The 55,832-nt window shown below is 65.1% G+C and carries 52 protein-coding genes (1 of these 52 running past the window's edge); 30 read left to right on the top strand and 22 right to left on the bottom strand.

The genetic code is table 11. The features are described 5' to 3' along the window. Positions 1-140 carry the end of a P-II family nitrogen regulator gene (locus EA796_RS20935; protein WP_021443749.1) on the top strand. The gene continues 163 nt to the left of window position 1, outside the view, so the window shows 140 of its 303 coding nt (coding positions 164-303); the start codon falls outside the window, past its left edge; the stop codon is at positions 138-140. A gap of 83 nt (positions 141-223) precedes the next feature. Here the strand turns inward: EA796_RS20935 and EA796_RS20930 are convergent, their stop codons facing one another. The 3 genes from EA796_RS20930 to EA796_RS20920 all read right to left on the bottom strand — a co-directional run bounded on the left by EA796_RS20930 (position 224) and on the right by EA796_RS20920 (position 3,523). Continuing rightward, positions 224-952, bottom strand: a complete 729-nt coding sequence (locus EA796_RS20930) for a carbonic anhydrase (protein ID WP_122110012.1) — start codon at positions 950-952, stop codon at positions 224-226. A gap of 278 nt (positions 953-1,230) precedes the next feature. After that, the gene (locus tag EA796_RS20925) at positions 1,231-2,289 is read right to left on the bottom strand and encodes a PA0069 family radical SAM protein (protein ID WP_021443751.1); all 1,059 of its coding nucleotides are present in this window, start codon (positions 2,287-2,289) and stop codon (positions 1,231-1,233) included. 244 nt (positions 2,290-2,533) lie between these two features. Then, on the bottom strand, positions 2,534-3,523 hold the full coding sequence (locus EA796_RS20920) for a bile acid:sodium symporter family protein (RefSeq protein ID WP_122110011.1): 990 nt from the start codon (positions 3,521-3,523) through the stop codon (positions 2,534-2,536). A gap of 81 nt (positions 3,524-3,604) precedes the next feature. Here EA796_RS20920 and EA796_RS20915 point away from each other — a divergent pair, with 81 nt between their 5' ends. After that, complete coding sequence (locus EA796_RS20915; protein WP_122110010.1) at positions 3,605-4,396, top strand: helix-turn-helix transcriptional regulator; 792 nt, start codon at positions 3,605-3,607, stop codon at positions 4,394-4,396. 220 nt (positions 4,397-4,616) lie between these two features. On the opposite strand, the gene EA796_RS20910 is transcribed toward EA796_RS20915, so the two are convergent. Together EA796_RS20910 and prlC are read right to left on the bottom strand one after the other, a co-directional pair. Further along, on the bottom strand, positions 4,617-4,886 hold the full coding sequence (locus EA796_RS20910; RefSeq protein ID WP_021443280.1) for a YheV family putative zinc ribbon protein: 270 nt from the start codon (positions 4,884-4,886) through the stop codon (positions 4,617-4,619). Next, positions 4,883-6,928 (bottom strand): oligopeptidase A, encoded by a 2,046-nt coding sequence (prlC, locus tag EA796_RS20905; protein WP_122110009.1) that lies wholly within the window; start codon positions 6,926-6,928, stop codon positions 4,883-4,885. Before prlC ends, EA796_RS20910 begins: the two co-directional genes overlap by 4 nt. Before the next feature lie 135 nt (positions 6,929-7,063). On the opposite strand from prlC, the gene EA796_RS20900 reads away from it, so the two are divergent. Together EA796_RS20900 and EA796_RS20895 are read left to right on the top strand one after the other, a co-directional pair. Continuing rightward, on the top strand, positions 7,064-7,606 hold the full coding sequence (locus tag EA796_RS20900; RefSeq protein ID WP_122110008.1) for a gamma carbonic anhydrase family protein: 543 nt from the start codon (positions 7,064-7,066) through the stop codon (positions 7,604-7,606). Then, entirely contained in the window at positions 7,606-8,253 is a 648-nt protein-coding gene (locus tag EA796_RS20895) for an HAD family hydrolase (protein ID WP_021443283.1), read from the top strand. The genes EA796_RS20900 and EA796_RS20895 overlap by 1 nt, the downstream gene beginning before the upstream one ends. A gap of 102 nt (positions 8,254-8,355) precedes the next feature. Here EA796_RS20895 and EA796_RS20890 read toward each other — a convergent pair whose 3' ends face one another. Further along, the gene (locus tag EA796_RS20890) at positions 8,356-8,586 is read right to left on the bottom strand and encodes a DUF1161 domain-containing protein (protein ID WP_122110007.1); all 231 of its coding nucleotides are present in this window, start codon (positions 8,584-8,586) and stop codon (positions 8,356-8,358) included. A gap of 61 nt (positions 8,587-8,647) precedes the next feature. Beyond that, positions 8,648-9,712 (bottom strand): aminopeptidase, encoded by a 1,065-nt coding sequence (locus EA796_RS20885; RefSeq protein WP_122110006.1) that lies wholly within the window; start codon positions 9,710-9,712, stop codon positions 8,648-8,650. An 85-nt stretch (positions 9,713-9,797) separates the two neighbouring features. Between EA796_RS20885 and EA796_RS20880 the strand changes: the two genes are divergently transcribed. Beyond that, positions 9,798-10,217 carry a hypothetical protein gene (locus tag EA796_RS20880; RefSeq protein WP_122110005.1) on the top strand — a complete coding sequence of 140 codons (420 nt, stop codon included), beginning with the start codon at positions 9,798-9,800 and terminating at the stop codon, positions 10,215-10,217. A gap of 70 nt (positions 10,218-10,287) precedes the next feature. On the opposite strand, the gene EA796_RS20875 is transcribed toward EA796_RS20880, so the two are convergent. Together EA796_RS20875 and EA796_RS20870 are read right to left on the bottom strand one after the other, a co-directional pair. Continuing rightward, a complete protein-coding gene (locus EA796_RS20875; RefSeq protein WP_122110004.1) occupies positions 10,288-11,289 on the bottom strand; it encodes an LLM class flavin-dependent oxidoreductase in 1,002 nt (333 codons plus the stop codon). A 203-nt stretch (positions 11,290-11,492) separates the two neighbouring features. Beyond that, positions 11,493-12,530 (bottom strand): AraC family transcriptional regulator, encoded by a 1,038-nt coding sequence (locus EA796_RS20870; protein WP_122110003.1) that lies wholly within the window; start codon positions 12,528-12,530, stop codon positions 11,493-11,495. A 171-nt stretch (positions 12,531-12,701) separates the two neighbouring features. Between EA796_RS20870 and EA796_RS20865 the strand changes: the two genes are divergently transcribed. From EA796_RS20865 to EA796_RS20855, 3 genes are all read left to right on the top strand, one after another. Then, positions 12,702-13,673, top strand: a complete 972-nt coding sequence (locus tag EA796_RS20865; RefSeq protein ID WP_122110002.1) for a TAXI family TRAP transporter solute-binding subunit — start codon at positions 12,702-12,704, stop codon at positions 13,671-13,673. Between the two features lie 146 nt (positions 13,674-13,819). Then, positions 13,820-16,378, top strand: coding sequence for a TRAP transporter permease (locus EA796_RS20860; RefSeq protein ID WP_021442630.1), 2,559 nt, complete (start codon positions 13,820-13,822; stop codon positions 16,376-16,378). A gap of 114 nt (positions 16,379-16,492) precedes the next feature. Continuing rightward, entirely contained in the window at positions 16,493-18,001 is a 1,509-nt protein-coding gene (locus tag EA796_RS20855) for an NCS2 family permease (RefSeq protein ID WP_122110001.1), read from the top strand. Between the two features lie 9 nt (positions 18,002-18,010). Here EA796_RS20855 and EA796_RS20850 read toward each other — a convergent pair whose 3' ends face one another. Together EA796_RS20850 and EA796_RS20845 are read right to left on the bottom strand one after the other, a co-directional pair. Next, positions 18,011-19,654: a Na/Pi cotransporter family protein gene (locus tag EA796_RS20850; protein ID WP_021442632.1), complete on the bottom strand. Its 1,644-nt coding sequence runs from the start codon at positions 19,652-19,654 to the stop codon at positions 18,011-18,013. A gap of 128 nt (positions 19,655-19,782) precedes the next feature. After that, on the bottom strand, positions 19,783-20,913 hold the full coding sequence (locus EA796_RS20845) for a PilT/PilU family type 4a pilus ATPase (RefSeq protein ID WP_122110000.1): 1,131 nt from the start codon (positions 20,911-20,913) through the stop codon (positions 19,783-19,785). Between the two features lie 189 nt (positions 20,914-21,102). Between EA796_RS20845 and EA796_RS20840 the strand changes: the two genes are divergently transcribed. Then, complete coding sequence (locus EA796_RS20840) at positions 21,103-21,873, top strand: ABC transporter substrate-binding protein (protein ID WP_122109999.1); 771 nt, start codon at positions 21,103-21,105, stop codon at positions 21,871-21,873. Here the strand turns inward: EA796_RS20840 and EA796_RS20835 are convergent. Both EA796_RS20835 and EA796_RS20830 read right to left on the bottom strand, forming a co-directional pair. Continuing rightward, complete coding sequence (locus EA796_RS20835; RefSeq protein ID WP_178082586.1) at positions 21,854-22,774, bottom strand: AEC family transporter; 921 nt, start codon at positions 22,772-22,774, stop codon at positions 21,854-21,856. The genes EA796_RS20840 and EA796_RS20835 overlap by 20 nt on opposite strands. 47 nt (positions 22,775-22,821) lie before the next feature. Next, on the bottom strand, positions 22,822-23,211 hold the full coding sequence (locus EA796_RS20830) for a hypothetical protein (RefSeq protein ID WP_122109998.1): 390 nt from the start codon (positions 23,209-23,211) through the stop codon (positions 22,822-22,824). Between the two features lie 70 nt (positions 23,212-23,281). Between EA796_RS20830 and EA796_RS20825 the strand changes: the two genes are divergently transcribed. After that, the gene (locus tag EA796_RS20825) at positions 23,282-23,683 is read left to right on the top strand and encodes a GFA family protein (RefSeq protein ID WP_122109997.1); all 402 of its coding nucleotides are present in this window, start codon (positions 23,282-23,284) and stop codon (positions 23,681-23,683) included. A 67-nt stretch (positions 23,684-23,750) separates the two neighbouring features. Here EA796_RS20825 and EA796_RS20820 read toward each other — a convergent pair whose 3' ends face one another. From EA796_RS20820 to EA796_RS20810, 3 genes are all read right to left on the bottom strand, one after another. Further along, positions 23,751-25,703 carry a DUF4105 domain-containing protein gene (locus EA796_RS20820; protein ID WP_122109996.1) on the bottom strand — a complete coding sequence of 651 codons (1,953 nt, stop codon included), beginning with the start codon at positions 25,701-25,703 and terminating at the stop codon, positions 23,751-23,753. Beyond that, positions 25,700-26,020, bottom strand: a complete 321-nt coding sequence (locus EA796_RS20815) for a DUF2388 domain-containing protein (RefSeq protein WP_122109995.1) — start codon at positions 26,018-26,020, stop codon at positions 25,700-25,702. The genes EA796_RS20820 and EA796_RS20815 overlap by 4 nt, the downstream gene beginning before the upstream one ends. A 144-nt stretch (positions 26,021-26,164) precedes the next feature. Then, positions 26,165-26,485 (bottom strand): DUF2388 domain-containing protein, encoded by a 321-nt coding sequence (locus EA796_RS20810; RefSeq protein WP_122109994.1) that lies wholly within the window; start codon positions 26,483-26,485, stop codon positions 26,165-26,167. 336 nt (positions 26,486-26,821) lie between these two features. Here EA796_RS20810 and EA796_RS20805 point away from each other — a divergent pair, with 336 nt between their 5' ends. The 18 genes from EA796_RS20805 (at position 26,822) to EA796_RS20720 (ending at position 47,870) form a co-directional block, all read left to right on the top strand. Next, positions 26,822-28,291, top strand: a complete 1,470-nt coding sequence (locus EA796_RS20805) for a glycosyltransferase (protein ID WP_122109993.1) — start codon at positions 26,822-26,824, stop codon at positions 28,289-28,291. After that, positions 28,288-29,850 (top strand): glycosyltransferase, encoded by a 1,563-nt coding sequence (locus tag EA796_RS20800; protein ID WP_122109992.1) that lies wholly within the window; start codon positions 28,288-28,290, stop codon positions 29,848-29,850. Before EA796_RS20805 ends, EA796_RS20800 begins: the two co-directional genes overlap by 4 nt. Continuing rightward, positions 29,834-30,727, top strand: a complete 894-nt coding sequence (locus EA796_RS20795; protein WP_122109991.1) for a bifunctional 2-polyprenyl-6-hydroxyphenol methylase/3-demethylubiquinol 3-O-methyltransferase UbiG — start codon at positions 29,834-29,836, stop codon at positions 30,725-30,727. Before EA796_RS20800 ends, EA796_RS20795 begins: the two co-directional genes overlap by 17 nt. Further along, a complete protein-coding gene (locus tag EA796_RS20790; protein WP_122109990.1) occupies positions 30,724-31,893 on the top strand; it encodes an acyltransferase in 1,170 nt (389 codons plus the stop codon). The genes EA796_RS20795 and EA796_RS20790 overlap by 4 nt, the downstream gene beginning before the upstream one ends. Further along, complete coding sequence (locus tag EA796_RS20785) at positions 31,893-32,726, top strand: class I SAM-dependent methyltransferase (protein WP_122109989.1); 834 nt, start codon at positions 31,893-31,895, stop codon at positions 32,724-32,726. The genes EA796_RS20790 and EA796_RS20785 overlap by 1 nt, the downstream gene beginning before the upstream one ends. Before the next feature lie 106 nt (positions 32,727-32,832). Then, positions 32,833-33,678: an FkbM family methyltransferase gene (locus tag EA796_RS20780; RefSeq protein WP_122110021.1), complete on the top strand. Its 846-nt coding sequence runs from the start codon at positions 32,833-32,835 to the stop codon at positions 33,676-33,678. Between the two features lie 212 nt (positions 33,679-33,890). After that, positions 33,891-36,218, top strand: coding sequence for a YfhO family protein (locus EA796_RS20775; protein WP_122109988.1), 2,328 nt, complete (start codon positions 33,891-33,893; stop codon positions 36,216-36,218). Beyond that, a complete protein-coding gene (locus tag EA796_RS20770; RefSeq protein ID WP_122109987.1) occupies positions 36,215-36,574 on the top strand; it encodes an EamA family transporter in 360 nt (119 codons plus the stop codon). The genes EA796_RS20775 and EA796_RS20770 overlap by 4 nt, the downstream gene beginning before the upstream one ends. Before the next feature lie 3 nt (positions 36,575-36,577). Continuing rightward, complete coding sequence (locus EA796_RS23170) at positions 36,578-37,849, top strand: hypothetical protein (protein ID WP_147459073.1); 1,272 nt, start codon at positions 36,578-36,580, stop codon at positions 37,847-37,849. Further along, positions 37,846-38,874 (top strand): glycosyltransferase family 2 protein, encoded by a 1,029-nt coding sequence (locus tag EA796_RS20760; protein WP_256679240.1) that lies wholly within the window; start codon positions 37,846-37,848, stop codon positions 38,872-38,874. The genes EA796_RS23170 and EA796_RS20760 overlap by 4 nt, the downstream gene beginning before the upstream one ends. Next, on the top strand, positions 38,871-39,776 hold the full coding sequence (locus EA796_RS20755) for a GDP-mannose 4,6-dehydratase (protein ID WP_122109985.1): 906 nt from the start codon (positions 38,871-38,873) through the stop codon (positions 39,774-39,776). Before EA796_RS20760 ends, EA796_RS20755 begins: the two co-directional genes overlap by 4 nt. Position 39,777: 1 nt before the next feature. Continuing rightward, positions 39,778-40,749 carry a GDP-mannose 4,6-dehydratase gene (locus EA796_RS20750; RefSeq protein ID WP_122109984.1) on the top strand — a complete coding sequence of 324 codons (972 nt, stop codon included), beginning with the start codon at positions 39,778-39,780 and terminating at the stop codon, positions 40,747-40,749. Between the two features lie 4 nt (positions 40,750-40,753). Continuing rightward, positions 40,754-42,193, top strand: a complete 1,440-nt coding sequence (locus EA796_RS20745) for a mannose-1-phosphate guanylyltransferase/mannose-6-phosphate isomerase (RefSeq protein WP_122109983.1) — start codon at positions 40,754-40,756, stop codon at positions 42,191-42,193. Continuing rightward, positions 42,193-42,990, top strand: coding sequence for an ABC transporter permease (locus EA796_RS20740; RefSeq protein ID WP_122109982.1), 798 nt, complete (start codon positions 42,193-42,195; stop codon positions 42,988-42,990). The genes EA796_RS20745 and EA796_RS20740 overlap by 1 nt, the downstream gene beginning before the upstream one ends. Continuing rightward, positions 42,990-44,240 carry an ABC transporter ATP-binding protein gene (locus EA796_RS20735; RefSeq protein WP_122109981.1) on the top strand — a complete coding sequence of 417 codons (1,251 nt, stop codon included), beginning with the start codon at positions 42,990-42,992 and terminating at the stop codon, positions 44,238-44,240. The genes EA796_RS20740 and EA796_RS20735 overlap by 1 nt, the downstream gene beginning before the upstream one ends. Before the next feature lie 11 nt (positions 44,241-44,251). Beyond that, positions 44,252-45,628 carry a glycosyltransferase family 1 protein gene (locus tag EA796_RS20730; RefSeq protein WP_122109980.1) on the top strand — a complete coding sequence of 459 codons (1,377 nt, stop codon included), beginning with the start codon at positions 44,252-44,254 and terminating at the stop codon, positions 45,626-45,628. After that, positions 45,612-46,745, top strand: a complete 1,134-nt coding sequence (locus EA796_RS20725; protein WP_122109979.1) for a glycosyltransferase family 1 protein — start codon at positions 45,612-45,614, stop codon at positions 46,743-46,745. The genes EA796_RS20730 and EA796_RS20725 overlap by 17 nt, the downstream gene beginning before the upstream one ends. Further along, positions 46,746-47,870, top strand: coding sequence for a glycosyltransferase family 4 protein (locus EA796_RS20720; RefSeq protein ID WP_122109978.1), 1,125 nt, complete (start codon positions 46,746-46,748; stop codon positions 47,868-47,870). 170 nt (positions 47,871-48,040) lie between these two features. Here the strand turns inward: EA796_RS20720 and EA796_RS20715 are convergent, their stop codons facing one another. The 5 genes from EA796_RS20715 to EA796_RS20695 all read right to left on the bottom strand — a co-directional run bounded on the left by EA796_RS20715 (position 48,041) and on the right by EA796_RS20695 (position 52,877). Then, positions 48,041-48,256 (bottom strand): DUF1127 domain-containing protein, encoded by a 216-nt coding sequence (locus tag EA796_RS20715; RefSeq protein WP_021443449.1) that lies wholly within the window; start codon positions 48,254-48,256, stop codon positions 48,041-48,043. Between the two features lie 358 nt (positions 48,257-48,614). Then, positions 48,615-50,051: an NAD(P)(+) transhydrogenase (Re/Si-specific) subunit beta gene (locus tag EA796_RS20710; protein ID WP_122109977.1), complete on the bottom strand. Its 1,437-nt coding sequence runs from the start codon at positions 50,049-50,051 to the stop codon at positions 48,615-48,617. 2 nt (positions 50,052-50,053) lie between these two features. Beyond that, complete coding sequence (locus EA796_RS20705; protein ID WP_016490057.1) at positions 50,054-50,368, bottom strand: NAD(P) transhydrogenase subunit alpha; 315 nt, start codon at positions 50,366-50,368, stop codon at positions 50,054-50,056. An 11-nt stretch (positions 50,369-50,379) separates the two neighbouring features. After that, positions 50,380-51,501, bottom strand: coding sequence for a Re/Si-specific NAD(P)(+) transhydrogenase subunit alpha (locus EA796_RS20700; RefSeq protein ID WP_122109976.1), 1,122 nt, complete (start codon positions 51,499-51,501; stop codon positions 50,380-50,382). Between the two features lie 479 nt (positions 51,502-51,980). Continuing rightward, positions 51,981-52,877 (bottom strand): LysR family transcriptional regulator, encoded by an 897-nt coding sequence (locus EA796_RS20695; RefSeq protein WP_122109975.1) that lies wholly within the window; start codon positions 52,875-52,877, stop codon positions 51,981-51,983. A 179-nt stretch (positions 52,878-53,056) separates the two neighbouring features. Here EA796_RS20695 and EA796_RS20690 point away from each other — a divergent pair, with 179 nt between their 5' ends. Both EA796_RS20690 and EA796_RS20685 read left to right on the top strand, forming a co-directional pair. Further along, positions 53,057-54,235 (top strand): acyl-CoA dehydrogenase, encoded by a 1,179-nt coding sequence (locus tag EA796_RS20690; protein WP_122109974.1) that lies wholly within the window; start codon positions 53,057-53,059, stop codon positions 54,233-54,235. Positions 54,236-54,305: 70 nt separating this feature from the next. Further along, the gene (locus EA796_RS20685; protein WP_122109973.1) at positions 54,306-55,529 is read left to right on the top strand and encodes a CaiB/BaiF CoA-transferase family protein; all 1,224 of its coding nucleotides are present in this window, start codon (positions 54,306-54,308) and stop codon (positions 55,527-55,529) included. A gap of 73 nt (positions 55,530-55,602) precedes the next feature. Here EA796_RS20685 and EA796_RS23365 read toward each other — a convergent pair. Continuing rightward, on the bottom strand, positions 55,603-55,832 hold a 230-nt coding region (locus EA796_RS23365; RefSeq protein ID WP_218567643.1), incomplete at its 5' end, for a hypothetical protein.

Here is a 55,832-nt window from a genome sequence, read left to right as displayed (position 1 = left end):
GCAATATCCGCCTGGAAATCATCTGCGGCCGCGAGCTGGCCGAGCGCATCGCCGAACACCTGCAGGCGCGCTACTACGACCATTTCGCCATGGTCTGCTACCTGGCGCAGGTGGAGGTGCTGCGCGGGGAGAAGTTCTGACGGGGGCCCGGTAGGGTGCGCTATGCGCACCCGGCGGCCCCTCGGTGCGGTCACTTGCCGCAGAGGGGTGAGGCGCGCAGCGCTCAGTCCTGCGGGTAGCGCGCGCGCGGGGTGGCCATCGGCACCTTGTCGCCATCGAGGGGCAGGAAGCCGCCCAGCTCGGCGTCGTAGGCCCGGATCTGGCTGGTTTCGATGTCGTACACCCAGCCGTGGATGAACAGTTGGCCGCGCGCCAGCTTGGCCGCCACCGAGGGGTGGGTGCGCAGGTGGTCGAGCTGGGCCACCACGTTTTCCTCGGTGAGCACGGCGAGGGTTTCCTGGTCGTTGCCGCAGCTGCAGTTCTCCGCCACCACCGTGCGCGCCACTTCGGCATGGCGCAGCCAGGCCTTGACCGTGGGCATGGTTTCCAGCGACGCCGGATTGAGCACCGCCTTCATCGCGCCGCAGTCGGAATGGCCGCAGATGACGATGTGCTGAACGCCCAGGGCCATCACCGCGTACTCGATGGCGGTGGATACGCCGCCCATCATCTGGCCGTAGGGCGGCACCACGTTGCCGACGTTGCGGTTGACGAACAGGTCGCCCGGCGAGCTCTGGGTGATCAGTTCCGGCACCACCCGCGAGTCGGCGCAGGTGATGAACATGGCGCGCGGGTTCTGCGCGGTGGCGAGCTTCTTGAACAGCTCTTCCTGCTGCGGGAATACCTCGTTGCGAAAGCGTTTGAAGCCGTCGACGATGCTTTGCAGCGCCTGCTCGGCGGTTTCGTTGCCCTCGTGGGTCTGAAGTGGAATGACCTGGTGTTTGTAAGGCATGCCCTGAACCTCTATGAACCTGAAAAGACGCTGCTAAGAACCTGCATACGATCTGCTGCGCGTCGGCCCTACTGCGTTAAAAACAGACTCGGACTGCTCATTTACAGCTCGTAAACTCCGCGTCCTCGTCTGTTTTTGCCTTGTATGGCTCTAGCTCGCGAGATCGTAAACACGTTCTAAACCGACAGCCGCAGCCGCTGGCGAGTCACACGCCAAGTGTCGCCTCAGGGCCGGTGCGGCGACAACCCGCAGGCCCGTGCAGACTGTGGCCGGGTGCGTCAGAGCAGGGCCAGCTGTCCACCCGGCGGGGCGAAGCGGCTGCAGTCCAGTTGCAGGGCCTGGCGCCGCTGCAGGCCGAGGCGGCGGATGGCCAGGGCGAAGCGCTGCGCCAGCAGTTCGGCGAAGGCGCCCTCGCCGCGAAAGCGCGCGCCGAACCGGCTGTCGTACAGCTCGCCGCCGCGGCTCTGGCGGATCAGGCTGAGCACGTGTTCGGCGCGCTGCGGGTGATGCGCCCGCAACCACTCCTCGAACAGCGGCGCCACCTCGCGCGGCAGGCGCAGCAGCATGTAGTTGGCGCTCTGCGCACCGGCCTGCTGCGCCGCTTCGAGCAGGCGCTCAAGTTCCATGTCGTTGATCATCGGAATCATCGGCGAACACAGCACGCCGACCGGGATATCCTGCTGGCGCAGCACGCGGATCGCCCGCAGGCGCGCCGAAGGCGCCGCCGCGCGCGGTTCGAGGATGCGCTTGAGCTCGTCGTCCAGGGTGGTGAGGCTGATATACACCGCCACCAGGCGCTGCTTGGCCAGCTCGGCGAGCAGGTCCAGATCGCGCAGGATCAGCGCACCCTTGGTGACGATGGTCACCGGGTGGCGGTAGTCGAGGAGGATTTCCAGGCACTGGCGGGTCAGCCGCTGCTCGCGCTCGATCGGCTGGTAGGGGTCGGTGTTGGCGCCCAGGTTGATCGGCGCGCACTGGTAGCCGGGCTTGCTCAGCTGCTGCTGGAGCAGGGCGGCGGCGTTGGTCTTGGCGATCAGCCGGGTCTCGAAGTCCAGCCCCGGCGACAGGTCCCAGTAGGCGTGGCTGGGCCGCGCGTAGCAGTAGATGCAGCCGTGCTCGCAGCCGCGGTAAGGGTTGATCGAGCGGTCGAAGGGCAGGTCCGGCGACTGGTTGCGGCTGATGATGGTCTTGGCGGTTTCCGCGCGCACCTCGGTGGCGCGGCTCGGCGGCACTTCCTCGAACCAGCCGTCGTCGCTGGCGATCACCCGGGTCGGGGCGAAGCGGTTATGCGGATTGCTGGCGGTGCCACGGCCACGTGGCGGCAGGCTGACGGACATGCTCGGACTCCTCGGTATACTGTATAAAAATACAGTTATTTTGAGTCCGAGCAAGTGCCGGTCATCAGCTGTAGGTCGGGTTGAGGAGCCCGCGACGAAGCCCAACGAGCGAGGGTGGGCACGACGCCGAGGCCAGGTCACCAGGTACCGTCGTTGGGCTTCGCTGCGCTCAGCGCCAAGCTACCTCGTAGCCTGGATGCAATCCGGGGCATGTGCCGCCATCGAACCGTGGATCGCATCTGGGCTATGCTGGGGCGGCCTCCTGCGCCATCTCCGGGCGCTTGGCATAACGTTGCGCCAGCACCGCGCAGACCATCAGCTGGATCTGGTGGAACAGCATCAGCGGCAGGATCAGCAGGCCGATGCTGCTACCGGCGAACAGCACCTGGGCCATGGGCACGCCGGTGGCCAGGCTCTTCTTCGAGCCGCAGAAGAGGATGGTGATGCGGTCTTCCAGGCTGAAGCCCAGCCACTTGCCGAGCAGGTGGGTGAGCAGCAGCGCCAGCGCCAGCAGCACGCAGCAGGCCAGCACCAGGGCCAGCAGGGTGAGCAGCGGCACCTGCTGCCACAGGCCGCCGATCACCGCGGCGCTGAAGGCGGTGTAGACCACTAGCAGGATCGAGCTCTGGTCGACGTATTTGAGCCAGCCCTTGTTGCGGGTCACCCAGGCGCCGATCCAGCGTTGGGCGATCTGCCCGAGGATGAACGGCAGCAGCAGCTGCAGGCTGATCTTGCCGATGGCGTCCAGGGTCGAGCCGTTGGCGCCTTCCACGCCCATCAGCAGCGCCACCAGCAGCGGGGTGAGGAAGATGCCGAGCAGGCTGGAGGCCGCCGCGCTGCAGATCGCCGCGGCGATATTGCCGCGCGCCAGCGAGGTGAAGGCGATGGCCGACTGCACCGTGGCCGGCAGGGCGCAGAGGTAGAGCATGCCCAGGTACAGCTCGGTGCCGATCAGCGGCGCCAGCAGCGGCTTGAGCGCCAGGCCGAGCAGGGGAAACAGCACGAAGGTGCAAGCGAATACCAATAGATGCAGGCGCCAGTGGCCGGCGCCGGCGAGGATGGCCTGGCGCGACAGCTTGGCGCCGTGGAGGAAGAACAGCAGGGCGATGGCCAGGTTGGTGATCCACGCGAAGGCCACGGCCACCTGGCCGCTGGCGGGCAGGACGGTGGCGATCAGCACCACGGCGAGCAGGGTCTGGGTGAAGGCATCGGGCAGGAAGCGGCGCAGGAGCATGGCGACTCTCGGGCTTGCGGTACGGGAGGCAGCCACACTATCGTGCTGGAAAATTTCCGGCTAACGCCAAAGAGCCAGCAAGTGTCGCCAAACAGACATTCGTCCACCCTGCACCGTAGCCTGCCCGAGCTGCCGAGTCTGCCGCGGCCGCTCTATGGCCGGGTCGAATCGCTGAGCAACCGCGCGCTGACCTTCCGCCACAGCCACCCCTGGGTGCAGCTGTCCTACGCCATCGCCGGGGTGCTCGAGGTGCAGACCGCCGGCGCCCGCTTCGTCGCCCCGCCGCAACGCGCGGTGTGGGTGCCGGCGGGCGTCGAGCACCGGGTGTTCAGCTCGCCGCACACCGAGATGCGCAGCCTCTATATCGACGGCAGCGCGGTGCCCTGGGGGCCGGACGCGTGCCGGGTGCTGGCGGTCAGTCCGCTGCTGCGCGAGCTGATTCGCGGCTTCAGTGCGCTGCCGGTGGAATACGACGAACAGGGCGCGGCAGGCCGGCTGGCCGCGGTGCTGCTGGATCAGTTGCGCGCCGCGCCGGAGGTGGCGCTGATGCTGCCGCTGCCGCAGGACGCGCGGCTACGCGAGGTGTGCCTGGGGCTGGAGGATGCGCGCCTGCGCCAGCTCGGCCTGGGCGAATGGGGCGAGCGCCTGGGGGTGTCGGAGAAGACCCTGAGCCGGCTGTTCCTGCGCGAGACCGGGCTGAGCTTTCGCGCCTGGCGCCAGCGTCAGCGCCTGCTCGATGCGCTGACCCCGTTGGAGCAGGGCGAGCGCGTCACGGACGTGGCGCTGGCCTGTGGTTACGACTCGCTATCGGCCTTTATCGCCGCCTTTCGCCGCCAGTTCGGCGCGACGCCGGGGGAGTTTTTCCGCGAGTAAGGTCGAGGTGAGTGCAACTCGCCTGCAGCAATCGCCCCGATTCGTAGGGTGGGTTAGCCGCTTGTCACGGAGGTTAAAAAACCGCTGCGCCTGCTGCGGCGTAACCCACCATCGGTGCAACACGGCCTATCGCCTGGTGGGTTACGCGGCGCGCTGCCTTTATCGGCGCTTGCAAGATCAGCGTTCTGTGCCGCTAACCCAGCCTACGGATCTTCCCGAGCTAAGTCGGCTCGCTCGGCTTTTTCAGCTTGGGATTGGGGAAGAACTGCACCGCCTGCACCTTGGGGTCGGCGGCCTTGGGCTTCAGGCCGCTGACGTTGACCCGGGTGGGGATCTCCTTGGGCACCGAGTTGCCGCGGGCGTCGAGGGTGTCGGCGTAGCCGCAGGCCACGCACTCGCGGTGCGGCACGCCGTCCTCGTCCCACATCTGGATCTTGTCCTGCTCGCTGCAGGCCGGGCACACGGCGCCGGCGATAAAACGCTTCTTCACGCGGCCTCCTGGCTGAGGCCGAGGTGGCGCAGCAGGGCGTCGATCTTGGGCTCGCGGCCGCGGAAGTCGACGAACAGCACCATCGGCTCCTGCGAGCCGCCACGGGCGAGGATCGCCTCGCGGAAGGCGCGGCCGGTGTCGGCGTTGAACACCCCTTCTTCCTCGAACTTGGAGAAGGCATCGGCGCTGAGCACCTCGGCCCACTTGTAGCTGTAGTAACCGGCCGCGTAGCCGCCGGCGAAGATGTGCGCGAAGCCGTTGGCGAAGCGGTTGTAGGCCGGCGGACGCAACACCGAGACTTCGTCGCGGATGGCTTCGAGCACCTCCAGCACGCTGCGGCCGTCGCCGTGGGTGGCGTGCAGCTCGAAGTCGAACAGGGAGAACTCCAGCTGGCGCACCATCATCAAGCCGGACTGGAAGTTCTTCGCCGCCAGCATCTTGTCCAGCATGGCCTGCGGCAGCGCCTCGCCGGTTTCATGGTGACCGGAGATCAGCGCCAGGCCCTCGGGCTCCCAGCACCAGTTCTCCATAAACTGGCTAGGTAATTCGACGGCATCCCACGCGACTCCATTGATCCCCGAGGCGCCGGCATGCTCGACGCGGGTCAGCAGGTGGTGCAGGCCATGGCCGAACTCGTGGAACAGGGTGGTGACCTCGTCGTGGGTCAGCAGCGCCGGCTTGCCGCCGACCGGCGGGGTGAAGTTGCACACCAGGTTGGCCACCGGGCTGATCAGGCTGCCGTCGGCGGCGCGGCGCTTGTCGCGCGCGCCGTCCATCCAGGCGCCGCCGCGCTTGTTGGCGCGGGCATAGAGGTCGAAGAAGAAGCGGCCGACGTGTTGGCCGTTCTCCTGGATTTCGAACAGGCGCACGTCCGGGTGCCAGCTGTCGAAGTCTTTCAGCTCGCGAATCTCGATGCCGTAGAGCTTCTGCACGATGGCGAACAGGCCGGTGAGCACCTTGTCCACCGGGAACCAGGCGCGCACCTGTTCCTGGGAGATGCTGTAGCGCTGCTGGCGCAGTTTCTCGCTGTAGTAGCCGACGTCCCAGCTTTGCAGGTCATTCAGGCCCTGCTCGGCGGCGAAGGCCTTGAGCTCGGCCAGGTCCTGCGCGGCGAAGGGTTTGCTGCGCACGGCCAGGTCGCGCAGGAAGCTCAGCACCTGCTCGGTGGATTCGGCCATCTTGCTGGCCAGGCTCAGCTCGCTGTAGTGGGCGAAGCCGAGCAGGCGCGCCAGCTCCTGGCGCAGGTCGAGGATCTCGGCCATCAGCGGGCCGTTGTCGTGCTGGCCGGCGTTCGGCCCCTGGTCGGAGGCGCGGGTGCAGTAGGCGGCGTAGATTTCCTCACGCAGGGCGCGGTCGTCGGCGTAGGTGATCACCGCGAAGTAGCTGGGGAACTCCAGGGTGATCAGCCAGCCGTCCAGGCCCTTGGCCGCGGCGGCCTGCTGCATCTGCGCCTTGGCCGAATCGGTGAGGCCGGCAAGCACCGCCTCGTCGGTGACGTGCTTGGTCCAGGCCTGGGTGGCGTCGAGCAGCTGGTTGGAGAATTTGCTGGTCAGCTCGGACAGGCGCATCTGGATTTCGCCGTAGCGCTTCTGCTGCTCGGCCGGCAGGTCGATGCCGGACAGACGGAAATCGCGCAGCGCATGCTCGAGGATGGTCTTCTGCGCCACGTCGAAGCCGGCGGCCTCGGGGCTGCCCGCCAGCGCGTCGTAGGCCTGGAACAGCGGCTTGTTCTGGCCCAGCTCGGTCCAGTACTCGGACAGCTTGGGCAGGCAGGCCTCGTAGGCGGCGCGCAGCTCCGGGCTGTTGCACACCGCGTTGAGGTGGCTGACCGGGCCCCAGGCGCGGCCCAGGCGCGCGCCCAGCTCGTCCAGCGCCAGCACCAGGCCGTCCCAGCTCGGCTCGGCCTGCTGCTGGAGCAGTTCGGCGATGGCCGCGCGGCTGTCGGCCAGGATCTGGTCGATGGCCGGCTCGACGTGCTCGGGTTTGATCTGCGAGTAGGGCGGCAGGTCGAAGTCTTGCAGCAGGGGGTTGTTCGCGGTCACGACGAGGCACCTGTGGCGAATGGATTCCAAGGTTGCGACCCCGGGACGCGATAAACAATCCAGGGTCGATAACAACCGACATGGGGGCCATCTTAATTACAATCAAGCTTTCCCGCAGCCCAGGAGATTTCTATCGTGGCGATTCGCAGCTACCAACAGTTCACCCCGCAGCTCGGCGAGCGGGTGTTCGTCGACGCCAGCGCCGTGGTGCTGGGCGATGTGGAAATCGGCAGCGACAGCTCGGTGTGGCCGATGGTGGTGGTGCGCGGCGACATGCACAGCATCCGCATCGGTGCGCGCACCAGCGTGCAGGACGGCAGCGTGCTGCACATCACCCACGCCGGGCCGTTCAACCCGGCCGGCTATCCGCTGATCATCGGCGACGAGGTGACGGTCGGGCATAACGTCACCCTGCACGGCTGCACCCTGGGCAACCGCATCCTGGTCGGCATGGGCAGCATCGTCATGGACGGCGCGGTGGTCGAGGACGAGGTGGTGATCGGCGCCGGCAGCCTGGTGCCGCCGGGCAAGCGCCTGGCGAGCGGCTACCTCTACGTCGGCAGCCCGGTAAAACAGGCCCGGGCGCTGACCGAGCAGGAACGCAGCTACTTCGCCTACAGCGCGGCCAACTACGTGCGTCTGAAGGACCTGCATCTGGTCGAGGGGTATGACGGCTGATGCATTACCAGACCATCCTCTTCGACCTCGACGGCACCCTCACCGACCCGCGCGAGGGCATCACCCGTTCGGTGCAGTATGCCCTGGCCAAGCTGGGCATCGACGAGCCGGACCTGGCGGCGCTGGAACACTTCATCGGCCCGCCGCTGCTGCAGTGCTTCATGGCCAGCTACGCGCTGGACGAGGCCACGGCCTGGCAGGCGGTCAATCACTACCGCGAGCGTTTCAAGGTCACCGGGCTGTACGAGAACCGCCTGTTCGACGGCGTGCCGGCGCTGCTCGGCGAGCTGGCGGGGCAGGGCCGCAACCTGTATATCGCCACCAGCAAGCCGACGGTGTTCGCCGAGGAGATCGCCCGCCACTTCGGTTTCGCCGGGCACTTCAAGCGCATCTACGGCAGCGAGCTGGACGGCACGCGCACCGACAAGGTGGCGCTGCTGGCGCATCTGCTGGAATGCGAGGGGCTGGCGCCGCAGACGGCGCTGATGATCGGCGACCGCAAGCACGACCTGATCGGCGCGCGGCGCAACGGTCTGGATGCGGCGGCGGTGGGCTACGGCTTCGGCAGTCGCGAGGAGCTGCTCGGCGAGGCGCCGACCTATCACTTCGCGACGCTGGAGGAGCTGCACCGGGCATTCATCTGCTGAGGGGCTGTAGCAGCGGGCGCTGTTCGCGAATGCTGCCCAGGCGAGAGCTTCGCGAGCCGGCTCGCGCCTGCAAGAGCTGCGGTGGCCAGCTGAGGGGAGGTATCAGCCGTTCTTCTGGTAGATGATCTTCTTGCTGCCGCCGTCGCAGCTGCCGACCACCATGTTCTGGTCCGTGACCTCGTCGTTGGCGACGATTTCCAGGGTGTAGCTGGGCACGCCGGCGGCCTGGATCTTCACTTCGATTTCTTCCTTGAGTTCTTCACAGGGCTTGGGCGCGGCCTGCGCGCCGGCGGCGAGCAGCATCAGGGCCAGGGTGGGTATCAGGCGTTGCATCGCTTACCTCCGGTGTCGAGCGAGTCCTGTCACTTTCGACAGGCAGATGGGTTGGCCAGTTCTAGCCGCCGGCCTGCAGCCTGTCCAATGCCGCGCGACGCTCTGCCTGCGGCAGCCGACCAAGGGCGGCCACCGCTCGGTAGAAGGCCGCCCAGTCGCCTGCGTGCTGGGCGAACAGCGCGGCGAAGGCCGGCACCCACTGGTCGTAGAGGCCGAACGGCAGCAACTTGGCGTTGTTCAGCGGGCTTTCGATCCAGGCATCGAAGCGGCCGTTGCCGCCCCATTCGCGCTGGCGCAGGGCGCGGTAGTCGCGGCGCAGGCGCTCGAACTCGGCCTGCTTGGCGGCGCGCATCGCCGCCGCGTCCAGTTCGCTGGCGTACAGCCGCTGCAGGCGCTCGCGGCTGGCCAGCACCAGGTCGACGAACTGCTGGCGCTGGCGCTGGCGCTCGCCGTCGTCCGCCTGCGCTTCGCCGCGGCTGGCGTGCCACTGGCGCAGGCCTTCGCGCTCGACGAAGGTGGCGAAAGACTCGTTGAACGCGGTGTCGCCGGCCAGGTAGTACTGCTGGTGCGCCAGCTCGTGGAAGATCACCGCCACCAGGCGCTGGTCGTTCCAGCGCAGCATGGTGTTGAGCAGCGGGTCGTCGAACCAGCCGAGGGTGGAATAGGCCTCCACCCCGCCGATATGGGTGTCCAGGCCCTGCTGACGCAGCAGCGCGGCGCCGCCGCGAGCCCGGCCCAGCTGGTAATAGCCGCGGTAGGCGACGCAGCCGGCGATGGGGAAACAGTGCAGCTCGGGCTCCAGGGAAAACTCCGGCGTGGCGAAGAGGTTCCATACCACGAAGGGCCGGCCGAGGTCGGCGTACAGGCGGTAGCTGCGGTTGTCCGGCAGGTCCAGCTGGCTGCTGGCGAAGTCGCGCGCCTGCTGCGCCAGGGTCAGGCGCCGCACCAGCTGCGGCTCGGTGGCGGGATCGGCGAGCAGGCGCGCGACCGGCTGGCGTGCCTGCAGCAGCTGCCACTGGCCCTGGCCGAGGTGGGCGTAGTAGTCCAGGGTCGAGCAACCGCCCAGCAGCAGAGCGAGCAGGGGAGCGCTAAGGCGACGCAGCAGGTGGAGGCGGGCGATGGGCATGGCGCCACGCTACCCCATCGGCGCAGCTGCCTCCAGCGCCGAATGGGCGTAGGCTAGGGTTTCGCGCCACAGACTGGAGGTCGCCATGCGTGCCCTGCTTATCGCCGCCGCGCTGCTGCTCGGTGCCTGCGCTTCACCCCTGCCGAAACCCGACCCGCAACAGGCCTGGGTCGATCTCTACGCGCCGGCCGGCGACCTGCTGATGGCCGACCGCCTGGACCGCAAGCGCTGGCCGGACGGTCGCTACTTCCAGGTCGGCCCCGGTGCCCACGAACTGCTGGTGCGCCTGCAGTTCGAGGCCAGCCGCGGCGGCGGCATGGGCTTCAACAGCGAACCCTTGCTGCTGACCTGCGAACTGCGCCTGCGCTACGACGAGTTCGCCGCCGGCCAGCGCTACCGGGTGGAGGCCCGCTCGATGGCGATGACCGCCCAGGCCTGGCTCTACGACGAGCAGCGCAACGTGCTGGCGCGTGGCAAGGTGATGCGCTGCGGCACCGCGATCTAGCTGAGGCGGCAGCGTCCCCACCTCGTCCGAGCAGCAGGTTGGACAACCCGCAGCTTGTCCGCCGGCTGGTTCAGCCGCGCTGCAGTTCGGCGAGGATGTCGAAGGCGTGCAGGCGGTCGGCGAAGTCGTACATATCGCAGGTGAAGATCAGCTCGTCCGCCTCGGTCTGCTCCAGCAGCTGCTCCAGGCGGCTGCGCACGGTCTGCGGTCCGCCGATGGCGGCCAGGCCGAAGAACTCGCTGACCCCCTGGCGCTCGTGCGGCAGCCACAGCCCTTCCATGCTCGCCACCGGCGGCCGTTGCACCAGGCTCTGCCCGCGCAGCAGGGCGAGGATGCGCTGGAACGCCGAGGTGGCCAGGTACTGCGCCTGCTCGTCGCTGTCGGCCGCCAGCAGCGGCACGCCGAGCATCACATAGGGTTTGTCCAGCACCTCGGAAGGTCTGAAGTGGTTGCGGTAGATGCGCAGCGCCTCGTGCAGGTAGCGCGGCGCGAAGTGCGAGGCGAAGGCATAGGGCAGCCCCTTCATTCCCGCCAGCTGCGCGCTGAACAGACTGGAGCCGAGCAGCCAGATCGGCACCTGGGTGCCGGCGCCGGGCATGGCAATCACCCGTTGAGCCGGGGTGCGCGGGCCGAGGTAGGCCTGCAGCTCCTCGACGTCGCCGGGGAAATCCTCGGCGCTGCCGTCGCGGCTGCGGCGCAGGGCGTGGGCAGTGTGCTGGTCGGCGCCGGGCGCGCGGCCCAGGCCCAGGTCGATGCGCCCGGGATAGAGCGTGGCGAGGGTGCCGAACTGCTCGGCGATCACCAGCGGCGCGTGGTTGGGCAGCATCACCCCGCCGGCGCCGAGGCGGATGCGCGAGGTGCCGGCGGCCAGGTAGCCGAGCAGCACGGCGGTGGCGGAGCTGGCGATGCCGTCCATGTTGTGGTGTTCGGCGACCCAGAAACGCTGGAAGCCGAGGCTTTCCACGTGCCGCGCCAGCGCCAGCGAGTTGTGCAGGGCCTGGGCGGCGTCGCCGTCGTCGCGGATCGGTGCCAGGTCGAGGGTGGACAGCTTGATCGAGGCCAGTCGGCTCATGAGGGGCTCCTCGTTGCGTGGCCGGCCACTCTAACCCCTTGAGTCCGGGCGGCGCACGCCGTGCAGGGGCATAGTCATCATCGACGCGGCTGATGCGCCGAGGTCGTTGCGGGCCGATTCGACGCCGAGAAGCCGGGCGACCCGCAGCCAGTTCGACCCGGCGCGCGGCCATGGCGGCGAAGGGGCTGATGCAGGGCTCGGGCTCAGGTGGCGGGGCCGCTGCCGTGGCGCGCGCGGTATTCGCCGGGGGTCAGCCCGGTCCACTGGCGGAAGGCGCGGAAGAATACGCTGGGCTCGGAGTAGCCCAGCAGCAGGGCGATCTCGGCGGCCGGCAGGCGGCCTTCGCGCAGGTGCTGTTCGGCCAGCTGGCGGCGGGTGTCGGCGAGCAGCTGCTGGTAGCTGCAGCCTTCTTCGGCCAGGCGCCGCTGCAGGGTGCGCTCGCTGAGCAGCAGGGCGCGCGCCAGTTCGCCGCGATCCGGTTCGCCGTGGGCCAGCTGTTCGCCGAGCAGGCCGATCACCCGCGCGCTCAGGCTGGCGCTGGGCAGGCGCGCCAGCAGCGCTTCGGCGTGCTGGCGCAGCAGCTGCTGCAAGGGCGGGTTGGCCTGCACCAGCGGCACGTCGCGCAGGGCGCGGGGCAGGGCGATGGCGTAGTCGGCGGCGGCGAACTGCAGCGGACAGGCGAACACCTCGCGGTAGGGCGCCAGATCCGTCGGTGCGGCGTGGCGAAACTGCGCGCCGAGCAGGTGGAAGCCGTCCAGCAGCGGCATGGTCATCTGCACCCAGCAGGTCATCATCGCCAGCACGCGAATGCGCGTCGCCGGGTGCTGCGGGTGCAGCGGGCGATAGAGCAGCAGCAGGGACTCGCCCCGTTCCTCGATGTGCAGCTCGCCGCCTTCGCCGCCCAGGCGCTGGTAGCGCAGCGCGGCGGTCAGCGCCTCGCCGAGGGTGGCGCTGCTCTGCAGCAGGTAGCTGAGTACGCTGAACGGGCCGGGGGTGAGGCTGCGGCCGAGCAGCAGGCCGGGCTCCGGGTGCTGCAGGCGCGCATCCAGTTCGCGCCACAGCGCCTCCTGGGCACTGAACGGTACCCGCGCGTCGGGGTCGGCCAGTTGCCCTTCGTGCAGGCCGCAGGCCGTCAGCAGCGTCTGGCGGTCGAGGCCGAGGCGGCTGGCGGCGTGCAGGATCGCCTGGGTCAGGCTGGCGCTGACCGAGGCCTGCGGCGACTCGTGAATGGCGTGTGACATGTGCCGATTCTGCCCAATGGCGGAGAACGGCGATAGCCCGGCGCGCCACACGCGGTTACGACCGATTGGTCGTAACCGCGTGCATATTGGCGCCGAGCGGTTAGACTTGCCCTCCCGAACGTCGCCCACAAGGCGCGCTCGCTCTACAACAACAGAAAAAGGAGATCTCCCATGAAAGGCAAATCCTTGGCATGGGTCCTGTCCGCCGCACTCGCAGGCACTACCCTGAGTGGCATGGCACAGGCTGAAGAGAAGTTCGTCACCATCGGCACCGGCGGCCAGACCGGCGTCTACTACGTGGCCGGCCAGTCCATCTGCCGTTTCCTCAACCGCGGTGCGGCCGAGCACGGCATCAAGTGCAACGCCCCGGCCAGCGGCGGCGGGGTGGCCAACGTCAACGGCATCCGCAGCGGCGAGTTCAACTTCGGCATCATGCAGTCGGACCACCAGTACAAGGCGCTCAACGGCGCGGCGCCGTTCGAGGCCGAAGGCGCGATGAGCGACATCCGCGCGGTGTTCTCCCTGCAGAGCGAGGTGTTCACCATCCTCGCCCGCCGCGACGCCAAGATCGCCAGCTTCGACGACCTCAAGGGCAAGCGCGTCAACGTCGGCAACCCGGGTTCGGGTCAGCGCGACACCCTGGAAGAAATCATGGCCGTCAAGGGCTGGGATCGTTCCGCCTTCGCCCTCGCCGCCGAGCTGAAGCCGGCCGAGCAGGCCAGCGCCCTGGGTGACAACAACATCGATGCCATGACCTACTTCGTCGGTCATCCCAACGGCGCGATCCAGGAAGCCACCACCACCACCGACGCGGTGCTGGTGCCGGTGACCGGCGCCGAGATCGACAAGCTGCTGGCCGAGAAGACCTACTACACCAAGGCCGACATCCCCGGCGGCCTGTACAAGGGCAACGATGCGCCGACCCCGTCCATCGGCGGCAAGGCCGTGCTCTCCACCTCGGCCAACGCCGACCCGGAAGTGGTCTACCAGCTGGTCAAGTCGGTGTTCGACAACATCGAGCGTTTCAAGCGCCTGCACCCGGCCTTCGCCGACCTCAAGGAAGCCGACATGATCAAGGTCGGCCTGACCGCGCCGCTGCATGAAGGCGCCGCGCGTTACTACAAGGAGCGCGGCTGGCTGTAAGCCGCCAGCGACCGGCCTGCCGAGCAGGCCGGTTGGCCTTTCCGGCGGGCGCTGCGCCCGATTCGCTTCTAGTGTTAAGCAAACCCGCACGGCGCAGGCCTGCGGGTTTTGCCGTTCTCCGATTACTCGAATGCAGGTTTGATCCCATGCATGACAAGCAACTCTCCACCGAGGAACTGATCGCCCAGGATGTCGGCGCGCGTCTGCCCGTCGGCGCCATGGCCCAGGTGATCGCCGGCCTGGCCCTGCTCTGGTCGCTGTTCCAGCTGTGGATCGCCTCGCCGCTGCCGTTCGTGCTCGGCTTCGGCGTGCTCAACGATACCCAGACCCGCGCCATTCACCTGGCCTTCGCCCTGCTGCTGGCGTTTCTCGCCTACCCGGCGTTCAAGCAGTCGCCGCGCGACCGCGTGCCCTTGCTGGATATCGCCCTCGGCCTGGTGGCCGCCGCCAGCGCCGCCTACCTGTTCGTCTTCTACCAGCAGCTGGCGCTGCGCCCCGGCAGCCTGACCACCGGCGACCTGGTCACCGCCTGCATCGGCATTCCGCTGCTGCTGGAGGCCACCCGCCGCGCGCTCGGCCCGCCGCTGGCGATCATCGCCCTAGTGTTTCTCGTCTACAGCCTGGCCGGCCCGTACATGCCGGGGCTGCTGGCGCACCGCGGGGTCAGTTTCAACGCCCTGGCCAACCACCAGTGGATCACCACCGAAGGGGTGTTCGGCATCGCCCTCGGCGTGTCCACCAGCTTCGTCTTCCTCTTCGTGCTGTTCGGCGCCCTGCTCGAGCGGGCCGGCGCCGGGCACTACTTCATCCAGCTGGCGTTCAGCCTGCTCGGCCACCTGCGCGGCGGCCCGGCCAAGGCCGCGGTGCTGTCGTCCGGGCTGACTGGGATGATTTCCGGCTCGTCGATCGCCAACGTGGTCACCACCGGCACCTTCACCATTCCGATGATGAAGCGCACCGGCTTCTCCGCGGAGAAGGCCGGCGCGGTGGAAGTGGCCTCCTCGGTCAACGGCCAGATCATGCCGCCGGTGATGGGCGCCGCGGCCTTCCTGATGGTCGAGTACATCGGCATGCCCTATGTCGAGATCATCAAGCACGCCTTCCTGCCGGCGGCGATCTCCTATATCGCGCTGCTCTACATCGTCCACCTGGAGTCGCTCAAGCTCGGCCTGCAGCCCATCGGCGGCCATCAGCCCAAGCCCTGGCTGCGCCGCCTGACCGGCTTCGCCTTCGGCGCGGCGCTGATCAGCGGCCTGTCGCTGGCGGTCTACTACGGCCTCGGCTGGCTCAAGCCGGCGCTCGGCGACTACGCCCTGCCGGGCATCGGCGTGCTGCTGGCGCTGGTCTACCTGGGCCTGCTGAAGGTCGCCGCCAGCGTGCCGGTGCTGCCGCCGGAAGACCCCAATGCGCCGCTGGAGTCGCTGCCCGAGACCCGCGCCGTGCTGCTCTCCGGCCTGCACTTTTTGCTGCCGGTGGTGGTGCTGGTCTGGTGCCTGATGATCGAGCGCCTATCGCCCGGCCTGTCGGCCTTCTGGGGCAGCGTGATGCTGATCATCATCCTGCTCACCCAGCGTCCGCTGCTGAGCTGGATGCGCCACGACGGCAGCCACGACCACGGCACCTTCGTCGACGGCGTGATCGACCTGCGCGAAGGCCTGATTGCCGGCGCGCGCAATATGATCGGCATCGGCATCGCCACCGCGGCGGCTGGCATCATAGTCGGCGCGGTGTCGCAGACCGGCGTCGGCCTGGTGCTGGCCGACCTGGTCGAGCTGCTGTCGATGGGCAACCTGCTGCTGATGCTGGTGCTGGTGGCGGTGTTCAGCCTGATCCTCGGCATGGGCCTGCCGACCACCGCCAACTACATCGTGGTGTCCAGCCTGCTGGCGCCGGTGGTGGTGGCGCTGGGGCAGCAGAACGGCCTGATCGTGCCGCTGATCGCGGTGCACCTGTTCGTCTTCTACTTTGGCATCATGGCCGACGTCACCCCGCCGGTGGGCCTGGCCTCGTTCGCCGCCGCCGCGGTGTCCAAGGGCGACCCGATCAAGACCGGCCTGGTGGCCTTCTTCTACAGCCTGCGCACCGCGGCGCTGCCGTTCCTGTTCATCTTCAACACCGACCTGCTGCTGATCGACGTGGACTTCTGGCACGGCGTGCTGATCTTCATCGTGGCGACCATCGCCATGCTGATCTTCGCCGCCGGCACCCAGGGCTTCTTCCTGGTGCGCAGCCGCTGGTACGAGAGCCTGCTGTTGCTGCTGGTTGCCTTCACCCTGTTCCGCCCCGGCTTCTGGATGGACAGGCTCCACGACCCCTACCAGGACGTGCCGCCGGCCCAGCTGGCGCAGGCCCTCGACGGCGTCGCCGACGGCAGCCAGCTGCGCCTGCGCGTACTCGGCGAGAACGCGGTGGGCGACCCGCGCGAGTTCACCCTGCTGCTGGCGGTGCCGGATGGCGCCTCGGGCGAGGAACGCCTGGCCAAGCTCGGCCTGAACCTCTACGAGGAGGGCGACAAGGTGCTGGTCGACAGCGTCACCTTCGGCAGCCTGGCGGCCGACGCCGGCCTGGAGTTCGACCAGCAGATCCTCAGCGTGCGGGCGCCGACCGACCGCTGGACCAAGGAGCTGATGTGGCTGCCGGGCTTTATGCTGTTCGGCCTGATCGTCTGGTTGCAGCGCCGCCGTCAGCTGCCGCAGCCGGCGTAGGGATCCGCCGTCACCACCACAAGGCAGCTTCGGCTGCCTTGTTCGTTTATGCCCCGGCGGCGGGTTGCTAGACTCGCCGACCTGACCATTCGGACAACAAGGATTCCGCCCGCCATGTCGACGCCGCGCGTGCATTACCCCTGGTACAAGAAGGAGGACACCGACGCCTTCTTCGCCCTGTTCCAGAACAACATCGCCAACTTCGTGATCATCGCCATCAGCATGCTGGGCATGGGTTTTCCCGCCGAGATCGTGTTCGGCCAGGTGTTGCCCGGTGCGGCGGTGGCGGTGATGGCCGGCAACTTCTACTACGCCTGGAGCGCCGCGCGCCTGGCCCGCAAGGAGAACCGCGCCGACGTCACCGCGCTGTCCTACGGCATCAGCACGCCGGTGATGTTCGTCTTCCTGTTCGGCGTGCTGCTGCCGGCGAAGCAGCTCACCGGCGACGCCGAGCTGGCCTGGAAGGTGGCGGTGGCGGCCTGCCTGATCAGCGGTGCGATCGAGGCGGCGATCAGCCTGATCGGCAACTGGGTGCAACGCCATCTGCCGCGCCCGGCCATGCTCGGCGCGGTGGCCGGGGTGGCGCTGACCTTCATCGCCGGCGAAATGCTGTTCAAGACGCTGGAAATTCCCATGATCGGCCTGCTGGTGCTGGCCATCACCCTGGTCGGCCTGGTGGCGCGCATCAGCATGCCGTTGCGCCTGCCGGCCTCGCTGTTCGCCATCGTCGTCGGCACCGCGCTGGCCTACCTGGTCGGCGCCGCCGACAGCGGCAAGTTCGGCGACGCCTTCACCCACCTGGGCTTCTACCCGCTGCTGCCCAACTTGGCCTGGTACGAGGGCCTGGGCCTGCTGTTCACCAGCATGCTGGCGCTGATGACGGTGATCCTGCCGATCACCCTGTACAACGCCATCGAGACCATGAACAACGTCGAGGCCATGAGCGCCGCCGGCGACCGCTACAGCGTGGGCGAATGCCAGGCGGTGGACGGCGTCGGCACCCTGCTCGGCGCGTTGTTCGGTGGGGTGTTCCCGACCACGGTGTACATCGCCACCGTGGGCTCGAAATGGATGGGCGCCGGGCGCGGCTACAGCATCCTTAACGGCGCGGTCTACGGCCTGGCCACCATGTTCGGCCTGATCGCCTTTATCGCCGCGCTGATCCCGGTGGCGGTGGTGGCGCCGATTCTGGTGTTCGTCGGCATGTCGATGATCGCCACCGCCTTCAACAGCAACCACGCCCGTTACTACCCGGCGGTGGCCCTGGCCATGCTGCCGTACTTCGCCAACTACCTGATGACCCGCTTTAACCGCGGCGCGCCGGAGGTGGTGCAAGGCATCTCCTCGGCCATCGGCGCCCTCGGCCAGGGCGCCATGTTCAGCGCCATCCTGCTCGGCGCCATGTGCGTGGCGGTGATCGACCGTCAGTTCCGCCAGGCCACCGCCTTCGCCCTGGTCGCCGCGGCCATGGCCTGCGTCGGCCTGATGCACGCGCCCAAGCTGGCCTGGTACGCCGCGCCGGACTTCGTCCACGGCTACCTGCTGATGGCGCTGTTCTTCGCCTGGTACGCCTGGCGCGGGGTGGAGCCGGCGCCGGCCGCGCGCGCCGCCGACGCGGACTGAGGCGGGGGGCTATTCGCCGCCTTCTTCGAGTTGCAGCGCGCCGGTCTCGCCGCCCTCCAGCACCACGTAGGCGCTGGAGCAGAACAGCGAATTGAGGCGCTTCATGTCGGCGATCAACTCCAGGTGCAGCGAGCTGGTCTCGATGCTCTGCACCACCTGGCGCTGCAGCCGGCCGATATGCGCATGGGCCAGGCGCCGCTCCTGGGCGCGGAAGCGGCGCTTCTCGCGCAGCAGCTGGCTGGCGCTGGCGTGATCGGCGCTGAGGAACACGTTGAGGCCCAGGCGCAGGTTGGCCATCAGCTGTCCGTGCAGGCTGGTCAGCTCCTCCAGCCCCTTGTCGGAGAAGGCCCGGCGCTGCGCGGTCTTCTCGTTCTGGATCTTGCCGAGCATGCGTTCGATCAGCTCGCCGGCCTGCTCCAGGTTCACCGCCAGCTCGAGCACCTCGGCCCAGCGCCGGCTCTCGTGTTCGCTCATCGCCTCGCGCGGGATCTGCGCCAGGTACAGCTTGACCGCCCGGCACAGGCTGGCGACGTCGTCGTTGAGCAGGCGCAGCTCCTTGCTCGTCGCCGGCTGGTTGTGTTCCAGCACCGGCAGCAGGTGGCCGAGCATGGCCTCGATCAGATCGCCGATGCGCAGCGTTTCACGCACCGCATTGGCCAGTGCCAGGCTCGGCGTGGCCAGCGCCGTGGCGTCCAGATGGCGCGCGCGGGCGATGCCGGCCTCTTCGGCGCGGTCCGGCATCAGCCAGTTGCAGAAGCGCGCCATCCAGCCCACGGTGGGCAGCATCAGCAGGGCGCGCAAGCCGTTGTAGAGCAGGTGGAAGAAGATCACCAGCTCGGCCGGACGCCAGTTCAGGCCGTCCAGCCAGTTGGCCAGCGGCTGCAGCAGCGGCAGCACCAGCAGCAGGCCGATCAGCTTGTAGATCAGGCTGCCCAGCGCCACGCGGCGACCGGCCGGGGTCTGCAGGCTGCTGGTGAGAAAGGCCAGCAGACCGCTGCCGATATTGGCGCCGATCACCAGGCCGATGGCCACCGGCAGGCTGATCAGCCCGGCGCCGGCCAGGGTCGCGGTGAGCAGCACGGCGGCCAGGCTGGAGTAGGTGAGCAGGGCGAACAGCGCGCCGACCAGGGCGTCGAGCATCAGGTCGCCGGTCAGCGAGGCGAACAGCACGCGGATGCCGCGTGCCTCGGTGATCGGCGTGGCGGCGGCGACGATCAGCTCCAGCGCCAGCAGCATCAGGCCCAGACCGATCGCCACGCGGCCGAGCTGGCCGGCGCGGGTCTGCCGTCGCGAGAGGAAGAAGATCACCCCGAGGAAGATCAGCAGCGGGCTCAGCCAGCTCAGGTCGAGGGTCAGCACCCGCGCCATGAGTGCGGTGCCGACGTCGGCGCCGAGCATGATCGCCAGCCCCGGCGCCAGCGCCATCAGGCCCTGGGCGACGAAGGAGGTGACCAGCAGCGCGGTGGCGTTGCTGCTCTGCACCAGCGCGGTGACGCCGATGCCGGCGGCGAAGGCCAGCGGCCGGCGGCCGACGTTGTGGCTGAGGATCTTGCGCAGGTGCGAGCCGTATACCCGCAGGATGCCGGTACGCACGATGTGGGTGCCCCAGACCAGCAGGGCGATGGCGGACAACAGATTGAGCAGGGTCAGCATAAGGCGGCTCCCCCTTGCGAGCCCGCTGGCGATCGGTCGCGATCGCGACGCAGGTTGCATAGCCGGCCGGCGAGAAATGTTTTATCCGGCTTGTACTTAGCATCGGCCGAAAATCGTTGTCGCGCCAGTCAGCCGTCGCGCAACACCTTGAGTTCGGCCTCGTCGGCGGAGAAGCCGCGCTGGAGTTTGAACTTGAGGCTGAGGTCGGTGCGCGAGTCGGCGTACTTGAGCGCCTCGGCCAGGCTGATGCGGCCGGCCTCGAGCAGGGCGAACAGGTGCTGGTCGAAGGTCTGCAGGCCCTGTTCGGCGGCGCGCGCGGTGGCCTCGCGCAGCTGGTCGAGTTCGTCGCGCTGGATCAGGTCGCGGATATAGGGCGTGCCGAGCATCAGCTCCACCGCCGCCACGCGCTTCTGCGCCCGGCCCGGTACCAGGCGCTGGCCGATCACCGCCAGCAGGTTGTGCGCCAGGTCGGCCAGCACCTGCTTGCGCGCCTCGTCGGGGAAGAAACGCACGATGCGTTCCACCGCATGGCTGCTGCTGGTGGCATGCAGCGTGGCCAGGCACAGGTGGCCGGTCTCGGCATAGTGCAGGGCGTGCTGCATGGTGGCGGCATCGCGAATCTCGCCGAGCATGATCACGTCCGGCGCCTCGCGCAGCACGTTGCGCAGGGCGTCGGCGAAGCTGTGGGTGTCCAGGCCCACTTCGCGCTGGTCGATGATCGAGCGCTGGTGCTCGTGGAGAAACTCGATCGGGTCTTCGATGCAGACGATATGTCCGCTCTTGTGGCGGTTGCGGAAGTCCAGCATCGCCGCCAGCGTGGTCGACTTGCCCGAGCCGGCCGCGCCGGTCACCAGGATCAGGCCGCGATCCTGCATCGACAGCTTCTCCAGCAGTTTGGGCAGGCCGAGCGCCTCGAAGCTCGGAATCTGCGCCTTGATCAGGCGCACCACCATGGTCACCTCGCCACGCTGGTAGTAGACGTTGACCCGGTAGCGCGCAGCGCCCTGCAGGCTTACCGCCAGGTTCATCTCCAGATCGCGTTCGAACTCGGCGATCTGCTTCTGGGTCATCAGCTGATAGGCCAGCTGCTGCACCTCGCCAGCCTTGAGCGCGTGGGTGTCGAGCGGCTGGCTGTGGCCCTCGACCTTCATGTGCGGCGGCGCGCCGACGCTGAAGAACAGGTCGGAGCCGCCGTGCTGGTGCATCAGCTGCAGGTAGGGGAAAACGTCGGGCTGCTCGGGGCTCTGAGGGTCGTTCATCGGAATGGTCACTGGTCGATCGGATCACGCCAAGCATAGTCGGCCGGGGTTGGCGCGGCTTGCCTTGGATCAAGGAGTGCGTGGCGCCGTGAATAGCTCTGAAGTGCCGGTGCCCGAAGCTCTACACTATGGCCACTGGAGCGAATTCGTTGCGTTCGGGCGCTGGGCCGACGCTAAGGCTGGGGATCGATGGCGGGACAATGGCGGGCGGGCCTGCTTCTGGGGCTGGCGCTGAGCGGCGCCGCCTGGGCGGCCGAGCTGCGCCTGGTGACCGGCGACGATTACGCGCCCTTCACCGGCCAGAGCCTGCCCGGCGGCGGCCTGCTGACCCAGGTAGTGCACGCCGCCCTGGCCGAACGCGGGCTGTCCGCCACGCTGGCGTGGCAGCCGTGGAAGCGCGGTTACCTGAAGACCCTGCGCGGCGACTACGACGCCACTTTCCCCTATGTCCCCGGCGCCCAGCGCCAGGCGGAATTCCTCTACTCGGCGCCGCTGTTCGTCGCCGAACAGCACCTGTTCAGTCGCGCCGGCGACGCCATCGAGGTGGCGGATCTGTCGCGCCTGGCCGGCAAGCGCCTGTGCTACCCGCTCGGCTGGCAGCCGCCGGCGCCGATCCAGGCATTGCTCGACCAGGGCCTGCTGACCCGTCATTCGCCGCTCGGCCTCAACGAGTGCGCGCGCCTGCTGCTGCTGGCGCGCGACGACCTGTTCATCGCCGACCGCCGCCTGGGCGAGAGCGCCCTGCGCGCCACCGGGGCGCCGGCGAGCCGCTTCCACCGCTCGCAGGGGGTGTTCGGCAACAGCACCCTGCACCTGATCGTGCCGCGCAACCATCCGCGTGGCGCCGAGCTGATCGCCGAGTTCGACCTCGGCCTGGCCGCCTTGCAGGCCAGCGGCGCCTACCAGCGCCTGCTCGAGGCCTATCTGCAGCCGCCTGAGCTCAGCCCAGCAGCGCCATGATCGCCACCAGGCTGCCCGCCGCCAGCAGCGTCTGCAGGGTGATGATGCCGGCCATCAGCTGGCTGTCGCCGCCCAGCTGGCGGGTCAGCACATAGGCCGTCGGCGCGGTGGGCAGGGCGAAGAACAGCACCAGCACGGCGCTCTCCATCGCCGGCAGGGCCAGCGCCCAGGCCACCGCCCAGGCCAGCAGCGGCATGGCCAGCAGGCGCAGGGCGCTGTTCCACCCCAGCGCCGGAATTTCCCCGCCGAGCTGCTCGGGTTTGAGCGCCGCGCCGACGCAGAGCAGGCCCAGCGGCAGGCTGGCGGCGGCCAGCAGGCCGAGCAGGCGATCGCTGCCGCCGGGCAGGCCGATGCCGGCGAGGTTGACCAGGGCGCCACCGACGCAGGCGAGGATCAGCGGGTTCTTGGCGATCGGCAGCAGCAGGCCGCACGCGCTGACGCCGCGCTCGGCGGTCAGCGACCAGACCGACAGTACGTTCACTGTCGGCACCATCAGCGCCAGCATCAGCGCGGCGAGGGTCAGCCCCTCCTGGCCGAACAGGCTGCCCACCGCGGCCAGGCCGAGGTAGGTGTTGAAGCGCAGGATGCCCTGGGTGAAGGCGCCCAAACGCCCGGCCGGCCAGCCGCGCAGACGGCGCAGCAGCAGCAGGGTGAGCCAGGCGATGCCGAGGCCGAGCAGCACCGCCAGCGCCAGGCGCGGCAGCGCCGGGTTGCTCAGCGGCGCCTGGGCCAGGCTGGAGAACAGCAGGGCGGGGAACAGGATGAAGTAGTTGAGGCGCTCGGCGCCGGGCCAGAACGCCTCGCTGGGGAAGTCGCGCAGGCGCAGCCAGTAGCCGGCGACTATCATGGCGAACAGCGGCCAGAGGGCCAGCAACAGGTCGATCACGGCAGCTTCTTCCATGGGCAAAGCGGCGATAGTCGACCAGCTGCGCGCCTCGGCGCAAGCCTTCAGCTCGGCGGCAGGGCGCTGATGCGCAGGTGGAAGTCGAGCCGTTCCCAGTCCTCGCGGCGGTTGGCCAGGGTCGGCGTCGAGTGCAGGACGATGCGGTGCTCGCCGTCCGCGGTGCGGCGGTAGCCGGGGCGCGCCGGCTCCCAGTCCGAGCCGCGGAACTCCAGCGGCGCCATGCCGAACTGGCGGATCAGCAGGGCTTCCAGGGCCTCGGCCTGGCCGGCGGCGACCCGGTACAGCGCCGCGCCGTCGTCCTCCTCGGCGCAGCCGGCGAACTGCGCCGGCAGCTCCAGTTGCCAGCGCTGCAGCCAGTCGATGCAGGCGCGCTCGTCCTGCTCGGCGAGCAGGGCCGTGGCGACCAGCAGCAGGGGCAGGAGCAAGGTGCGCATGGGCAACCCGGGGCGTTGAGGTGACCGTCAGAGTCTAGACTGCTGGCGAGCCCTTCGCGGAGTTCCTGCCATGCCCGCCTCGCACCAGGGCGGCTGCCATTGCGGCCAGCTGCGCTACGCCCTCGACGCCCCGCTCGCGGATATCGCCCACTGCCATTGCGCGGATTGCCGGCGCAGCAGCGGCGGCATCCTGGTCACCTGGCTGACGGTGCCGCTGAGCAGTTTCCGCTGGCTGCGCGGCACGCCCGCCGAGTACGCCAGCACGCCGACCTGCACGCGCAGCTTCTGCCCTCACTGCGGTGCCCAGCTGACCCTGTTCAGCGCGCTCAGCCCGCACAGCCTGGATATCAGCGTGGCCTGCCTCGACCAGCCCGAGCGGGCGCCGGCGGATCGGCATATCTGGGTGCGCAGCCGGCTGCCCTGGCTGAGCGTCGACCCGCAGTTGCCGGAGGAAGACGAGGAGATTCTCTAGCCGGTCGCGGGTGCGGGGTATCGCGGGGCCGCCCGGGCTGCGCGCACCAGATTCCTGGCCGTATAACTCAGGGCAACTGCAGGCCGCCGCTGTCTTGGTGCAACTTGCGCAGGTGCGCGCCGAGGGCCGCCAGGTTGGCCTCGTTGGCCTGCAGCTCGGCCAGGCGCGCGGACGGCAGCAGCTTGCGCACTTCCGCGTCGAGCTCGTCGCTGAGCTGACGCAGTTGCTGCTGGCGCTGCCGGCTCTGGGTTTCCAGGCTGTGCCATTCGCCGGCCTGGGGCAGGCCGTAGCCGCCGTCGAGCAGCTCGGCCGGGCGGCTGAGAAAGCCGCTGCCGGCCAGTATCTGCTCCAGCGCCGCACCGGCCTTGTCCAGGTTCGGGTCGCCGGCGGCGCGGCCGCTCAGGTAGCGGCGCTTGAGCTCGTCCTGGGCCAGCAGCAGCTGGCGGCGCAGGGCCGCCTGTTCCAGCAGCAGCAGGGCGGCGCTGGCGCGCAGGTCGGCCTCGGCGAACCAGTCGCGGCGTGCGCTGGCGGGCTGCTCCAGCCAGGCCTCGACGTTGTCCTGGGCGATCGGCAGACGCTGGCGCAGCACGGCGAACATGGCCTGGTAGCGCTCGCGGAACGAATCGAAGCGATAGCCCAGGCGCAGCGCCTCGCGGGGATCGTCGAGCACCGCGGTGTCGGCCAGGCCGCGCGCCGCCAGCAGTTGCAGCAGGCCGTTGGGCAGGATGCTGTCGAGCGCCTGCAGATCGGGATGCGCGGTGCCGCTGCGCAGCAGCTTGAGGGTCTCCACCGCGCAGTTGTTGGAGATGAAGTAGTAGTCGCCGTCGTAGCTCCAGTGCTGCTCGACGGCGCGCGCGACCAGCTGTTCCAGTTCGTCGCGCGACAGCTTGAGCGGCACCGAGGCCAGGCTGCGCAGCTCGACCTTGGTGTACTCCTCGACCACCTGCTCCAGCGGCAGGACGAACAGCCGCGAGGGGTAGACGCCGGTCAGGCCGTCCCAGCTCGACAGCTGCAGGTCGCCGACGAAGGCACGGTAGGACAGCACCAGGTGCTGGTCGAGATCCAGCCGGCAGTCGGGGCCGCGCGGCCGGCCCGGCGCGCACACCACCAGGCGCAGCATGCTGTGGCCCCAGCGGCTCATCCATTGCTGGTTGGCCTCGGCCAGCAGGTAGTCGACCGCATAGACCCGCTCGGGATCGAGGCGGCCCAGCGGCTGGCGGGCGAAGTCGCGGCCGGCGTTGAGGTAGGCATGACCGCCGGCGCAGTCGGCCTGCGCCGGCGCCCAGGCGAAATGCTCGCGAAAGTAGCGCGCCAGCGACGGCCTACGGCAGGCGTAGCCGGGGTCGAGGAGGAAATACTCGAGGTTGACCGCGACGAACTCCAGCGGCCGGCTCAGCTCGTAGACGTCCGGGCTGCGCGCGACCTGGCCGTTGTCCTGCTCGCGCGCGCCGCGCCGGCCGACCTGCTGCGCCCAGCCGGCCAGGTCGAGCAGACGCGGGTCGTCGCTGAGGGTGAAGCGCCGCGCGGTCTGCCCGCGGCAGCTGTCCGGCAGGCCGACCAGGCCCCGCGACTCGGCGCGTTGCCGGCAGCGCTGCAGTTGCCGGCGCTGCGCCGCGGGCCAGAGTTGGGCGCGGTCGTAGAGGTGAGTCAGCTCGTGGATCAGGGTGGCGAGCAGTTCGCGGCGCTGGCTGCCGTGTACGCGTCCGGTCTGCGTCGTGGCGGCCGTGCCGTCGGTCAGCGCCGGCAGCAGGCTGGCATTGAGCTCGATGCCGGACCAGCGCCCGACGCGGCCGTAGGCGTTGGCCGGCAGGTCGTCGCGCCAGGCGACCTTCACGCTGCGCGCCAGGCGCTGGACGAAGCTCGGCGGCAGGGCGGCCAGGGCGTCGTCGAGCAGCGCCTGGCTGGCCTGGCGCTCGGCGGCGCTCAGCTGGTCGTGCTCCAGCACCAGGCGCAGCTCGGCCTGGACGCCGCCGCTGAGCGCCAGCAGCGCGGCGCAGCACCAGGCGCGCAGGGACCTCACAGGGCGAGAATGGCTTCGGCCAGTTGCAGGTCGCTGGCGCTGCGCGCTTGCGGCAGTTGCGTGCGGATCGCCAGCAGCGCCGCCTCCAGCTGCGCGCCGCGGATCTCGCCGGCGCTGGCGACGAAGCTGGCGGCGTCGTCGCGGGCCTGCACCACCAGCTTCATGTCGCGCAGCGAGGTGGTGGTATCGGAGGTGAAGTCGATGCTGCGATCCAGGGCGCGGACGATGATATTGCTGGTGGCGACCACGGTTTGCGCCTGGGCGAGGCCGCTGAACAGGGCGCAGGCGGTGGCGAGGACGAGAAGCGAATGACGCATGGAGAAACTCCGCAAACGGCGAATGGACGGTTGGACGAGCCCGCGCGGTTGGGGTTCCGCAGGCGGGCGCGTATGCCCGTGCAGTTTACGGGGCCGGCGCGCGCCGGTCAGCAACTGGGCCGGCCGGCGTTGCCTGGGGAGCAATCAGAGGCTGAGGATGGCCTCGGCCAGGTGCAGGTCGTCGGCCGCCGCCAGCGCCGGCACCTGGCTGCGGATATGCAGCAGCGCCGCCTCCAGCTGCACGCCGCGGATCTCGCCGGCGCTGGCGACGAAGCTGGCGGCATCGTCACGGGCGGCGAGCACGACCTTGTCGTCGCGCAGCGAGGAACTGATATCCGAGGTGGCCTCGCTGGTCGCGGCGACGCCGCTGACGATGGCGTCGGTGGTGACCACGAAGCTGGTGGCGGAGGCGCTGGTGGCCAGCGCCAGGAGGGTGGCGGCGCTCAGGATGCGGAAGGCGGTCATGGGATATTCCTCAACGGGCGAGATGGGCGGTGCAGAGGGCCTGCAGCCGGAATAACAAGCCTAGCTCAGGGGCGCTTGCGCCGACCAGTTGCTGGCGTTCTGCTGGCGCGTCTTTCACAGGAATTTCACCGCGCCACGATTGCGTCGGATGACAAAGGCTGAGATGCTCTTCGAGCATAAAAAGCAGGTATTGCTAAGTAAAATGCCGCCATCGTGCGAAGACTCTCGCCTTCAGTCGGAGTGGATCGTCTCCGGCAGCTCTGCAGATGTGTCACCAATAACAATTAAATGCGCATTCCGGGCCATGGCCCGTGTTAGTGGGGTTGTTCTCGCGTCATGATCATCCTTGTGGCATCGAAAATCGATCAGGCCAGTATCCACGGTTCTCTCGGCAAACCCGAATACAGCTACTTCTTCCTGATGAAGGATTTCCTCCCGGTGCTCGAACGCCTGGGGCGGGTGCAGGTCGTTCGCAGTCTGGCCGAGATCGAGCAACTCGCCGCGCAGCACCGCGCGGCCGGCGAAACCGTGGTGTTCCTCAGTTTCAGCCCGCCGCACCAGGCCCCGCTGGGGCTGAGTTGTCCGACCCTCAGCGTGTTCGCCTGGGAGTTCGACAGCCTTCCGTCGGTGGCCTGGGAGGGCAATCCGCAAAATGACTGGCGCTACGCATTCGCCCATCTGCAGGGTGCCATCAGCACCAGTCGCGAAGCCGCGGCCCTGGTTGAAGATGCCATGTCGCCCGATTACCCGGTCGTCGCCCTGCCGGCGCCGGTCTGGGATCGCTATCGCGGTGACCCGGCGACAGTGCGCAGCAGTCCGCAGCTGGGCGAACGCCAGTTCCCGTTTGCCGGTCTGGTGATCGACAGTCCGACGCTGGGGCTGTCGGCGGACGGTCTGGTACGCAAACCGGCGGTTGCCGAGCCCGCGCCCGTCGCGCAAGCGCCCACATCCAAACCGTTGCGTGACGACCGTTTCAGTCTCGCCTGGCGCGAGACCAAGGCGCTCGCCAGGGGCTGGTGGCGGGAGGTCGGTCTGCCCGCATTGGCGGTCGATACGCCCCAGCCGCAAGACGCTCCACCCGCTCCCGCGAGCGCGCCGCCGGCCGTGCCGATCAGTGTGACCGGTGTGGTCTACACCACCGTGCTCAACCCGGCCGACAGCCGCAAGAACTGGGTCGAGCTGATCACCGCATTCTGCTGGGCCTTCAAGGATCGCGACGATGCCACGCTGATCGTGAAGATGACCCACCACGATCTCGAGTACTACCGCATCGTTCTGATGACCCTGCTGTCGCGCCTGGCGCCCTTCAGTTGCCGGGTGGTCGTGTTGCACGGCTTTCTTGAGGACCAGCAGTATCGGCAACTGATCGAGGCCTCCAGCTACTACGTCAACGCCTCCTCCGGCGAGGGCCTGTGCCTGCCGCTGATGGAGTTTCTCAGTGCCGGCAAGCCGGCCATCGCGCCGACCCACACGGCCATGGCCGACTATGTCGACGAGCGGCTGGCGTTCCTGGTGAAGTGCGCGCTGGAACCCTTCTGCTGGCCGCACGATCCGACCGGGATCTTCATGACTCATCGCCATCGGCTGAACTGGCAGTCGCTGGTCGAGGCCTACCGACACAGCTATCGGGTGGCCAAGGACGAACCCGAGCGTTATCGCGAGATGGCGCGACAGGCCGATGCGCGGATGCAGGCGTTCGCCTCCATCGATCGGGTGGCCGGGCCGCTTGGCGCGTTTCTCGAACGGATTGCCGCGACGCAATCGGCGCAGGCCGAGCTGGGTTGTGCAGGGAGTGCAGTGCTATGAGATTCCTGGTCTATTCGCAAGTGAGCGCGGCGAAGATCGCCAGCAGCATGGGTCTGCCGGAGTACAGCTACTACTTCGTCCTGCGCGACTTCCTGCCGGTGCTGCAGGCGCTGGGCGAAGTCCTGGTGGTCGAAGACCCCGAGCAGGAGGTCGACCGGCTGTACGACGAAGCGCGCGCCGCCGGCGAGCGGTGCCTGTTCCTGTCTTTCTCGCCGCCGCACAAGACTCCCCTGCAGCTGCGCTGTCCGACCGTTCCGGTGTTCGCCTGGGAATTCGATAGCATTCCCAACGAGTCCTGGCTGGATGAGCCGCAGCAGGATTGGCGGCACGTGCTGAAGATCTGCGGCAGCGCCATCACCCACTCGCAGATGATTGTCGCGGCGGTGCGTCGGGAGATGGGCGCGGATTTTCCGATCGTTTCGGTGCCCTCGCCGGTCTGGGACAAGTTCGCCGCGCTGCGCGCACATCCGGGGTCGTTGCCCCTTGCAGACGGCGTGAGCATTCGCGTGCGCTCGGGCGTGGTGGTGGACAGCCGCGACCCCGCGCTGAGCCCCTATATCTTCGGTCCAGACGCCACTGCGCGGGTGGTGCAGGCGATCCGCGAGCACGAGAACGCCATGGCGCGCGCGCAAGGCGGCAGTGTGGCGGTCGAGCCGCCGGCCGGCCGCCGGCAGTCGCGGTATCGCATCACTCGGCGTTACCTGGGCGAGTGGTACCTGAAGGTGCTGCAGCCGCTGCTGCCTTTTCTGCCGGGGCGGGCAGAGCCATTGGTCGAGCTGGTGGCGGAGAGCCCCGATACGCCCCTGGAGCCGCGCAATACCGTCGAACCGCCGCATCCTGCGGCCAAAGGTGTCACGCCGAAGATGCCCGATTGGCAACCCGGCGAGTCGGAGCTGCAGCTGTCCGGGGTGATCTTCACCGCGCTGTTCAACCCCTATGACGGGCGCAAGAACTGGGCCGACATGCTGACCGCCTTCTGCGCGGCTTTTCGCGATACGCCCGACGCCACCCTGGTGTTCAAGCTGGGGCACCACGAGTACCTGTCGGCCATGCACGACATGCTGATCTGGATGGCGCGCATGCCCAGGTTCAGCTGTCGTGTGGTGCTGCTGCACGGCTACCTGGAGGGCGGCGACTTCGACACCCTGATCCGCGCCAGCGCATACGCCGTCAACGCTTCCCACGGCGAGGGGCAGTGCCTGCCGCTGATGGAATTCCTGTCCTGTGGCAAGCCGGCGATTTCGCCGCGGCATTCGGCGATGGTCGACTACATCGACGAGCAGGTGGCCTTCGTGGTCGACAGCTGGCTGGACTCCACCGCCTGGTCGCACGACCCGCGGCTGGCCTACCGCACCCAGCGCCATCAGATCGACTGGGCATCGCTGCGCGATGCCTATCGGGCCGCCTATACCTGTGTGACCGAAGAGCCTGAGCGCTACAAAAGGATGTCCGCAGCAGCCATCGAGCGCTCGCGCCAGCACTGCTCCCGTGCGGTCGCCAGCGAGGGAATCCAGGCCCTGCTGAATAGGGAGGTGGCCGAGCATGCGAGCCTTGCGTGAATGGTTGTGTCGCTCGGCAGCGACGGAAGCAGAGCCGGCCTCGGCGCCCGAGACCGCAGCGCCAGGGGCTGCCGTCGACTCCCGTGATTGCGGCCTGGTCGACGCGGTGATGGGGGGCTGGTTTCAGAATGACGCGAATGAGCTGTTCCGTGGTTTTCCCATCTATGCGGATGACGTGGTTCTGGATCTAGGCTGCGGGCATGGCGGCAGCACGCTGTTCTGCGCGCGACGTGGTGCTCACGTCATTTTTACCGATAGCGAGGCGGCCAAGGTCGAGACGCTGTGCGAGAAAGTCCGCGAGACCCCGGCGCGTGAGGCTCAGGGCATAGTATCCGACAGCTTGCCCTTGCCCTTGCCGGACTGTCTGGCGACCAAGGTCGTCGCCCTGGAAGTACTGGAGCATGTGGAGCAGCCATTGGCGATCCTGCAGGAGCTGGTCAGGGTCGGTCGCCCGGGTGCCCAATACTTCATTTCAGTGCCCGACCAGAGTAGCGAAGACCTGCAGCGAGCCATCGCGCCGCCTTTGCACTTCGAGTCTCCCAACCACATCCAGGTCTTTTCTCGCGAAGGCTTTGCCGAACTCGTGGAGAGCGCTGGGCTGGTCGTCGAATCACGCAGTTACTACGGCTTCTACTGGACGTTGTGGATGATGCTGTTCTGGGGCACCAAACAGGCCGATGGCCATGTGTTCCGTGGCGCCACCCACGATCAGATCGAGGGGCCGTTCCACCCATTGCTGGATCAATGGGCCACGCTCTGGCACGCAACGATTCATCTGCCCGGAGGCGAGAAGATTCGCGATGCTCTGGATCGTGCCTTGCCGAAGAGCCAGATCATCCTGGCGCGTAAACCCCTGGCAGGTGATGTCTCACGATGAATAAACGAATCGACGATATCGAGATTCTGCGGGCTTTCGCCGTACTTTTCGTCGTACTGCACCATGCGCTAGGCAACCTGTTTACCTGGAGCACGCCAGCTCTGGCGAGACTTGGTGCGTATTTTGGTGGTGGTTTCGGGGTCGATCTGTTCTTCGCGATTTCTGGCTTCGTGATTGCCCGCGACTTGTTGCCAAGGTTGCAGGCCAGCAGCAATGTGGACATGTCGATGCGTATCACGGTGGCTTTCTGGATTCGCCGCGCCTGGCGTCTACTGCCATCGGCCTGGACGTGGCTGGCGCTGATCCTGTTGGCGTCGGTGCTGTTCAATCAGTCGGGAGTCTTCGGGACCTTCCGGACGAACTTGGAGGCCAGCGTGGCGGGTGTGCTGCAGGTGGCGAACCTGCGTTTCGCAGAGACCTTCGGCCGCAGCGAGTATGGTGCCAGTTTCGTTTACTGGACCTTGTCGCTCGAGGAACAGTTCTATCTGGTGCTTCCCCTGCTGGTGATGTTGTCCCGTCGATTCTTGCCTCATGTGCTTATAGCGCTGGTAGTAGTCCAGTTGCTGTCGAGCCGAACGCTGATGAGCGTGATGTTTCGTACCGATGCAATCGCCCTTGGCGTATTGCTGGCCATTTGGAGCCAGCACAGCACCTATGCCTTGATGCGTCCGGTATTTCTGCGGGAATGGGGCCTGGGTACGCTGGTGATGGCCGGGATTTTCCTTTGCATGGGGGTGGTGGCCTCCGAGGTCTTGCAAGTGGTGTCGTACAAATTCAGTCTGTTCGCCGTGCTTTCGGCGCTGCTGGTCTGGATGGCTTCGTATGACCTGCGCCTGTTTGTCCCGGCAAGCCCTCTCAAGCAACTGCTGCTCTGGGTAGGAACGCGCTCCTACGCCATCTATCTCATCCACATCCCCGCGTTTTTCATCACCCGGGAACTCTGGTATCGCCTGAGACCCGAGATCGTGCCGGGGGATGACATGTTCTTTCCGTTCCTACTCACTGCAGGCGCATTGATCGTCCTGTGCAGTGAGTTGAACTATCGCCTGATCGAGACGCCATTGCGGCAGCATGGTGCAGCCATTGCGAGGCGTTTCCTGACTGCCGGCCCTGCTCGAAGCACTTTGGAAGACGGTCAGGCATGTCAACAAGTCAAGGGATCGTGATGTTCAGTGTTCTCAAGAGGCTCTTCAGCAAGCAAAGCCCTATTCATGCAGCACACCCTGAAAGGTCGGAATCAGAGGCTCCGCTGGATGATTTCGCCTTGGTCGATGCCTGTCTGAGTGGCTGGTTCAATACCGACACCGGCGAGTTGCTGCAAGGCTTCCCGATTCGCCCCGAGGACCGGGTATTGGACGTGGGCTGTGGCGAGGGGCCGTTCACCCATTTCTGCGCCAAGATGAAGGCCGAAGTCATCTTCGCCGATATCGACCCTGAGCGTGTCTGCGCGGTCGAAAAACTACTGCAAGGTTCACCCGCCAGGGCGTTACATCCACTGGTAACGGACGGCAATCCCCTGCCATTGCCCGATGCTCACCTCGACAAGATCATCGCGATGGAGGTTCTCGAGCACGTGGACGTGCCGGCGGATTTCATGCGCGAGCTGGTCCGGGTGGGCAAACCCGGCGCGTTGTACCTGCTGACCGTGCCCGATGCCGCCAGTGAGGGGGTGCAACAACAGTTGGCACCCGCAGCGCACTTCATGAAACCCAACCACATCAATATCTTCAGTCGCGACGATTTCGAACGATTAGTGCTGGATGCCGGGCTGGTGATCGAGCGACGCACCTATTACGGGTTCTACTGGGCAGTTTGGTGGGCATTCTTCTGGGTCTGTAAGAAAGACCTGGCTGCGCCCGACCATCCGTTATTGAACAACTGGGCCAGAACCTGGGCAGCGCTGCTGCAGGAACCAGGCGGTGCACAGGTCAAGCAGGCGCTCGACGGCGTCATGCCGAAAAGCCAGGCGATCATTGCGCGCAAGCCGCTTGAGTCTTGATATGGATTAATTCGCACACTTCCTTGTCGAGTGTTAAAGCCGTTGGATAGAACAAAATAACAGCTCAGCGCCTTCGGGTTAAGAAAAACATATAGGTATGTTGACCATGGTATTCATCTCCTACGCGCAAAACTTCGAAGATGTAACGCTCTGGCGAGCACTTAAACTCTTTGGGCCGGGCTTCTATATCGACATCGGCGCGAATCATCCCACGCGTGATTCGGTAACGCGCTCCTTGTATGAGCGGGGGTGGCGCGGTATCAATATCGAGCCCGTTCTGCATTACTATGAATCTCTTTGCAATGAGCGTCCTGAGGATATAAATCTTTGCATGGCGGTGGGCGATGAGGAGAGTGATTTGATTTTCTTCGAGTCGCCTGAGACGGGGCTTTCGACCCTCAGCTTGGAAATGGCAGAAAGGCAAAAAGCCGAAGGGATACCATTTGTTCAACGAACAGTTAAGACCCGAACGCTTGCTAGTATTTGCGACGAGCATGCTAGGCGCGAAAGTCCCATTCATTTTCTAAAGATCGATGTCGAGGGCTTCGAAGAGCAAGTGTTGCGGGGCATGGACTTTCAGAAATGGCGCCCTTGGATCATCTTGATTGAGTCTTCCTACGACAGCGATCCACACTGGAAGTCACTCATTCTTGATGCGGGTTATCAGTTTGCATTTTGCGACGGAATCAACCGTTACTATGTGGCAAAAGAAAAGCTAGAACTCCTCGTGCCGCTCTCGCTGCCCCCCAATATCCTGGACGACTTTCAGCTCTGCGATGGTCATCTCCTTAGCCATCCTGTGTCGGATGTACAGTTGCTTAAGGACAATCTATGTAGCGCTACGCGGCGCGCGGACACGGCAGAGGCGCAGTTGTATGCAATTTACAATAGTCGGCTATGGGTGTTTGTACGATTTGTTACAGCGGTAAGGCGAATGTTCTCTTCGAAATAGCAGTTGCCGCCTTGTGTGAGTGCTGTTACGAGTTATGTCAACTGGCGGTGCTCGCAAGATAGGGGGTTATTGTTTGTGAGTCATGTTGTGACATGTGTGCGGATGGACATGCCCGCAATCGTGAGACTTTGAGGGCTGTTAGTCCGATTGGCTGGCTTTTTCAGAGTTTCCCTGGTTTTTCAAGTTGCGTAGACTGATTAAGGTTGCTGGGTATGGAAATGCAACAGATGGCTTTAAAGGACATAACGGCTATCGTGGAAAATGTCGCCAGCAACCCGGCGTTAGATTGGCGGAAACATACGCCGCTGATCGTTTTGTTCGTATTGGTTACCTATTTTTGGTGGCCTGCGCTGTGGGGTGGACAGGTAATTGTTCATGCCGATGCCGCACACCACGGGCTGTCACTGTTGTCATTTCATTCGCAGGCGTTGCTGGGCGAGCGGGAACTCCTCTGGGATAGCGGGATTTATGGTGGACACCCTTTGTTTGCCGAAGGGCAAGGTGGCTTTGCCAATCCGCTGAATGTTCTCTGTGCGCTCTTGTTCGAGCCCCAGTACGGAATCGGCGTATTTCACTGGCTAAGCATGCTACTAGGCGGCATAGGGGTTTATTGCCTTGCCTTGAGTCTGGGTATAAGGCCCTGGGCAGCTGTCTTTGCCAGCTTGGCGACTACGTTCTCGGGTGTTTGGATTGGTTTTCAATACAACCTGAGCGTTTCTGGCGCCATGACCTGGGCGCCTTGGCTACTTGCCGCTGTCGAGTACTGGCTAAGGCGACCTACTTTGTGGCGCGCGAGTTTGATGGCGCTGCCTGCCGCACTGCTTATTTTTGCCGGCTATCCGCACATTGCACATGGCTCGGCCATCTACCTGATCGTAAGGCTCTCGGTATTGCTGCTCACGCAGGAAAACCGGAGCCTGGTATGGAGCAACCGCAAGCCCCTTCTATTGTTCGGTATCTGGGCCGTGGCCCTGGCGGTGGGCTTGTCGGCAGTACAACTGCTGCCCCTGATCGAACTGATTGGCCAATCGCATAGAGAGAATGGTATCAATCTGGCGTTCGCCGGTTTAATCGGCCTGGACGTCTATGTGAAAGGCCTGTTGTTCTTTAACGCCGACCCTACGACCAAGATCTTTACCACGGAGAGTCTGGCTTCCTGTCTGGTCGTCTTGCTGTTTGGGGCGGTGATTTTTGCCAAACCTTCTGCGCGAATTGTCGGGCATGTGTTAGCGGCGACTTTCCTGTTCAACTTAGGGATGGAGTTCGCATCGCCGCTATTTAGGCTGGTGTACGAATTAAATCTGGTGCCTGGGTTGCGTGGTTACAGGATTATGCACCCATTCTTTTCATTGGCGGTAATAGGTATGGCGGTCATCGCCGCTTATGTACTGGACAATTTAGCGGGTATACTAAGCCAGGCCTCAGTTAGTAAGAGTACACGTTATGGCGTGATGTTCTATTTCCTGCTCTGGTTGATGCTGGTAGCCTATTTTTACGACAGCGCTTTTACATCGCTCAACGCGTGGGAGTCGGCAGCTTTTATAATTTTGGCCGGTGGCCTTTGCCGAATAGGCCAGCTGAGGCATGCTGCCGTCCTGGCTGTGATTCTTTATGCAATGGGTGCGTTTGCTTACAAAACGGCCGTATTCAATTTTTACGATACAACCGTGCTTCACCAGCCTGAGTCGATCCAGACTATTCTGCAAGACCCGCAACTGGCAGAGTTCAAGGCATCAAGCGGTCGCGAGGCCGGCATGTTTGTTTTTATTCCGTCCAATGACCCGAGCTTGGCCAAACAGTATCAGCACTATTTGAAGAGTATCAGCCCTTTCCCCTCCCTTGACTGGGGCATCCCTTCGATTGACGGAGTTCTCGGGCTGGCGCTGGCGAGGCGCATGCTGATTCAGTCGACGGTCGAGGCGGAGTTGAACGGTGATGTCGCCACGCAACCGGGAAGTCGCATCATCGATGTACTGGGCGTCAAATACGCGTCTCGTCATGCCCCAAGCCATGCTGCGGGTTTGACGCTGATTCATCACGACACCGATGATGGTGTGTTGATCTATCGAAATATCCATGCGCGGCCACGATTCCAGTTATATCAGCGTGCTGCTTTCGTGGACTCCCCCGAGGCGGCCTTGCAGCAACTGGTGCAGAGTGAGCCAGGGCTGCTGCTGGTGGAGGGGCCGGACGCCGTGGGTGCTGCTGTGCAGCACGTGTGCGAAGAGCCAGCCCGTTTAGAGGTATCGCAGGCAACCTCCCGGCACTACCGAATGACCGTGCTCACTGAGTGTCCGGTCTGGCTGTTCGTTGCCGATGCCAATTATCCGGGCTGGCAAGCAAAAATTGACGAGGCTCCGGTAACGCTCTACAGCGCTCAGGTCATGGGTAAAGCCGTAAGGGTTCCCTCGGGCAAGCATCACATTCAGCTCGACTATATGCCACGCAGCTTTTATGTCGGACTCGGCGTCACTCTGGTAAGTCTCGTATTGGTCTTCATCAGTCTGCTGTTGGCGCTGCGCAAGAGGTCTCGGCCATGAACGTCGCGGTTGCGTTGGCCGTCCTGACGGCATTCTCCATGGCTTCCGGTCAGCTGTTGTTCAAGCTGGGGGCCGATCGCTGGCGGGGCGACAGCTTGGTGCAGTTGCTCTGGTCGTTCCTGAGTAGCCCGTATCTGATGGGCGCCGTATTTCTTTATGCGCTTACGATTCTGGTCTGGATCTATGTCCTGAAAGTACTGCCGCTCTCGATTGCCTATCCGCTGACGGCCCTGTCCTACATTTTGGTGCCGGTGTTTTCATTGGTGATATTGGGCGAGAAAGTGAGCACCAATACCCTGGTCGGTAGCGGTCTGATCATTGCCGGCATCATCGTGACCCACATGCAGAGGGTGTGACCGATGTTTCTTCTGGAAATCAATGAGTTCAATCCCGAACTTATGGCGCTGGCCGCCGAGCGGCTGGGTGCCAGACATCTGCAGCGGTTGCTCGCGTTAAAGCACACCCGGACGGATACGAACGAAAAACAGGAACGCTTCGGCCTGGATCCTTGGGTTCAATGGGTCTCGATTCATACCGGACGCCCGGCCGCCGAACATGGTGTTGCTCACCTCGGTGACGTGCCGTCGCTGACCCATCCGCAGCTATGGGAAACGCTCGGCAGTGACGGCTGGCGCTGCGGTGTGTGGGGGGCGATGAATGCGAGTCGCGGCGTGGGGAGAAATTGTGCATTCTTCTTTCCCGATCCTTGGACCTTCAGCGAGTCCGCCTATCCGCCTGAGCTGAATGATCTGCTCGCCTTTCCTCGTTATTACTCGAAGAACTATGGCGACTTAAATGTGGGGCGATCGCTTACTTCGGCACTGCGTCTGCTGAAATTTTGCCTGCGGCCTCATATTGCCCTCGCCTTATTGCCGCGGGCGCCGAAACTGGTGGTTAGCGCGCTGCACCATGGTGTATCCGAGCATATGCTGTTCGCCCTGTTCGACGTGGTGAATGCCATCCTCTTCGCGCATTACTACCGTCGCGAGCGTCCGGATTTCGCTCTGCTGTTCATGAATTCGCTGGCTCACCTGCAGCACCATAAGTGGACGGTAGAGGATGGCCTGTCGGAAGAAATGCGGGTCGTTTTCGGGCTTTTCGATTATGCCCTGGGCATTCTCTTCGATGCAGTCGATGGCAAGGATTGGCTGGTAGCCAATGCCTTCTCTCAATACTGCTCGGTGTCTGAAAACGAGTTTCTTTATCGCCAGCTGAATCCGGAAGGTTTTCTAAGGGCTGTAGGTATTACCTTCGAGCGTGTCGAGCAGGCGATGACCAACGATGGCCACGTCTTCTTCTCCTCCGCCGAGGAGGCCCGACAAGCGGCCGAGGTGTTGCGTGAAGCCCATATAGACGGTTCTCCGGCTTTTCATGTGGATATCCAGACAGGGGCAACCAAACTGTTTTATCAGTTTGTCATCTGGCGTCCGTTGGAGGCGGATGCTCGTCTGTGTATCAACGACCGCCAGCCAAGGTTCTTCGAGTTGTTTGAAAGGATTACTCAGCGCACGGGCAGTCATACCTCACGTGGCGATGTTTTCTCCGATGGCATGCCGTTGCCGGAGCTGATTCACAATCATGAGTTACATGACTATGTCATTCGTTCATTCTCCGCCAAGGTTGCCGCATGAACGTATTGTCCGGCTTTAACGAGATGCGCGAGGGTGTTGTGAGCCACCACGTGGCGGTGGTGCTGCCCTGCTTCAGAGTCAAGGCGCACATTCTGGGGGTTATCGAAAAAATTGGTCCCGAGGTGTCCAGCATTTACGTAGTGGATGATCAGTGTCCGGACGGCAGTGGCGATTTTGTCTTGGAGCACTGTGCCGACCCTCGGGTTCAGGTGCTCAAGAACCCACACAATCTTGGTGTGGGGGGCGCAGTGATGGCCGGCTACAAGGCGGCGATTGCGGATGGTGCGCGGATTATCGTGAAGGTCGATGGCGATGGCCAGATGGACCCTCGACTGGTGCCGAAGTTGATCATGCCCATTCTCAAGGGGCGTGCTGACTACTGTAAGGGCAACCGTTTCTATGACCTGGAGCATATTCGTCGGATGCCCAAACTGCGGTTGTTCGGTAATGCCGCGCTCTCGCTGCTAGCCAAACTCTCGACGGGGTACTGGAGTTTGTTCGACCCCACCAATGGATTTACCGCAGTTGATGCGCGCGTGGCCGCTCATTTGCCCATGCATCGTATGAGCCAGCGATATTTCTTCGAGACCGACATGCTGTTCCGTCTCAACACGCTGCGCGCCATGGTGGTCGATGTTCCCATGGACGCCTATTATGGCGACGAGGTCAGTAACCTGCGGATTGGTCGAATTTTGCCGGAATTCCTCCTCAAGCATTCGCGGAATTTCTGCAAGCGCTTCTTCTATAACTACATCCTGCGGGATATGTCCCTGGCGTCTCTCGAGTTCGTAGTCGGACTGGCGATGATCTTGTTCGGCGTAGTCTACGGCGGCATCCATTGGTACTCATCGATCACCACGGGCGAGCCTGCCACTTCTGGAACCATCATGATTGCCAGCTTGCCGATCATTTCCGGGATTCAGTTTGTGTTGGCCTTCTTTGCTTTCGACATTTCATCGGGGCCATCGCAGCCAATTGGCGACCTTTTATTCGATGCACGCCGGCGACAGGAAAACGAAGCATGAAAAACCTTCTGGTCACCGGATTGAGCGGGTTCGTGGGGGGGCACCTGCAGCAGGCGTTGTCCCGTCATGACGCCTGGCGAGTGCTGCTTGTCGGTGATTTCGATCTTTGCGATGCGCAGTCGCTAGACACCATTCTGCAACCGATCTGCCCTGATGCGGTGATCCACCTGGCTGGCCAGACCTTCGTGCCGGAGTCTTTCCGCGATCCTGCGCGCACTCTGCAAGTCAATCTGCTCGGTACCCTCAACCTGCTGCAGGCACTCAAGCGCAGAGGCTTCAGCGGCACCTTTCTCTACGTCAGCTCGGGCGACGTGTATGGCCAGGTGGACGAGGCGCATATGCCCATCGCGGAGGCTCTGGCACCGCGTCCGCGCAATCCTTACGCGGTCAGCAAGGTTTCCGCCGAACTGCTCTGCCAGCAGTGGAGCTACGCCGAGCCTTGGCGCATTATGGTGGCGCGCCCGTTCAACCACATAGGCGCGGGGCAGAGCGAGTCCTTCGTGGTTTCCAGTATCGCCAGGCAGTTGGTACGGGTGTGCCATGGCATGCAGCCACCACGCCTGGAGGTGGGCGATATCGATGTGACGCGGGACTTTCTCGATGTTCGCGATGTGATCGAAGCGTACCTGCTACTGCTGGACAAGGGAGTGAGTGGCGAGGTCTACAACGTGTGCTCCGGCCAGGAGCGCAAGGTGCGCGACATGATCGCGGAGATGGCCCGTTTGGCGGGGGTGGAGGTGGAACTGGTGCAGGACCCGGCTCGCATGCGGCGAGCCGAACAGCGTCGGGTTGTCGGTAGCTCCGACAAGTTGCAAAGAGAGACCGGGTGGAAACCCGGCGTACACATCACGGATACCCTGCAGAGCGTGCTCTCTGACTGGGCTGCGAGAGAATCACAATAATATGAACAAGAGTGCACTGATCACAGGGGTTACCGGCCAGGATGGCGCCTATCTCGCCAAGCTGCTGCTGGAAAAAGGCTATCGGGTCCATGGTTTGGTGGCCCGGCGCAGTACCGACACACGTTGGCGTCTGCGTGAGTTGGGTATCGAGCGGGAGATCAATTACCTGGACGGGGATCTGGCCGACGCCTGCTCCGTGCAGCGTGCACTGCTCAAGGCCTGCCCGGACGAGGTGTACAACCTCGGCGCGCAAAGTTTCGTCGGCTCGTCCTGGGACCAGCCGGTCACGACCGGCATCGTCGACGGTCTGGGCGTCACCCATATGCTCGAGGCCATTCGCCAGTTCAGCCCGCAGAGCCGTTTCTACCAGGCTTCGACCAGCGAGATGTTCGGCCTGATCCAGGCCGAACGGCAGGACGAGAGCACGCCGTTCTATCCACGCAGTCCCTACGGCGTGGCCAAGCTCTATGGCCACTGGATCACCGTGAACTACCGCGAGAGCTTCGGCCTGCATGCTTCCAGCGGCATCCTGTTCAACCACGAGTCGCCGCTGCGCGGTATCGAGTTCGTCACCCGCAAGGTCACCGACGCGGTGGCGCGGATCAAGCTCGGCAAGCAGCGCGAGTTGCGCCTGGGCAACATCGACGCCAAGCGTGACTGGGGCTTTGCCGGCGATTATGTCGAAGCCATGTGGCTGATGCTGCAGCAGGAGCAGGCCGACGACTATGTGGTGGCCACGGGGGTGACCACCACGGTGCGGGACATGTGCCGCATCGCCTTCGAGTATGTCGAGCTGAACTATGAGGATCATGTGGTGATCGATCCGGCGTTCTTCCGTCCGGCCGAGGTCGAGGTACTGCTCGGCAATCCAGGCAAGGCCGAGCGGATGCTCGGCTGGACGCCGAAGACCAGCCTGGAAAGCCTGATCCGCATGATGGTGGATGCCGATCTCGTTCGCGTAGCCAAGGAGTAGGCCGATGTTGTTTCCCGTGATTCTGTCCGGCGGCGCCGGTACCCGTTTATGGCCTGTTTCCCGCGAAGGCCATCCCAAGCCGTTCATGGCTCTGCCGGACGGCGAGTCGCTGCTGCTCAAGACCTATCGCCGGGCGGGCGCCCTGCTGGCCGACGGCGGCGAGATCGTCACGGTGACCAACCGCGATTACTACTTCCAGAGCAAGGACGAGTTCGCCGCGGCCAGGCTGCCGCAGCGGCGCGCCCGTTACCTGCTCGAGCCGCTGGGGCGCAATACCGCGCCGGCGATTGCCGCGGCCGCGCTGGCGCTGCGCGAACGGCATGGCGACCAGGCGATCATGGTGGTGATGCCGGCCGATCATCTGATTCGCGACAGCGAGGCGTTCGTTGCCGCGGCCAGGCAGGCGGCGACTCTGGCGCAGGATGGCTACCTGGTGACCTTCGGCATCCGCCCGACTCGTGCGGAAACCGGTTTCGGCTATATCGAGGCGGGCGACGCGCTGGGCGGCGATGGCGCCGCCCGGGTCGTGCGTTTCGTCGAGAAGCCGGATCGCCAGACGGCCGAGCATTACCTGGCCAGCGGCCGCTTCCTGTGGAACTCCGGCATGTTCTGCTTCAGCGTCGGCAGCCTGCTCCGCGAGCTCGCCGAACAGGCACCGCAGTTGCTCGAGCAGGTTGCCGCCTGCGTCGCCGCCAGTCCGGCGCTGCAACAGGGCGAACTGGCGCAGCAGGAGCTGAACGCCGAGCTGTTTGCCGAGCTGCCGGATATTTCCATCGACTACGCACTGATGGAGCGTTCGGACAGGGTAGCGGTGGTGCCGGCGGCTTTCGACTGGAGCGATATCGGCTCCTGGAACGCCCTTAGCGAGCTGGTCGAGGCGGATGCGCAGAACAATCGCGCGGCCGCCGATGCGCTGTTCATCGACAGCCGCAACAACTTCGTACAGAGCGAGGCGCGTCTGGTGGCGGCGGTTGGAGTCGACGACCTGATCGTGATCGATACCGCGGATGCCTTGCTGATCGCCCACGCCGAGCGCGCGCAGGACGTGCGCCAGGTGGTCAAGCAGTTGAAGGCCAGCGAGCATGACGCTTATCGCCTGCACCGCACGGTGAGCCGTCCCTGGGGCACCTACACGGTGCTCGAGGAGGGGCCGCGCTTCAAGATCAAGCGCATCGTGGTCAAGCCGGGCGCGGCGCTGTCGCTGCAGATGCATCACCACCGCAGCGAGCACTGGGTGGTGGTGCAGGGCATGGCGCGGGTGGTCAATGGCGGCGAGCCGCGGCTGGTCAGCGCCAACGAATCGACCTTCATCCCCGCCGGGCACAAGCACCGCCTGGAGAACCCCGGGGTGATCGATCTGGTGATGATCGAAGTGCAGAGCGGCGAGTACCTGGGGGAGGACGATATCGTCCGCTTCGAGGATCAGTACGGCAGGATCAAGTAATGGCCTTGAGTATGGCGCGCGCGGTGTGGAACTACCGCGGTTTTGTCGTGGGCAGCGTCAAGCGCGAGTTTCAGACGCGCTATCGCAACTCCCTGCTGGGGGCGGTGTGGACGGTGCTCAACCCGTTGTCGATGATCATCGTCTACACAGTGATCTTCTCGCAGGTGATGCAGGCGCGCCTGCCCGGAGTCGAACACAGCCTGGCGTACGGCATCTATCTGTGTGCGGGCATTATCGCCTGGGGCTTCTTCGCCGAGGTCATCGGGCGCAGCCAGTCGGTGTTCCTCGAACACGCCAACCTGATCAAGAAGCTGAGCTTTCCGCGCATCTGTCTGCCGTTGATCGTGGTGCTCAACGCCTCGGTGAACTTCGCCATCATCTTCGCCCTGTTCCTCGGCTTCCTGCTGCTGACCCAGACCTTTCCCGGGTTCGTATTGCTGGCGGTGCTGCCGGTGCTGCTGGTGCAATTGGCCTTCTCCGTTGGCCTCGGCATCATCCTCGGGGTGCTCAACGTGTTCTTCCGCGATGTCGGTCAGTTCACCGGCATCTTCCTGCAGTTCTGGTTCTGGTTCACGCCGATCGTCTATCCGGCCTCGATTCTGCCGGAAGCCGTTCGCCCGGTGCTCGAGCTGAACCCGATGATGCCGGTGATCGCCGCCTACCAGGGCATCTTCGTCTACGGGCGCTGGCCGGACTGGGGGTCGCTGCTGCCGATCGCGCTGGTCTCGGTGGTGCTCTGTGCCCTGGCCCTGCAACTGTTCCGCAAGCGCTCCGGTGAAATGGTGGATGAACTCTGATGGGCAGCATTCAAGTCAGCGGCCTGGGCAAGGCCTATAAACAGTACCCGTCGCGCTGGTCGCGTCTGGCGGAGTGGCTGATCCCCTTCGGCAGGGATCGTCACCAGTTGAAGTGGGTGCTGCAGGACATTTCGTTTCGCGTGCAGCCGGGGGAGGCGCTGGGCATCATCGGCGTCAATGGCGCCGGCAAGAGCACGCTGCTGAAGATGATCACCGGCACCACTCAGCCCAACGCCGGCAGCATTCATATCGATGGTCGCGTCGCCGCCCTGCTGGAGCTGGGGATGGGCTTTCACCCGGATTTCACCGGCCGGCAGAACGTGTTCATGGCCGGACAACTGCTCGGTCTGAGCATGGAGGAGCTGCAGCGGCTGATGCCCGAGATCGAGGCGTTCGCCGAGATCGGCGAGTACATCGACCAGCCGGTGCGCACCTACTCGAGCGGCATGCAGATGCGCCTGGCGTTCAGCGTCGCCACCGCCCGGCGGCCCGACGTGCTGATCGTCGACGAAGCGCTCTCGGTGGGCGATGCCTACTTCCAGCACAAGAGCTTCGACCGCATCCGCGAGTTCCGTAAGGCGGGCACCACCCTGCTGATCGTGTCCCACGACCGCCAGGCGATCCAGTCGCTGTGCGATCGCGCCATCTTGCTGGTCAATGGACGACTGGCGCTGGAAGGGGCGCCGGAAGAGGTGATGGACTTCTACAGCGCGATGTTGGCCGAGAAGGAGCAGCAGACCGTGCGCCAGGAGCGCCTGGAGGGCGGCCAGATCCGCACCATCTCCGGCACCGGCGAGGCGGGCTTCGCCGACATCGCCCTGTTCAACGAGCAGGGACAGCGCATCGAGGTGCTCTCCGTCGGCAGCACAGTCACCTTGCGTGTGGTGGTGGATATCAAGGCGGATATCCCGCGGCTGGTGCTGGGCTTCATGATCAAGGACCGCATGGGCCAGCCCATCTACGGCATCAATACCCACCGTCTGCAGCGCGCGCTGGAGAACCTCGCCGCGGGCGAGCGGGTGACCTACGACTTCCGTTTCCCGGTGCGCCTCGGCAAGGGCAATTACTCCATCGCCCTGTCGCTGTCGCGTTTCGACTCGCATCTGGACAAGAACTACGAGTGGCGCGATTACGCCCTGGTCTTCCATGTCATCAACGTGCAGCAGCCCGATTTCGTCGGCTGCGCCTGGCTCGATTCGCAGGTCGCCATCGAGCGCAGCGGCTCGTTGGCCGCCGAAGCCTGTCATTGAGGAGCGCTGGCATGCGTTTGTTGGTCGAGTGCACCTATGTCTACGAACATCCCCAGGACAATTCGGGGATCCAGCGCGTGGTGCGCAATATCATCGGTCATCTCGCCGGTGTGCAGGCGGGCGTCGAGTGCGTACCGGTGATGATGACCGGCGGGCGGCTGTATCGGGTGCTGAGCCTCGAACCGCTGTCGGTCGACCGCGCCAAGAGCCGGCGGCAGAGGCTGATCATGCGCCTGGATCACGCGCGCAATCGTTACTGGTGGCTGCATTCGCGCCTCGAGCGGTTGCCGCCGTTCCGCGATTCGGCGCTGGCCAGACGTCTGCTGTACTGGCCGTGCAAGCTGCTGAGCCTGGGCATTACCCTGCCGTTGCGCAGCCTGCTCTGGCTCAACCGCAACGCCCAGCCCGCGCCGCAACGGGCGGTGGAATTGCAGGTGGAGGAGGGTGATCAGCTGCTGCTGCTCGATTCTTCCTGGCACGCCGATTTCTTCGAGCTGGCCGAGCGCCTCAAGAATCAGGGCGTGGGCATCGTTTCGGTGATCTACGACCTGATCCCGCTGACCCACCCGCAATTCTGCGATGCCGGCCTGGTCAAGGTCTTCGACCGCTGGTTCGACTGGGTGTCGAGAACCGCCGATGGCTTCATGGCCATCTCGCAGACCGTGAGCGACCAGGTGGCTGCCGAGCTGCAGGTTCGGCTGGGCGCTGCCGAGGCGGCGCGACGTTGGCACGGGTACTTCCATCTGGGCTCGGAGCTCGACCTCAATCGCCCGGCCGCCGAGTTGCACAAGGGCGTCCGGCGGATGTTCGAGCAGCAGGCGCCGGTCTACCTGATGGTCAGCACCGTGGAGCCGCGCAAGAACCACGTCTATCTGCTCGATGCCTTCGAGTGCCTTTGGGCGGACGGGGTCAATGTGCGCCTGTGCATCATCGGCAAGATCGGCTGGAAGTGCGAAGCGCTGGTCGAGCGGATCAGGCGCCACCCGCAGCACGGCAAGCGCTTGTTCATGTTCAACGATGTCAACGACAAGAGTCTCGAGTTCGCCTACTCCAACGCGCGTGCGCTGGTCTTCCCCTCGCATGCCGAAGGCTTTGGCCTGCCGCTGGTCGAGGCCATGCAGCGCGGCCTGCCGGTAATGGCCAGCGATATTCCGGTATTCCGCGAAGTGGGCCAGGATTTCATGGCCTACTTCGACCTGCACGACCCGGGCAGCCTGGTCGAACGGGTCAAGGCGTTCGAGCTGTCCGGCCAGTTCCCGGCTGCCCGCGCGGTCGAACATTGGCAATGGATCGACTGGGCGGCGGCGGCTGGGCAGCTGGTGACGCGAACCCTGCACGGTATTCGTGGCACTCCGAGCAAGGCAATGGTCGATGCGGATTGCCCTTAACGCTCGCATCCTCCAGGCGCCGCGCACCGGCATCGGCCAGTACCTGATCGAGCTGATCGCGGCGCTCGACGCCGATCCCTCGCTGGAGCTGGAGTTCTTTCATGGCTGGGGTTGGAGCCGGCAACTGCCGCCAGCGGCGTTGCCCGGCTACAGCCGCTGGGTCGCCTGGGCCAAGCAGGTGCCGGGTGCCTACCGTATTCGGCGCCTGCTCGAGCAGCGTCGTTTCGAGCGGGGGTTGCGGCATACGGCAGTGGACCTGTACCACGAGCCCAGTCTGTGGCCGCTGGATTTCCCCGGCCCGATGCTGATGACCCTGCACGACCTGACCCATGTCCACTATCCGCAGACGCAGCCGGCAGATCGCCTGGCCGAAATCGCCAGGTGCGTCGAGCCCGCGCTGGAACGGGCGCGGGTCATCCTCACCGACTCGCAGTTCGTTGCCGACGAGTTGCAGCGGCATTACGGCGTGGCGCGCGAGCGCCTCAAGGTGGCCCCGCTGGGTTATGCCCAGCGCTTTCATCCGCGGCCGCTGGCCGATCTAGGCCGGGTAACGGCGCCGCTGGGCGTGAGGCCGGGCTCCTACCTGCTCTGCGTCGGCACCCTCGAGCCACGCAAGAACCTGGCGCTGGCGCTGCGCGCCTACGCGCTGCTGCCCGAGGCGGTGCGCCGGCGCTACCCGCTGCTGATCGCCGGCATGGCCGGCTGGCGTCGAGACGACTTTGCCGCTGAACTGCAGGCGGCCCTGGCCAGCGGGCAGGTGCGCCTGCTCGGCTACCTGGACGACGAGCGCCTGGCTGAGTTGCTGGCGGGAGCACGCATGCTGTTGTTCCCCTCGCTCTATGAGGGGTTCGGCCTGCCCGTGCTGGAGGCGATGGCCAGCGGTGTGCCGGTGCTGCTGTCGCCAAGCTCGGCACTGCCGGAGGTGGCGGGGACGGCTGGAACCTATGTCGAGGCCGGCGACCCCGAAGGCTGGTGCCGTGCCATCCTGCGCCTGATCGAGGATCAGGCCGAATGGCAGGCGCGCCGGGTGGCGGGCCTAGAGCAAGCGCAGGGCTTCTCCTGGAAGCGTTGTGCAGGTATTACCGCTGCCGCCTATCGGCAGGCGTTGGAGCACTGAATGCGCGTTCTGCACTTGTTCAAGACCTACCTGCCGGAAACCGTCGGCGGCATCGAGCAGGTTATTTTCCAGATCTGCCAGAGCGGGATTGCCCACGGCATCCAGGGCGAGGTGCTGACCCTCAGCGCCGAAGACGGGCCGTCCGAGCTGATGGTGGCGGAACATCGTGTGCACCGAGCCAAGCTCGATCTGCAGCTGGCCTCGACGGGCTTTTCCTACAGCGTCCTGGCGCGACTGAAGGCATTGGCGGCCGAGGTGGACCTGATCAACTACCACTTTCCCTGGCCGTTCATGGACCTGCTGCACTTCGCTGCGCGTATCGACAAGCCGACGGTGGTGACCTACCACTCCGACATCATTCGCCAGAAATACCTGCTCAAGCTCTATCGGCCGCTGATGAACCGTTTTCTCAGCAGCACCGACCGTATTGTCGCGGCTTCGCCGAACTACCTGGAGACCAGCGAGGTCCTCAAGCGGTATCGGCACAAGACCTCGATCATCCCCTATGGTCTGGACAAGACCACCTACCCGGTGCCTTCGGCGAGCGTTCTGGATGCTTGGCGGCAGCGTTTCGGTCCGCGCTTCTTCCTGTTCGTCGGGGTCATGCGCTATTACAAGGGGCTGCACATTCTCCTGAATGCCGCCCAGGGGACGGGCTACCCCATAGTGATAGTCGGGGCCGGGCCGCTTGAGCTGGAGTTGCGTGCTCAGGCCCAGGCGCTGGGGCTGGCGCACGTGCATTTTGCCGGGCGTCTCGGCGAAGAAGACAAGGCGGCGCTGCTGCAGCTGTGCAGCGCGATCGTGTTCCCGTCGCATCTGCGCTCCGAAGCCTTCGGCATCTCCCTACTGGAGGGTGCCATGTACGGCAAGCCGATGATCTCCAGCGAGATAGGTACCGGTACCAGCTATATCAATGTCCACGGCGAAACGGGGCTGGTGGTGCCGCCCAGCGATCCGCAGGCGTTTCGCCAGGCCATGCGTACACTCTGGGGCAATCCCGAACTGGCGCTGCAGATGGGGCTCAAGGCCAAGCAGCGTTATGAGCAGCTGTTTACCGCACAGCGCATGGGGCTGCAGACGGCGCAGCTGTATCGCGAACTGCTCGAGAGCAAATCACGGCACTGAAGATGAAGAACGGACTGTTCCGAGACAATTGCTCTATTGCGCTTGAGCCTGTGCGCAACTGTGCTGCTAAGCGCCACGGCTGCTCGGCCCAGATAAAACGAAAGCCCCATCGCAGCAGAGACGATGGAGCCTTCAGAAGAGCCCAACTTGGAGGGAGCTAAATCGGTGAATCAGCGCCAGAACGGCTTGCTCAGCTCGGCGTAACGCTGGTTTTCGCTGATGCCGGCGTCGGCCAGCAGGCGGGCATCCAGTCGAGCCAGCTGACGGCGGCTGACGATGCGGCGCTGCCACAGGCTGAGGGTGGCGATCAGGCGCAGCGGCCAGGAGGCCTGGTGGCTGGCGGTGCTGTGTTGGTGAAACAGGTCGGAACTGAGGGTACGTTCCATGGTGGTCATCCTTCCGCTTGTGGCGGCGCTGGTGTTTGCTTTCGATGGGCAAATTATCGCGAGCGGGGCGACGACCCAGTAGTCACAGCTGGATTAAATTGTTGTGCTATTAGATAGGTTGCTTTGTAACTGTTGCGCCTGAAACGGAGCTAACTGTACTGGTCATAAGTGAAATGGCTGGGTGCAACCGGTCAATACGAGAAAATCGCCTGCATGAGGCCTCGATTGCAGTGGCTATCAAGCGGTACAGTTTTAAATTGATCCGCTATGACGGCTGACCTGAAGTTCAGCTTTTTCCTGTCTCCCGGGCACAAAAAACCCGGCGCAAGGCCGGGTTTCCTGTCTAATTGGTCAGGGCTTAGTCCACGGCCTTGACCATGTCCTCGATGACCTTCTTGGCGTCGCCGAAGACCATCATGGTCTTGTCCATGTAGAACAGTTCGTTGTCCAGGCCGGCATAGCCGCTGGCCATCGAGCGCTTGTTGACGATCACGGTCTTGGCCTTGTAGGCCTCGAGGATCGGCATGCCGGCGATCGGTGACTTCGGATCGTTCTTCGCCGCCGGGTTGACCACGTCGTTGGCGCCGAGCACCAGCACCACGTCGGTCTGGCCGAACTCGGAGTTGATGTCCTCCATCTCGAACACCTGCTCGTAGGGCACTTCGGCCTCGGCCAGCAGCACGTTCATGTGGCCCGGCATACGCCCGGCCACCGGGTGGATCGCGTACTTCACGGTCACGCCGCGGTGGGTCAGCTTCTCTGCCAGTTCCATCAGCGCGTGCTGGGCACGGGCCACGGCCAGCCCGTAACCGGGCACGATGACCACGGTGTCGGCGTTGGTCAGCAGGAAGGCGGCGTCGTCGCTTGATCCCGACTTCACGTTGCGTTCCTGCTGCGCGCCACCGGCGGCGCCGGCGTCGGCATCGGCGCCGAAGCCGCCGAGGATGACGTTGAAGAACGAGCGGTTCATCGCCTTGCACATGATGTACGAGAGGATGGCACCGGACGAACCGACCAGGGAGCCGGCCACGATCAGCATCGAGTTGTTCAGCGAGAAGCCGATACCGGCCGCCGCCCAGCCCGAGTAGCTGTTGAGCATCGACACCACCACCGGCATGTCGGCGCCGCCGATCGGGATGATGATCAGCACGCCGATGACGAAGGCCAGCGCCACCAGCACGGCGAAGGCGGTGATGTCGCCGGTGAAGGTGTAGAACAGGCCCAGGCCCATGATGGCCAGGCCGACCAGCAGGTTGACCAGGTGCTGGCCCTTGAACACCACCGGGGCGCCCTGGAACAGGCGGAACTTGTACTTGCCCGACAGCTTGCCGAAGGCGATCACCGAACCGGAGAAGGTGATGGCGCCGATGGCCGCGCCGAGGAACAGCTCCAGGCGGTTGCCGGCCGGAATCGCGTCGCCCAGGGCCGCGACTATGCCCAGCGACTGCGGCTCGACGACCGCGGCGATGGCGATAAATACCGCGGCCAGGCCGATCATGCTGTGCATGAAGGCGACCAGCTCGGGCATCTTGGTCATTTCCACGCGCTTGGCCATGATGGTGCCGACGCTACCACCGACCAGCAGGCCGACGATGACGACGCCCAGGCCCTGCACGGCCAGTTCGCTGCCGAGCTTGTGGATCAGGCCGACCGTGGTGACGATGGCGATGGCCATGCCGACCATGCCGAACAGGTTGCCGCGCCGCGACGAAGTCGGGTGCGACAGGCCCTTGAGCGCCTGGATGAAGCAGATCGAGGCGACGAGGTAGAGAACAGTGATCAGGTTCATGCTCATGGTCAGTGCTTCTCCGCCTGCGCTTTCGGCGCCTTCTTCTTGAACATTTCCAGCATGCGTCGGGTCACCAGGAAGCCACCGAACACGTTGACCGCGGCCAGGGCCACGGCCAGGGTTCCCATGGCCTTGCCCAGCGGGGTGACGGTGAGGGCGGCGGCCAGCATGGCGCCGACGATGACGATCGCGGAAATCGCGTTGGTCACGGCCATCAGCGGGGTGTGCAGGGCCGGGGTGACGTTCCACACCACGTGGTAGCCGACGTAGATGGCCAGCACGAAGATGATCAGGTTGTAGATGCCGTCGGAAATCAGATCCATGTCTCTACTCCTTAGCCGTTCTTGCGCACGACTTCGCCGGCGTTGCACATCAGGCAGGCCGCGACGATGTCGTCTTCGAGGTTGAGCTGGAACTGGCCTTCCTTGTCGATCACCAGCTTGAGGAAGTCCAGCAGGTTGCGTGCATAGAGGGCGGAGGCGTCCGCCGGCACCAGCGCGGCCAGGTTGGTGTGGCCGACCAGGGTCACGCCGTGCTTGACCACCACCTGGTCGGCCTCGGTCAGCGGACAGTTGCCGCCCTGCGCCGCGGCCAGGTCGACGACCACCGAGCCCGGCTTCATCTCAGCCACTGTGCTCTCATGGAGCAGTGTCGGTGCCTTACGACCCGGAATGAGGGCGGTCGTGATGACAATATCGGCCTGCTTGGCGCGCTCGTGCACGGCCTTGGCCTGGCGCTCCATCCAGGATTGCGGCATGGGCCGGGCGTAGCCGCCGACCCCCTGGGCGCATTCGCGTTCTTCATCGGTCTCGAACGGCACGTCGACGAACTTGGCGCCGAGCGACTCGATCTGTTCCTTCACCGCCGGACGCACGTCGGAGGCCTCGATCACCGCACCCAGGCGCTTGGCCGTGGCGATGGCCTGCAGACCGGCGACGCCGGCGCCGAGGATGAGGATACGCGCGGCCTTCACGGTACCGGCGGCGGTCATCAGCATCGGCATGAAGCGCGGGTAATGGTGCGCGGCCAGCAGCACCGCCTTGTAGCCGGCGATATTGGCCTGCGAGCTCAGCACGTCCAGGCTCTGTGCGCGCGAGGTGCGCGGCGCGGCTTCCAGGGCGAAGGCGGTGATGCCGCGGGTGTTCATCCGCGCGATGGTGTCGTTGCAGAACGGGTTGAGCATGCCGACCAGCACGGCGCCGGTCTTCATATGCGCCAGTTCGGCCTCGGTCGGCGCGAGCACTTTCAGCACCAGGTCGGCGCCGAGGGCGGCGGCGTCGTTGCCGATGATCGCGCCGGCGGCGGTATAGGCCGCGTCGGGAATGCTGGCGCTGACGCCGGCACCGGCCTGGACGGTCACCTGGTGGCCTTGGCCGACCAGCTTCTTGACGGTCTCGGGCGTCGCGGCAACCCGCGTCTCCCCGGCGTGGGTTTCGAGAGGAACACCGATGTGCACTTCTAATCTCCTGCGTGATCTTTTGGGTGAACCGGCGTACTGCGCTGGCACGCTGGCGATTGGGGATCAGCACATAACCTGCCAGTTGGCGGCGGGCGCGGCGATTGTGCAATCGAACGCAGACCCTTACAAGAAGTTATGGAGTAAAAAAAATGGATTACTACAAGTAATAGGTCTATGAGAGATTTTTATACCGCGTGCAGGCCGCGCCGCACCTGAGGGGAAGCAGGTTTGCTGGGGCCTGTGCGGTCTGACGGTCATTCATCGAACGAATGACCGTTGGTCGAATCGACTGAGGTGTAAAAAGCGGCGAACGGAGCGTTCAGAATAGTGGAATGCCGCGAAAGTGCTGGGCGTGACGCGGATCGAGGCTATTGCGGCGTTGTAGTGTGACCGTGGCTGCACTACCTGTCCTTGTTGCGAGCCTTGTCTGCCGTTCTTGTCGCCTTTGTGGGCGGGTCATAAGCGCTGCAGGGGCGTTATCCCTGGCGGTAGGCGCTGGCTTGCAGCAGCAACCAGTCGCGAAATGCCAGGAGCGCTGCCGACTCGGCCTTGCGCTCCGGCACCATCAGGTAATAGGCGCGGTCGTTGTGGGGGACGGCGCGGTCGAGGGCCACCACCAGGCTGCCGTCCTCCAGTTCGCGCTGGATCAGGAAGGGTGGGATCAGCGCGACGCCCATTTCATGGCGCGCGGCCTGGGCGAGCATGGAGAACAGCTCCAGGCGCGGGCCGGTCATGTCGCGGGCCACGCTCAGGCCCTGGGCAGCGAACCACTGGCGCCAGGCATAGGGGCGGGTGGTCTGCTGCAGCAGGGGTAGCGCGGCAATCTGCTCGGCGTTGACCGGCTGCTTGCCCAGCAATGTCGGGCTACATACCGGCAGCAGGTGCTCATGCATCAGGAAATGCGCCTCGGTGCCCGACCATTCGGCATCGCCGTAGTAGATGGCGGCATCGAAGTGGGTGTCGGCGAACAGGAAGGGGCGGGTGCGGTTGGTCAGGTGTACCGTCACCTCCGGGTGCAATTGTTGGAAGGCGCGCAGCCGCGGCAGCAGCCATTGGGTGCCGAAAGTCGGCACCACCGCCAGCTCGATGCTGCTGGTGCCCTGGTTGCCCATCAGCGCCAGAGTGTCGCGCTCCACGGCATCGAGTTGCGCCGCTACCTTGCGGCTATAGGCGACCCCGGCCTCGGTCAGCACCACGCCGCGCCGCGAACGACGGAACAGTTCCACATTGAGAAAACTCTCCAGGCCGCCGATCTGCCGGCAGATGGCGCTCTGGGTCAGGCTGAGCTCGTCGGCGGCCTTGGTGAAGCTCTGGTGGCGCGCGGCGGACTCGAAGGCGACCAGGGCGGCGGTGCTGGGGATCTTGCGGCGCATTTATGCCAAAGCCTCACTCATAAGCGATATATCTTGTTGATTAAGCTATCTCGAAGTGAGAAAAAAGCACAGTTCTGTGCGAATTCTGCGTTTGTCCAATCGGCAAGTCAGGCCTAGGATCAATGCCATTCGGGTCGGCTCGGCCGACCGCTCACTTCACCGCTTCGAGGTTTCTCGCAATGGCCAAGGCAAGCTTCAACTGGATCGACCCGCTGCTGCTGGATCAACAGCTCACCGAAGAAGAGCGCATGGTGCAGGGCAGCGCCCGGCAGTTCGCCGCCGACAAGCTGGCCCCGCGCGTGCTGGAGGCCTTCCGGCACGAGCGCACCGACCCGGCGATCTTCCGCGAGATGGGCGAGACCGGCCTGCTCGGCGCCACCATTCCCGAAGCCTATGGCGGCAGCGGCCTGAACTACGTGTGCTACGGCCTGATCGCCCGCGAAGTGGAGCGCATCGACTCCGGCTATCGCTCGATGATGAGCGTGCAGTCCTCCCTGGTGATGGTGCCGATCCATGAGTTCGGCAACGAGGCGACCAAGCAGAAGTACCTGCCGAAACTGGCCAGCGGCGAATACATCGGCTGCTTCGGCCTGACCGAGCCGAACCATGGTTCCGATCCGGGCTCGATGGTGACTCGCGCCAAGAAGGTCGAGGGCGGCTATCGCCTGAGCGGCAGCAAGATGTGGATCACCAACAGCCCGATCGCCGACGTGTTCGTGGTATGGGCCAAGGACGATGCCGGCGAGATCCGCGGCTTCGTCCTGGAGAAGGGCTGGCAGGGCCTGTCCGCTCCGGCCATTCACGGCAAGGTCGGCCTGCGCGCCTCGATCACCGGCGAGATTTTCATGGACAACGTGTTCTGTCCCGAGGAGAACGCCTTCCCCGGGGTGCGCGGCCTCAAGGGGCCGTTCACCTGCCTCAACTCCGCCCGCTACGGCATCAGCTGGGGCGCCCTGGGCGCGGCCGAGTTCTGCTGGCACACCGCACGCCAATACGTACTGGATCGCCAGCAGTTCGGCCGCCCGCTGGCCGCCAACCAGCTGATCCAGAAGAAGCTGGCCGATATGCAGACCGAGATCACCCTGGCCCTGCAGGGTTGCCTGCGCCTGGGCCGGATGAAGGACGAGGGCACCGCGGCGGTGGAAATCACCTCGATCATGAAGCGCAACAGCTGCGGCAAGGCGCTGGATATCGCCCGCCTGGCCCGCGACATGCTGGGCGGCAACGGCATCAGCGACGAGTTCGGCATCGCTCGCCACCTGGTCAACCTCGAGGTGGTCAACACGTACGAAGGAACCCACGACGTGCATGCGCTGATCCTCGGGCGTGCGCAAACCGGTATTCAGGCGTTCTTCTAATAGAGGGGGTGCGCCATGCGCACCACCGAGTTGTTCATGGTGCGCGTGGCGCACCCTACGGAGAATCGCCATGCCCGGCGCCCTGTCCCATATTCGTGTGCTCGACCTGTCCCGCGTACTCGCCGGGCCCTGGGCCGGGCAGATTTTCGGCGACCTCGGTGCCGAGGTGATCAAGGTCGAGCGGCCGGGTTCGGGTGACGACACCCGGCATTGGGGGCCTCCTTATATAAAGGACGCCGAGGGCAATGATTCGCGCGAGGCGGCCTACTTTCAGAGCGCCAACCGCAACAAGCAGTCGCTGACCCTGGATTTCACCCTGCCCCAGGGCCAGCGCCTGATCCGCGAGCTGGTGCCGCAATGCGACGTGCTGTTGGAGAACTTCAAGGTCGGCGGCCTGGCGGCCTATGGTCTCGACTATGAATCGCTGAAGGCGCTCAATCCGCGGCTGATCTACTGCTCCATCACCGGTTTCGGCCAGACCGGCCCTTATGCCAAGCGCGCCGGCTACGACTTCATGATCCAGGGCCTGGGTGGCCTGATGAGCCTGACCGGGCGTCCCGAGGGCGAGGAGGGCGCCGGGCCGATGAAAGTGGGCGTGGCGCTGACCGACATCCTGACCGGCCTCTATGCGGCTGTGGGTGTGCTGGCCGCGCTGAATCAGCGCGAGCAGTCCGGCATCGGTCAACACATCGATGTGGCGCTGCTCGACGTGCAGGTCGCATGCCTGGCCAACCAGGCGATGAACTACCTCATGACCGGCGTGGCACCCAAGCGTCTGGGCAACGCCCATCCCAATATCGTGCCCTACCAGGACTTTCCCAGTGCCGATGGCGATTTCATTCTCGCCGTGGGCAACGATGGGCAGTTCCGCAAGTTTTGCGAGGTCGCCGGCCTTCCGGCTTTGGCTGACGATCCGCGTTTTTCCACCAACAAGGCGCGGGTCACCCATCGTGGCGAGCTGATCCCATTGTTGCGCCAGGCGACGGTGTTCAAGACCACCGCGCAGTGGATCGAGCTGCTGGAAGCGGCCGGTGTGCCCTGTGGCCCGATCAACGACCTGGCGCAGGTATTCGCCGATCCGCAGGTTCGGGCGCGTGGCCTGCGTCTCGATCTGCCCAATGCCCTGGGCAGCAGCACGCCGCAGGTGGCCAGTCCGCTGCGTTTGTCCGCCACGCCAGTGGCCTATCGCTCGGCTCCGCCGTTGTTGGGGCAGCACACCGAAGCCCTGTTGCAGCGGCTGCTAGGCATGAGCGCAGCGCAGGTCGCTGAGTTGCGTGAGGCGGGGGTGATTTAAGCTTGCTGCCCTCTATATAGAAGAGGGAAAAGGGCGCTGATCCGATTTGCGCAATTTTTTGCATATCAGGGGTTTACAGCTCGCTGTGCTCATGTAGAATGCGCGCCTCGCTGAGACGAACCCAGGTTCGACGAAGCGCTAAGTTGTTGAGGTAGAAAGAAAATTTCTTCAAAGCGACTTGACGGAGTGAAGAGGTGCTGTAGAATGCGCCCTCACTGAAGCGGAAGAGATGACGCTGAGGTTGCTCTAAGTTGTTGAGTAGAAAGAAAAAATCTTCGAAAAACAGCTTGACGGAAAGATGAG

The organism is Pseudomonas sp. AOB-7, assembly GCF_003696305.1.
Taxonomy (GTDB): domain Bacteria; phylum Pseudomonadota; class Gammaproteobacteria; order Pseudomonadales; family Pseudomonadaceae; genus Aquipseudomonas.
This window is presented reverse-complemented; position numbering and strand designations above follow the sequence as displayed.

What these genes read in the sequence shown, in the direction of transcription:
- EA796_RS20930 (WP_122110012.1), bottom strand. Translation starts at nt 952, where the DNA reads ATGCCTTACAAACACCAGGTCATTCCACTTCAGACCCACGAGGGCAAC.
- EA796_RS20925 (WP_021443751.1), bottom strand. Translation starts at nt 2,289, where the DNA reads ATGTCCGTCAGCCTGCCGCCACGTGGCCGTGGCACCGCCAGCAATCCG.
- EA796_RS20920 (WP_122110011.1), bottom strand. Translation starts at nt 3,523, where the DNA reads ATGCTCCTGCGCCGCTTCCTGCCCGATGCCTTCACCCAGACCCTGCTC.
- EA796_RS20895 (WP_021443283.1), top strand. Translation starts at nt 7,606, where the DNA reads ATGCATTACCAGACCATCCTCTTCGACCTCGACGGCACCCTCACCGAC.
- EA796_RS20890 (WP_122110007.1), bottom strand. Translation starts at nt 8,586, where the DNA reads ATGCAACGCCTGATACCCACCCTGGCCCTGATGCTGCTCGCCGCCGGC.
- EA796_RS20885 (WP_122110006.1), bottom strand. Translation starts at nt 9,712, where the DNA reads ATGCCCATCGCCCGCCTCCACCTGCTGCGTCGCCTTAGCGCTCCCCTG.
- EA796_RS20880 (WP_122110005.1), top strand. Translation starts at nt 9,798, where the DNA reads ATGCGTGCCCTGCTTATCGCCGCCGCGCTGCTGCTCGGTGCCTGCGCT.
- EA796_RS20875 (WP_122110004.1), bottom strand. Translation starts at nt 11,289, where the DNA reads ATGAGCCGACTGGCCTCGATCAAGCTGTCCACCCTCGACCTGGCACCG.
- EA796_RS20870 (WP_122110003.1), bottom strand. Translation starts at nt 12,530, where the DNA reads ATGTCACACGCCATTCACGAGTCGCCGCAGGCCTCGGTCAGCGCCAGC.
- EA796_RS20865 (WP_122110002.1), top strand. Translation starts at nt 12,702, where the DNA reads ATGAAAGGCAAATCCTTGGCATGGGTCCTGTCCGCCGCACTCGCAGGC.
- EA796_RS20860 (WP_021442630.1), top strand. Translation starts at nt 13,820, where the DNA reads ATGCATGACAAGCAACTCTCCACCGAGGAACTGATCGCCCAGGATGTC.
- EA796_RS20855 (WP_122110001.1), top strand. Translation starts at nt 16,493, where the DNA reads ATGTCGACGCCGCGCGTGCATTACCCCTGGTACAAGAAGGAGGACACC.
- EA796_RS20850 (WP_021442632.1), bottom strand. Translation starts at nt 19,654, where the DNA reads ATGCTGACCCTGCTCAATCTGTTGTCCGCCATCGCCCTGCTGGTCTGG.
- EA796_RS20845 (WP_122110000.1), bottom strand. Translation starts at nt 20,913, where the DNA reads ATGAACGACCCTCAGAGCCCCGAGCAGCCCGACGTTTTCCCCTACCTG.
- EA796_RS20840 (WP_122109999.1), top strand. Translation starts at nt 21,103, where the DNA reads ATGGCGGGACAATGGCGGGCGGGCCTGCTTCTGGGGCTGGCGCTGAGC.
- EA796_RS20835 (WP_178082586.1), bottom strand. Translation starts at nt 22,774, where the DNA reads ATGGAAGAAGCTGCCGTGATCGACCTGTTGCTGGCCCTCTGGCCGCTG.
- EA796_RS20830 (WP_122109998.1), bottom strand. Translation starts at nt 23,211, where the DNA reads ATGCGCACCTTGCTCCTGCCCCTGCTGCTGGTCGCCACGGCCCTGCTC.
- EA796_RS20825 (WP_122109997.1), top strand. Translation starts at nt 23,282, where the DNA reads ATGCCCGCCTCGCACCAGGGCGGCTGCCATTGCGGCCAGCTGCGCTAC.
- EA796_RS20815 (WP_122109995.1), bottom strand. Translation starts at nt 26,020, where the DNA reads ATGCGTCATTCGCTTCTCGTCCTCGCCACCGCCTGCGCCCTGTTCAGC.
- EA796_RS20810 (WP_122109994.1), bottom strand. Translation starts at nt 26,485, where the DNA reads ATGACCGCCTTCCGCATCCTGAGCGCCGCCACCCTCCTGGCGCTGGCC.
- EA796_RS20805 (WP_122109993.1), top strand. Translation starts at nt 26,822, where the DNA reads ATGATCATCCTTGTGGCATCGAAAATCGATCAGGCCAGTATCCACGGT.
- EA796_RS20800 (WP_122109992.1), top strand. Translation starts at nt 28,288, where the DNA reads ATGAGATTCCTGGTCTATTCGCAAGTGAGCGCGGCGAAGATCGCCAGC.
- EA796_RS20795 (WP_122109991.1), top strand. Translation starts at nt 29,834, where the DNA reads ATGCGAGCCTTGCGTGAATGGTTGTGTCGCTCGGCAGCGACGGAAGCA.
- EA796_RS20790 (WP_122109990.1), top strand. Translation starts at nt 30,724, where the DNA reads ATGAATAAACGAATCGACGATATCGAGATTCTGCGGGCTTTCGCCGTA.
- EA796_RS20785 (WP_122109989.1), top strand. Translation starts at nt 31,893, where the DNA reads ATGTTCAGTGTTCTCAAGAGGCTCTTCAGCAAGCAAAGCCCTATTCAT.
- EA796_RS20780 (WP_122110021.1), top strand. Translation starts at nt 32,833, where the DNA reads ATGGTATTCATCTCCTACGCGCAAAACTTCGAAGATGTAACGCTCTGG.
- EA796_RS20775 (WP_122109988.1), top strand. Translation starts at nt 33,891, where the DNA reads ATGGAAATGCAACAGATGGCTTTAAAGGACATAACGGCTATCGTGGAA.
- EA796_RS20770 (WP_122109987.1), top strand. Translation starts at nt 36,215, where the DNA reads ATGAACGTCGCGGTTGCGTTGGCCGTCCTGACGGCATTCTCCATGGCT.
- EA796_RS23170 (WP_147459073.1), top strand. Translation starts at nt 36,578, where the DNA reads ATGTTTCTTCTGGAAATCAATGAGTTCAATCCCGAACTTATGGCGCTG.
- EA796_RS20760 (WP_256679240.1), top strand. Translation starts at nt 37,846, where the DNA reads ATGAACGTATTGTCCGGCTTTAACGAGATGCGCGAGGGTGTTGTGAGC.
- EA796_RS20755 (WP_122109985.1), top strand. Translation starts at nt 38,871, where the DNA reads ATGAAAAACCTTCTGGTCACCGGATTGAGCGGGTTCGTGGGGGGGCAC.
- EA796_RS20750 (WP_122109984.1), top strand. Translation starts at nt 39,778, where the DNA reads ATGAACAAGAGTGCACTGATCACAGGGGTTACCGGCCAGGATGGCGCC.
- EA796_RS20745 (WP_122109983.1), top strand. Translation starts at nt 40,754, where the DNA reads ATGTTGTTTCCCGTGATTCTGTCCGGCGGCGCCGGTACCCGTTTATGG.
- EA796_RS20740 (WP_122109982.1), top strand. Translation starts at nt 42,193, where the DNA reads ATGGCCTTGAGTATGGCGCGCGCGGTGTGGAACTACCGCGGTTTTGTC.
- EA796_RS20735 (WP_122109981.1), top strand. Translation starts at nt 42,990, where the DNA reads ATGGGCAGCATTCAAGTCAGCGGCCTGGGCAAGGCCTATAAACAGTAC.
- EA796_RS20730 (WP_122109980.1), top strand. Translation starts at nt 44,252, where the DNA reads ATGCGTTTGTTGGTCGAGTGCACCTATGTCTACGAACATCCCCAGGAC.
- EA796_RS20725 (WP_122109979.1), top strand. Translation starts at nt 45,612, where the DNA reads ATGCGGATTGCCCTTAACGCTCGCATCCTCCAGGCGCCGCGCACCGGC.
- EA796_RS20720 (WP_122109978.1), top strand. Translation starts at nt 46,746, where the DNA reads ATGCGCGTTCTGCACTTGTTCAAGACCTACCTGCCGGAAACCGTCGGC.
- EA796_RS20715 (WP_021443449.1), bottom strand. Translation starts at nt 48,256, where the DNA reads ATGGAACGTACCCTCAGTTCCGACCTGTTTCACCAACACAGCACCGCC.
- EA796_RS20710 (WP_122109977.1), bottom strand. Translation starts at nt 50,051, where the DNA reads ATGAGCATGAACCTGATCACTGTTCTCTACCTCGTCGCCTCGATCTGC.
- EA796_RS20705 (WP_016490057.1), bottom strand. Translation starts at nt 50,368, where the DNA reads ATGGATCTGATTTCCGACGGCATCTACAACCTGATCATCTTCGTGCTG.
- EA796_RS20695 (WP_122109975.1), bottom strand. Translation starts at nt 52,877, where the DNA reads ATGCGCCGCAAGATCCCCAGCACCGCCGCCCTGGTCGCCTTCGAGTCC.
- EA796_RS20690 (WP_122109974.1), top strand. Translation starts at nt 53,057, where the DNA reads ATGGCCAAGGCAAGCTTCAACTGGATCGACCCGCTGCTGCTGGATCAA.
- EA796_RS20685 (WP_122109973.1), top strand. Translation starts at nt 54,306, where the DNA reads ATGCCCGGCGCCCTGTCCCATATTCGTGTGCTCGACCTGTCCCGCGTA.